Origin of the sequence: Halomonas sp. 7T, assembly GCF_025643255.1 — a bacterium.
Taxonomy (GTDB): Bacteria; Pseudomonadota; Gammaproteobacteria; order Pseudomonadales; family Halomonadaceae; genus Vreelandella.
The window spans coordinates 1,663,568-1,721,238 of the sequence record NZ_CP087112.1; the positions used below are offsets into that span (position 1 = coordinate 1,663,568).

Consider the following 57,671-nt stretch of genomic DNA (forward strand, 5'->3'; position numbering starts at 1 on the left):
CACCCCTTAAACTAGAAGGTTTGCTTGAAGAAGTTGAAGTGAGCACGGCTGTTCGCATTGACGGCGAAGCCTAACGTTGTCGCGGCCTGAACATAAAAAACCCCGCCGAGGCGGGGTTTTTTCACATCTACAGCAACTACTGAGCCAAATAGATGCTCAGTAGCCCAAGCAGAATTACTTCTGCATGGAACGCTGGAACATGCGGTTCATTTCTTCACGGTTCTGCTCAGACATCTGCAGAGCAGCTTGCGCGTCACGCTGAGCTTGGTTAGCAGTGTTCAGCGCTTGTGAAGCCATGCTGCGAGCTTCTGCAGCGTCAGCCTGTGCAGATTCTGCAGTCATGCGAACTTCTTCCAGAGCGCTGGTAGAAGCACAGCCAGCCAGAATTGCCAGAGAAGCGGCAGCGGCAGTCATTTTCAGAGTAGTCTTCAGAGTCATAGTGTTCTCCTTGAGTCTTCCTTGGGTACAACGTTAAGGGTATGACAAAAAATAAGGCTAAAGTACTAGCTTAAATTTGTCTACCTGCGGTGCAGGTTCTTTAAAGCGACCAGTGCAAAGCATAATCTTCTAAGCACACAAGTCAAACGCTGTTTTATAATAGACGACAGCGGTTGTCTATAGCCACTCGCTTAAAACCTCGAACTTCCTTCAACGACATAAGCCTAGCGGATCACCACGCGAGTGCCAACACTTACTAACCCGGCAACTCGCTCGATTTCTTCATTAGTGACTGCCACACACCCTTGTGTCCAGTGATAGCTGCCATGAATATCTGGGTCTCCCCCACCAATGCCATGAATACCTATTGCACCCCCTAAAGCAGTGGTTTGCGGAGGATAGCCATGGCGCCGATAGTAATCGAAGTAGGCTTCATAATCTTCTTGAGAATAAATACCTTTCTCAAGCGCCATCCGAGCATGCGGTGGCGTAGGATAATCGATCCCTATGAAAATATGCCACTGACTTTCATAATTAAATCGATTGACACGAAACTCACCCAGCGGCGTAACGTTATCGCCACGCACGCGCTGGGTCTTTGCACCCGCACGGCCCAATGAAATTGGCGCGATACGCTCAACTAACGCATTTCCACGGAAAACGCTTAACGAGGCCTCTTTATCGTCAATAAGCAGCCAAAGTTCATTGCTATGACGTGGGACGTGGGCCCGTGAAAGCAGCGTTTCGATAAGATCCGTTGGCTGATAATCACTCACGGAACTGATCGTGGTTGCGTTGGCAGCTACCGGCCAGCTCAGTGCTAACGCCAAAAATCGGCGGCGGTTTAAAGGCATCGTTATGGCTCTCACTTTAGGCCAGCATTACAGGCCAAATAAGGCATTTATGAGGGCTTTTATACCTTATAAACGCTGCCACTGTCAGCGATTTCACTGCACAAAAACCATTTTTCCATCATGGCGAGCATCATCAACTCATTTTAAACGCTGGTTAAAGATCTTCAAACTCCTGCATGCTGGTCACTAACTTGCGTGCTTCAGCATTATGCCCTGCTGCTAATGCCTCAAAGAACTCTTCTTCAGGCTCTATTTTAGAGCGTGAAGCGCGATGTTCATAAAGAGCTTGCAAATTACGATGGGACTCGACTGCAGTTACCATTATTTCATCCACCGAACCTGCTATCGAGCGTTCAGCCAGTGCTTCTAATAAAGGAGGTTGGGGAAAGTCGCCGGATTCATCAAACCATAGCTCTAACACTTCACGCTGATCATTACCATCGTGGAAAAGCGCTTCCAACCCGGTCTTCATTTTTAACTCGCTAGAAGCGAGGTAGGATAGCGCCATCGCGAGACGTTGATTCTCCGTCTGTTCAGCAGCCTCTGTGTACTGGCGCGCCATTCGCGCATGGTAGCCTGCCGCCCACTCGATGAGATCCTTGACTTGGTTATAGCGCATCCATATCTCCTCTTTTGTTGTTTAAACAACCTGGGGGCAAATCGGCGCATTTCAACTGCTAGTGAATAGCGCCGATTCAGTCGACCCCATGCCAGCGACGAGCGGATCGCCTACCACTCCTCGCTCGTCTCACGCAGCGAAGCGATCTCTTGTTTGGCGGCTGTTAGGTTCTCCAACAGCTGCTCCGCCAGCGAACGCTGGCTGCCAACGGCAATCATGGCAGGGTTGTGCACGGTACGGCGCGCAGCCCCTTCGTCGCTGTGCAGCCTATCAAGCTGCCCAACCAGCCAATGAAGCCAGTGTTCGGGCTGATGCATGGCGTCACGCAGGCGCTGAAGCTCGGCCACATCGAGGCCATCGCTGGCAAGCAGCGCGCGCCACTCGTGGTTCGTTAGCCGTGCGTGCTCGGTCACCTCTTTGAGCAGTGACCCCAGCGCCAGCTCGAACAGCGCTAGCGCGCTCTCTTCGATGGCCATTTGGCGGGCTGGGCTGTGCTCGTCATCGCCTACTGGCAAGCCCACCAGCAGCTCGGCTTGATACAGCAGTTGATTGGTACGGGAACGGGGGCTCACTTACGCTTATCCTCCACATGCCATTTGCCGGCTTCATAGGTTGCTTTCCAACCGGTCGCCTTACCCTCTTCGTCGGTCATGACAAACTGCTCTTTATTCTTACGCGAGAAACGAATTTGTGCTGGGCGTCCGTCCGGATCTTCACTCGGCGCTTTCAAAATAAAGTGATACTTCTCTGGCAGTTCGTCGGCATGGGCCTTCAGCTCTTTGACCAGAGGGGGCCGCGTCTCGCGGTTTTTTGGGAACTTACTGGCAGCCAAGAACAAGCCGCTAGCACCATCGCGCAGTACGTAATGATCATCCACCTTTTGACACGCCAGTTCCGGCATAGGAATAGGGTCCATCTTAGGCGGCGCCACCTCACCACTTTTCAACAGCTTACGGGTATTTTTACACTCACTATTGGTACAGCCAAAATATTTACCAAAACGACCAGACTTAAGCTGCATTTCAGAGCCGCACTTATCACATTCAATGACGGGCCCATCGTAACCTTTGATTTTGAACTTACCCGCTTCGATGTCATACCCATCACAATCGGGGCTGTTACCACAAATATGCAGCTTACGCGTTTCATCAATCAGGTAGCTGTCCATGGCCGTACCGCACTTCGCGCAGCGATGTTTGGCACGCAAAGCATTCGTTTCTGCTTCCTCACCGGCATCTTCAGCCACGGCTTCTTCACCTGGAATCAGGTCAATCGTCGTTTTACAGCGCTCTTTAGGTGGCAAGTTATAGCCACTGCAACCGAGGAACACGCCTGTTGATGCAGTACGAATCTGCATTTTACGGCCACAGCTCGGGCAGTCGATATCGGTCGGTACCGGCTGGTTGGGACGCATACCGTCTTCACTTTCAGCCTTGCTCAACTCTCCGCGGAACTCTTCATAAAAGGCATCTAGCAGCGCTTGCCAGTTACGCTCCCCTTCAGCCACTTCATCTAGGCTATCTTCCATGCGCGCCGTGAAGGAGTAGTCCATAAGGTCAGGGAAAGACTCTTTTAAGCGCTCGGTCACGATATCGCCCAGCTTTTCAGCATAAAAACGACGGCTTTCCAGCTTTACATAACCACGATCCTGAATCGTCGAAATAATAGACGCATAGGTAGATGGTCGGCCAATCCCCTGTTTCTCCAACTCTTTTACCAAACTTGCTTCCGTATAACGCGGAGCAGGCTTAGTAAAATGCTGCTGGGGATCAAGCGATTCAAGACCCATCGGCGTCCCTTTGGGTAAGTCTGGCAGGCTTTGATCTTCATTTTTACCGCTTGGCCTCATGACCCGGGTATAGCCGTCAAACTTAAGGACTCGCCCTTTGGCGCGCAGGTCGTAACCGTCGACTTCCACACTCAACGTACTGGAAAGGTATTCGGCAGGTGTCATTTGACACGCCACGAATTGCCGCCAAATAAGCTCGTAAAGGCGTTCTGCGTCTCGCTCCATACCGGAGAGATCCGTTGCCTTGCGCTCAACGCTAGAGGGACGGATCGCCTCGTGGGCTTCCTGGGCACTCTCTTTGCTGCTGTAGCGGTTAGGCGCCTCGGGCAAATAACGCGCTCCGTACTCCTCACCAATAAACGAACGCACGCTCTCCACTGCATCTTTCGACAGATTCGTAGAGTCAGTACGCATATAGGTTATGTAGCCTGCCTCATAGAGACGTTGGGCCATGGTCATGGTCTTTTTAACCGAAAACCCTAACCGGCCGCTGGCTGCTTGCTGAAGCGTTGAGGTAATGAACGGTGCCGTGGGCTTCGAGCTGGTCGGCTTATCTTCCCGAGAGGTAATGGACAGCTTGGCTTTGCGCAGCTGGGCAATGCGATCCATTGTCTCTTTTTCGGAGGTGGGCCGGAACGGTTTGCCATCCTGACGAGCCAGCGCAAAACGAACCAACTCACCCTCAGGGGAAACGAGATCCGCGTGGACATCCCAAAACTCTTCGGGAATAAATGCACGAATCTCTCGCTCGCGCTCGACAATGAGACGCACCGCCACCGACTGTACACGACCGGCTGAAAGACCACGGGCAATTTTGGCCCACAGCAGCGGCGAGAGCATAAAACCTACCACACGGTCGAGAAAGCGGCGCGCCTGCTGGGCTTCGACACGTGGAATATTGAGCATCCCAGGCGCCTTAAAGGCATCTTGGATAGCGTTCTTGGTAATTTCGTTAAACACCACGCGCTTGTAGCGGCTGTCATCGCCGCCAATCGTCTCACGAAGGTGCCACGCAATCGCCTCCCCTTCGCGATCCAAATCCGTTGCGAGATACACGGCATCGGCTTTCTCAGCGAGCTTTTTAAGCTCAGCAACTACCTTTTCTTTGCCGGGAAGCACTTCATAGTGAGCCTCCCAACCGTTATCAGGGTCAATGCCCATGCGCCGGATCAACTGGTCGTGGGCCTTGCGCTTCTTATACTCAGCCTTCTCCTCCACGGACATCTTACGTGTTGCCGCGGCCTGGCGAGCGCGCTCCTTCGGGTCGGAGGCTGCCTTACCTGAGCCGCTGGTCGGTAGATCACGTATGTGACCCACGCTCGACTTGACGATGAAATCGTTGCCGAGGTACTTATTTATCGTCTTCGCTTTCGCTGGCGATTCGACGATGACCAGTGACTTGCCCATAGTGCTCCATTTTCCTATTGCTTAGGCTATCCAGCCCATGCTCTGAATACGGCGCCGCATCAATTAACATTAGCGACTGCGTGAAAAATGCGCCTACCCTACCCCAGCACTTCTCTAAGCGCTAGTGGCAACCCAGGCGTAGGACACCACACTGAACGTGACGAGGGCGATGCTGTTGCCCATAAATTTTTTACCACAAAGTAGCTAGACACTAGACTGCCACTACGTAGACGGCAACCCAAATAGATACAAACAAACAAAACGCCCCTGCTTATGAGCAGGGGCGCAAGGCGTGATCAGGCCCTTTTTTTAACGCTTACGGGGTGTTTTACGTCGCGAGACTGAGGCGAGCTTTGGCTTTTCTCCCTCGCTGGTCTTTTCTGGCGGCGTTGCCTCCTGCTTATTGTCAGCTAAAGAAGGCGCATCGTCGGCTGCCGGCGTTACAGTGGCGTGCTCCTCGCTGGTTTTAACAGCGGATTCAGAGACATCTTCATCGCTATTGCTAGCCACTTTCAGCTCTTCTTTTTGAGCAGGCTTCTCAGGCACCTGCGCTGCTGATGCTTTTTTAACAGGCGTTGGAGTAGCCGACTGTTTAGTCGCAGCAGGTTTGGGCTTTGCTGGACGCGCTTTATCAAACAGGGCTTTTACCTGATCGAAGCGCTCAGCGGCATGCTCTGACAATTCGCCACTAGCTGCAAACACGTGCTCTAAGTGCTCAATTTGACTATCGATTTCCTCATTATTCTGACCCTTAAGAAGGTCAGGCAACGTATTAAGCGCCTGCTCCCGATCCATTTTGAGGATAAAGAACTGCTCACGCACCAAGCGTTTGAAATCGCAAAGAGAAGTGGTCGGCTCAAGCTCGGCGCGAGAAGCGCGTAGCCGTTTAAAGTTACGCTCATCCGTGGCTGGCGCGCCGCCTAGCACATAAATAATTGAGCGCATTGAAGCCTCATGGGCACCGCCATGAGAGAACTTTTCACGCAGCTCGTTTTTGCGGTTCTCAAGAAAGCGGCGATGTTCAGGCTCTGCGCCGGGACGACGGCGATGCACATGCGCATCGCCATGCAAGCCAACCGCCGCTTGCAGCAAAGGCTGACCATAAATGTCCATGAATAGGCGTTCAGTCGAGCTGTCACGCAGATCGCGCCAGGCATTGAGCCCCGCTGTAATTTGGTCAGAGGCCATCGTCTCCAGGGCTTTAAAGAGGTTATCCTGACCGATCTCTTGACGATGGCGGCGTACGGTTTCTGCCATAACCGGCAACGGCACGGTTAATGGATTGCGATCAGAAAGCAGTTTGTAACCTAGACGAATCGGATGCATGCGACGAGTCCAGCGCGCCGCTTCCGGTGTCATTACCGCACGTAACCAAGGCTGCACAAAGAGACGGTAAAAACCTAGATTTATCTCGGAAATGCGGGCAACGGTTGCGAAACGCCGATCATCCTCTGGCTTATGCATCACGTCACGATCTAGCTCTTCAAAGTTACGCGAAGTGAACTCTAGTAGATAATCCCGCTCGATCAGCTCAGCGTCATCGCGCTCACTGGCATGAGACACCGTCGTTTCGTAAAGCCCTGGCGGCATTACATCGATGTAATCCATGTTCGCCGTAAACTCTGAGTGCTCCTTACGAGAGACACTGCCAGAAACGAAGATTCCAAGGTGCCCAGTTGTATCATGAAGGCAGTACACAATGGTCTGTTCGTTAGCGATGATATCGTCTTCACCTTCGTATAGATCACGAATCCAGCCAAGCGCTTGAGGAGGCGGCGTAATGTCATCGCCGCGTGAACAAAACACGACGACCGGAGAGCGTACGTTGCGCAAATCAATACGACGCCCATCACGAGTGACGAGTTGCGCTGTGGATAGGCGATTTCCAACGAAGAGGTTATCCACGATGTACTGAATTTCTTCGCCACCCAAAACCACGTGGCCGCCCCACCAGCGTTCAAACTCCAGATACCGCTCTTTTTCGGTATCGATATTGGAATAGAGGTGGAACTGTTTTTTCCAATACGTATTGGCCGGGTTGAGCCGCTCAAAATTTTGCACCAACCAAGCGCCATCAAAGAGGCCGTTACCTAAATCACTGGTTAACGCCGTAATCCAGCTTCCCCCTGTCATGCCGCCGGTATAACGCATAGGCGCCTTACCATGCTCGCCCGCCCAGTACGAAAGCGGCGCGCCGGCTATTAAAATGGGGCCAAAGACGTCGGGCTCTAACGCAGCGGCCATCATAATCTGCCATCCCGCCTGACAATTGCCTACCACCATCGGCTTTTCAACCGTATCAGGGTGCAACGCAATAACGTGACGCAGGAAGGCAACTTCTGCTTCGACCACGTCTTCAACGGTTTGCCCAGGCTCAGGGAAAGGTAAAAACCCAATAAAATAACAGGGATGGCCAGCCTTTAAGGCGACCCCAAGCTCACTATCCGGCTTGAAGCCACCGATGCCAGGGCCATGCCCAGCGCGTGGGTCAACCACAACAAAAGGCCGCTTCTGGGGGTCAATTTGTGTATTGGCAGGGGGAAGAACACGCAAAAGTTCGTAGTTCGTTGGCTGGGGCAGCGTACGCCCATCGAGCAATACCTCGGTATCAAAACCAAGCACATTGGGCTTGGTCTGTTCCATATGTTCCAGGTATTGATTGCCGCGTTCGCGCATCGTATCCCAATAGAGAATGTTGCGCTCAACACTGTCGCGCCAGTACGACATGGCGGCACGCCCAAACCCAAAAGGATCAATGACGCTAGCAAGGGCTTCCCCGCCGGGTAGCGCTGTTAAATCATTCGTTGCTCCTAGCCAAGCGTTACTGAGCTGCTGACCAGGTAATAAAGGATTAGCGAGAAAGTTCATGGATCCTCCCATTGGATTGATGCGGGGCATCAATCCCGAAGCAATGATGCTGCAATGCAATATAGTTTAGGCTACTCTTCGCTTGACGTCGATGCCTCCCTTCATCTATTCACACGACAATCTAGTCACTCAACAAAGCGCTAAAGACGGCTGACTGCTTCAGTGGTAGCATCACCTAATTAGCACAGTGTTTAGAAAGCCCAGTTTCATTAAAAAATGCTTTCATAAGCGCTTTCTACTGCACTCTTTATAGCTGCCACGCATAGCTAAGCACACGGTAGCGACTGCACAATAATAGAGTTACTGAGCAACTTATTGTCACAGCGTCCATGACCGCTGGAGGGTGTTACCGAGAGGTTGTTTTATGTCGTCCCCTACGCTGCTAAACCGCCTGACCTTTCGTCAACTCCAAGTATTTCAGGAAGTGCATCGCCAGCGCTCTTATTCCCGTGCGGCTGAGCAGCTCGGCCTTACCCAACCCGCCGTTAGCGCCCAGATTCGTCAGCTTGAGCAGGCAGTCGGTCAGCCGCTGTTTAAATACGCGGGTAAAACATTACACGTACTGCCCGCAGCAGACACGTTGGCACTTTCCACGCGGGAAATCATTGGTCAGCTGTCACGACTGCAGATGAACCTCTCAGACATCAACGGCAAAATTAGCGGCGAACTTAACATCACGGCGGTTTCGTCAGCCCAATATGTTGTCCCGTTTTTGCTTGCTCGCTTTCGAGCACGCTACCCTGATGTGCGAATCCGGTTGAAGGTATGTAATCGCAGCCAAGCACTTGAGAGGCTTGCGCAGCAGAAAGATGACGTGGTGATTATGGCGATGGTGCCTGATGACGACGATTTAGTAGTTATGCCTCTTTTAGATAATGAACTGATCGCTGTGGTATGGCCCGATCACCCGCTACTTCACTCCTCGGCACCCTCTCTCGCGGACTTTGCCCGCCACTACGTTTTAATGCGCGAGCCGGGATCGGGCGTACGCAATGCATTTGAACAGCTGGCAGCTGATCAAGAAGTAGGGCTACCCCATCGGATAGAGCTAGGAAGCAATGAAGCGATTAAACAAGGCGTCATGGCCCACTTGGGCATTGCCGTACTCCCTCGCTTAGCCGTTCAGCTTGAGCTGGAGCAGGGCTTACTCGCATCGTTGGCACTGCCCAGCTTTCCTATCCGTCGCTCTTGGTGCGCCGTTCACCGCCGCGACCACTTCCCGACGCCCGTTGCCGAGCTCTTTTTACGTTTTACTCGAGAACATCTCGATGAGTATCGGCGCTACTTTCAAACGCCTTCAAGCCCGCTGCCTAGTCACGGTGTTTCATGCTTGCCTATGCTGCCTGTATAGGCAGCGTCTAGCACGTGCCAAGAGTGTCTTGTTCTCTACGAGATATGTTACATTACCCTACTACCTACGTATGATTTAGCGTACCCAGGGCTGGGTTAGTGCTAACGCAAGCGTGATGCTGCCCTGCCGCACAGTAGAGAGGCTCTTTTCTATGAGCAATAACCCCTCACAGCGCGTGCCAAGCGGTGAAAAATTCCGCAATGAGCACGGCATGTCGGTCATCAAGGATGGCATGAAGCAGCGCAAAGCGCAGGTGGATGCCCCGTCTCTTGAGCGTAAGCCTAAGTGGTTACGCGCTCAGATCCCTGGTGGCGAGCGTTTTGAAGCCGTTAAGAAAAATGTTGCTACGCATCGTCTCAGCACCGTATGTGCCGAATCCCATTGCCCCAATATGGGTGAGTGCTGGAGCAACGGCACCGCTACCATTATGTTGATGGGTTCAGTATGTACCCGCGCGTGCCGCTTTTGTGCGGTTGACACGGGCAACCCGAAAGGCTGGCTGGACACAGAAGAACCGGAAAATACCGCTAAGTCCGTTGAGTTGATGGGGCTTCGCTATATCGTCCTCACTTCCGTCGATCGCGATGATTTAGACGACGGTGGCGCGACGCATTATGCCAACTGCATTCGGGCTATTAAGGCACGCACGCCCGAGGTAGTAGTAGAAGCACTAACGCCCGACTTTGATGGGCAAAAAGATGCCATTGAACGGGTAGTCGATTCTGGACTTGAGGTATTTGCGCAGAATGTTGAAACGGTTGAGCGCCTAACCCAAAAAGTACGTGACCCTCGCGCGGGCTATCGCAAAACGTTGGATGTTCTGGCTCATGCCAAGCAGCATCGTCCCGATATCATTACCAAAACCAGCTTGATGCTTGGCTTAGGCGAGACTGACGAAGAGATATTACAAACCTTCGATGACTTGCGTGAGATTGGCGTCGATATCGTAACACTCGGCCAATATTTGCGCCCTACCAAAAACCACTTGGCCGTAGAGCGCTGGGTAACCCCAGAAGAGTTTGATCGCTACCGTGAACTTGGCCTAGAAAAGGGCTTCATGGAAGTTCCTTCTGGGCCTTTGGTGCGTTCTAGCTATCGCGCTGACCGCGTATTTGAGAAAAACAACCTTGGCCTAGCCTCACCTGCCGCTGTGCCAGGCCAAGAAACTAACACCAGTCGCATCCCCGCATTAAACGTAGGCTAATCAAGCCAATGCCGCTGTAGAAAAGAGGTTATATCCTCTATTTACAGCGGCACCCCCTCTGCTGAAATCGGCATGTAACGGGGCTACCATCATTCGATATTAACAAGATCACGCTTTAGCTCTGCCGCCAACGCAAACGCTAACTGCTCCCCCACCTTTTGATTGTCAGGCTTGATAGCAACCAGATCTGCTAGGCGGGTTACCGGCATGCCGGCATAGCCGCAGGGGTTGATACGTGCAAAAGGAGATAAATCTGCGTCTACGTTAAGCGCGACGCCGTGGTAACTCGCCCCGCGCCTAATGCGCAATCCTAGCGACGCGATCTTTGCCTCCCCTGCCGCAGTCTCTACATACACACCGGGAGCATCTGGCCGGGCACGCGCACTCACCCCATACTCGCTCAGTACGGCAATCACTGCGCTTTCAAGAGCGGTAACCAAATCACGGACACCAATCTTGTCCCGTCGAATATCTAACAGTGGATAGAGCACTACCTGACCAGGGCCGTGGTAAGTCACTTGGCCACCTCGGTCCGTCTGCACCACCGGTATGTCGCCCGTCATTAACAAGTGCTCAGGCTTCCCTGCCTGGCCCTGGGTAAAAACGGAGTCGTGTTCAACAAGCCAAAACTGATCGGCCGTTGCTTCGCTGCGCGTGTCGGTGAGCGCACGCATCGATTCCCATACGGGCAAGTAAGCACTGCGGCCAAGGCGGTGCAGCTGGATGGGCGCTTTCATTGCTATACCACCATATGCACACGGCCAGTGGCTTTTAAATCATCAAATAACTGGCTAAGCTGCTGTTCGCCAGTTGCTTCGATCACTATGCGCACCGACTGAAAACGCCCGTTGCGGCTATCTACTACCTGGATGATACTTTCATCAAAACCGGGGGCATGCCTATGTACGACTTGGCAGACACATGCGGCAAAGTCTTCAGCAGCATCGCCGACCACTTTTAACGAGTAATCACAAGGAAAGGTAATTTTCGGGGGCGAGCTAGCGGCTGGCTGCCGCAAATCACGAAGCCCTTTTTTCGCGTCCTGTTTCATAATTTACCTTCAATTACCAAATAACAGAGCGGGCACCTACACGGAGTTCATCACACCCGCTCTCCAGCTCTCTAACGTTTGTGCCGTTTACCAGTTGAAATCAAACAGTATTAGCTGGTGAAATTACTAACCAACCCACTGAAAAAGCGTCTAACTTGATCAAACAACCGCTTAAACAGCCCACCCTCTTCAACATTTTCCAGGGCAATTAGTTGACGCTCACCCACCACTTCTTCGCCAAGATACACTTCTAAGGTACCTACCTCATCGCCCACGGAAACAGGCGCTTGAAGATCCTGCTTAAGGTTAAGGCGCGCACGCAGCTCTTCATTGCGGTTACGCGGCAGTGTCATGAAAACTTCTTCATTAACCCCTACGCGTAGTTCGTTGACGTCGCCTCCCCATACCCGCGGCGTTGCAAGAACAGCGCCACGCTCATAAAGCTTCATGGTTTCATAAAAGCGAAAGCCGTAGCTGAGCAGTTTCTGCGTCTCTTGGGCACGCGCCTCTTCTGAATTAGTGCCCATCACAACGGATACCAGACGCATGTCATCACGCTTGGCTGAGGCTACCAAGCCGTAACCAGCCTCTGTTGTCCAACCGGTTTTCAAGCCATCCACTGTCGGATCGCGCCATAGCAATCGGTTACGGTTTGGCTGGTCGATGCCACTAAAGGAGAATGTCCGCTGGGAATAGATCTCATAGTGCTCGGGATAATCGTTAATAATATATTGTGAAAGCAGTGCCATATCGCGTGCACTTGAGTAGTGATTATCACCCGGCAGCCCAGTGGCATTTTGAAAGTTCGTATTATGCATGCCTAACCGCGTGGCATGCTGGTTCATCAAATCTGCAAAGGGCGCCTCGCCACCGGCCAAGTGTTCGGCCATAGCCACACTGGCATCGTTACCAGAGACAATAATGATGCCATGCAGTAGATCATCGACTGATACGCGATCACCTACCTCAATAAACATTTTAGAGCCACCGGTGCGCCATGCCCTCTCGCTAATATTCACCATGTCGGTCAGGCTAATAGTGCCTCGATCCAGTTCACGCTCGACCAGGTAAGCCGTCATTAGTTTAGTAAGACTCGCCGGCGGCAACCGTTCGTCTGCATTATGCTCGGCAAGCACCCGGCCGCTGTGGGCATCCATCAATATCCAGGAACTCGCCGCTAGCTGGGGCGCAGCAGGAATAATCGTCTGCGGCTGAGGAACCGGTTGGGCCAAAGCAGGTAGCGCTACTACCGTCATTGCCGCAAATAAGCAGAGCTGCGCTGAACGACGAAACGACATTACTATATTCATGACTAACTTCTCACTACATAGAAAGTAACGCGACTGAGCACGTTATTTAGGTTCAATAAAAAGGCGACTTATTTAACAACAAACACTTGCGGAAACCCCGCATGGCGTAATGCTTCACGCGCTTGCGCCTCTTGGGCAGGGATCACCGGCCCTACTTGCACGCGATGAACATCCGCATCACTCATTACGCGTACCGAGTGCGAAAGCTCCCCCTGCAATCGACGCTGTAGCTGCTCGGCTCCCTCAGCACTTCCTAGCGCAGCAATCTGAAGATAGACCGCATTGCCCGGCACAGATTCTCCAGATGCTTGGGGCTGAGCAGAAGAGAGCCGCTGGGAGTCATCTGATGTAGCTGCGACTGTGGCTGCTTGCACCGTTGCCGAGCTGGCTGCGGGCGCGCCACTTCCTCGCTCTGCAAGCCACTGGGCAGGGTCAATGGCTTCGACGCGAACCGGACCTGTGCCATCATCCAGGAACCCTAAACGTGCCGCCGCGGCATAGGAAAGGTCGATTTCACGATCGCTATGGAATGGCCCGCGATCATTAACCCGGACAATCACCGACTCACCATTATTCAAACTGGTGACTCGGGCAAAGGTTGGCAAAGGCAAGGAACGGTGAGCCGCCGACATTTTATACATGTCATAAATCTCGCCGTTGGACGTTGCATAACCATGGAATTTCTCGCCATACCAAGAAGCGGTTCCCTGCCGAGTGTAGCCTTTTGAATCAGGCAACACACTGTAGGTTTCCCCCCACACTTCATAGGTTGGCCGATTACCTGCCCGCGACAAAGGCTCAATACGCGGTTGCGCATCCGGCACTTTACTGACATCCGGTGGCTCAAGAGGGTAAGCATCGCCGGTCATTGCGTAACGCCCACCACTGCTGCCCGCATTACTTGAACTACTCGCACTGCCCGACGCTGACGCATTTGCGCTAAGAGGGGTATCGACACTGGCACGTTGGGCTTCTTGGCTAGCACAGCCACTTATTAGGGCTACAATAGCGACAGCACCAGCCACGCCTCGGGCATCTGCCAACACTTTATTCATCCTTGATCCTCAACCTGCTGCTCGATAGCGTCGGATAACTCTGCCACGGCCATCGCGTAGAGATGGCTATGATTGTATCGAGTAATAACGTAGAAATTATACTCCCCCAACCGGTAGAGGTTGCTGCCGTCGGCAAGTTCTAACACCAACGGAACGACCGGAAGCGTTGGTTCAAGATCGACCCCAGGCTCAATACCCGCGCTTGTTACCTCTGCCACGGTTACTGTCGGTGAACGTGTTTGATTAAATGTCAGCCCCTCTGGTGGTGCCGTTGGCCCGCTCGCAGGGTGATAAATAGCACTATCACGTTGCCAACCATGCTCAGCAAAATAATTGGCCACGCTGCCTATCGCATCGACAGGGTTTTCCCATAAATCGCGAATACCGTCACCGTCAAAATCAACGGCATAAGCTTGATAACTGGTAGGAATAAATTGCGGATAGCCCATCGCCCCGGCATAGGAGCCGTAAAGCGATGTCGGTTCAACACGCTGCTCGTGAGCAATCTGTAAAAAGGCAGCCAGCTCACCGCGGAAGAAATCGCCACGCACCGGATGATGAAATGCCAGTGTAGCCAGCGAATCGAGCACCCGATGGCGGCCTTTATGGCGTCCATAATAGGTTTCCACACCAATAATGGCAGCAATGACCTCTCGAGGGACGCCATAAACCTCTTCAGCACGGGCGAGCGTATCCGCATGCTCTTGTACAAAAGCTGCGCCCTCTTCAATGCGCTGCTCGGTCATGAATATGGCGCGGTACTCATGCCAACTTAAGCGACGCTCAGCTGCCCCCTCCATAGCATCTAGCACGCCCTGGCTATAATGCGCCTGATTGAAGGTATCGGTTAGCCAGGCCTCTGGTAACCCTTCAGCCATCAATTCATCAACCAATTGCTGAGTACGCTCATGATTTTGCGGGTTAAAATGCGCCTGCTCCTCAGCCCATACGGCAGGGATCGAGCATGCCATTACGACAGCCATCAAGTAACTACCTGCGTTGTTTCGGGCCCTGTTCATTAACTCACCACTCCTGTGAAAACCATCATGCTGCAACCCTCAGCGCGGCAATAAGCGACGATGCGCATGAATCGACATGAGAATACCGAACCCAGCCAATAAGGTCACGCTTGAGGTGCCGCCGAAACTCACTAAGGGGAGCGGCACACCAACCACTGGCAGAATCCCGCTGACCATACCGACATTAACGAAAACATAAATGAAAAACGTCAGGATAATGCTGCCCGCCACCAGCCGACCAAAGGTATCCTGAGAAGCAGTGGCTAGCCACAAACCTCGCCCCACTATCATGACATAGAGCGCTAACAGCAATAACATCCCCACAAGACCAAACTCTTCGCCCAACACCGCAATAATAAAGTCCGTATGCCGCTCAGGTAGAAACTCTAGCTGAGACTGAGTGCCATCCAGCCAGCCTTTCCCCCATAGTCCACCGCTGCCAATCGCCGTGGTGGACTGAATAATATTCCAGCCTGAACCTAACGGATCACTTTCTGGGTCGAGAAACGTCAGCACCCGTTGGCGCTGATAGTTATGCATATTCATCCATAACAGCGGCAGCCCAGCCGCCATAAGCGCCCCAATAACGCCAATCAACCGCCAAGAAAGACCTGCCAACAGCACTACAATAATCGCCGCACTGGCGACGAGTAACGAGGTGCCCAAATCAGGCTGAATAGCCGTTAGCACGACAGGCACCCCAATAATGATAGCGCACACCGCAATATCACGTAGGCGGGGCGGTAGCTGGCAGCGATTCAGGTACGCGGCCACCATCAACGGCACAGCGAGCTTCATCATTTCGGACGGTTGAAAGCGGATAACCCCAGGAATGACCAACCACCGCTTAGCCCCCATCCCCACATCGCCAACCACCTCCACTGCGACCAGCATGATTAGCCCCACCCCGTAAACAAACGGCGCCCAGCGTAAAAACGTTGAGGGTGAGAACTGCGCAATAATCACCATACCGGCCAGAGCAATGCCGAATCGGACCGCTTGAGCGATGACAGCTTCAATACGCTGACCCGACGCACTGTAGAGAACAAACAACCCCGCCACCATGAGCACCAGCAGCATACCTATCAACCAAGGGTCGAGATGAATGCGCTCCCAGATACTTTTGCGTCGCGCAATTCCGCTACTAGGAGGCCGAACAGGATAGCGGCGAAAAGAACGAGAGAGCATTTCCCAGACTGCCATTAGTTGCCCTCCACCCTGGCCGTATCCTCTTCTAGTACTTCACGCACTTCATCCACTTCCGGAGCGCTCTCTTGTAGTAGCCAGGCATCGGTCATTGCGCGTGCTAGGTGGGCCGCGTGGGTACTGCCCCCGCCAGCATTTTCTACAATCACTGATACCGCAATTTGTGGGTCTTCAAGCGGCGCAAAGGCCATAAAAAGCGCGTGGTCACGTAGACGCTCTTCCAGCTCCTCTGCGTTGTAACGCTGATCTTGGCCCAGCGAAAACACCTGCGCAGTTCCCGACTTACCTCCCATCCGGTAATCAAGACCCACCCCAGTGCGCCGAGCAGTGCCTTCACTACCGGTCAGCACTTTTTCCATACCGCTAAAGACTCGGTTCCACCAGGTGTCGTTATCAAGTTCAATATTTGGCAGCGCATCCGGAAGGTCACGAGGTAACGGCTGCTCCCCCACTTCCAGAGCTAGGCGGGGCTTTACCCACTGCCCCCGATTCGCCAAGACAGCCGTTGCGCTAGCTAATTGCAGGGGGGTCACCTGCCAGTATCCCTGACCAATACCCACCGACAGTGTTTCCCCCGGATACCAAGGCTGGTTAAAACGGGCACGTTTCCAGTCGCGCGACGGCATCAACCCCGTGCTTTCGCCTTGCACGTCATGGGCAACCCGCTGCCCAAAGCCGAAGTTGCTCATCTGCTCATGTAGCTTGTCGATACCCAAGTCATGTGCCAGCGAGTAGTAATACGTGTTGTTGGAAACAGCGATCGAGCGTTCCATATCAACCCGCCCATGCCCCCAGCGCAGCCAGTTGCGGTAGCGCCGAGTATCATTGGGTAATTGATAAAATCCCGGATCACTGATCGTGCTGTCAGGAGTAATCGCTCCCTCCACTAAGCCCGCGAGAGCAAGGAATGGCTTGATGGTGGAGCCAGGCGGATAGTGCCCGCGAATAGCGCGATTAAATAATGGCAAATCAAGATCTTCTTGCAGCGCCCGATACGAGGGAACATCAATACCGGTCACGAACTGATTACTATCAAAACCAGGCGTTGATACCATCGCCAGAATTTCCCCGGTATCCGGCACCACCGCCACAATCGAGCCACGTCGCCCATCCATTAGTTCGTAGGCCAACATCTGCAGCGACTTGTCCAATGTGAGAGTCAGGTTTTCACCGGGAACAGGATCGGTGCGCCCAAGCTCCCTTAACACTCGACCGCGGGCATTGGTTTCTACTTTGCGTAACCCCGCCTGGCCGTGGAGCTGATCTTCATAGAACCGCTCTACACCGGTTTTACCAATAAAGTGTGTACCGGCATACCGACCGGTATCCAAGGACTGCATTTCATCAGCGTTAATGCGCCCCACATACCCTAACGCATGCGCCATCACCTCTGCATCGGGGTAGTAACGCAGTAGCTGAGCTTCTACTTCAACACCGGGTAACCGGTGACGGTTTACCGCTAAGCGAGCAATTTGCTGCTCACTTAAATCACTCATTAAGAGCGCTGGCTGGAACGGTCGCTGGCGCTGGCGCGAGCGAACATTAAACGCGTCGATTTCCTCTTCGGGTAACTCTAGAAGTTCCACTAGCAGCGCTAGCGTGTCGTCTAAATCGTCGACACGCTCACGCACAAGTGTCAGGTTGTAGGTGGGGCGATTTTCAGCAAGTAGGGTTCCGTTACGGTCATAGATAAGCCCTCGGGTGGGCGGCAACGGCTCAACACGCACGCGGTTTTTTTCTGAGCGAGTGCTATAAAGGTCATGCTGAGTAATCTGCAAATAGGCAAGGCGCCCCGTAAGCAGACTGGTCAACACAATGACAACCAGTACGGCAAGCAGCGCCCTCACACGGAAAATACGCAGCTCTTGCTCGGAGTTTTTTAGCGTATCAAGGCGCTGTGGCATGGCAACAGATGACTCTCAAATCTAACAAACGACGCAACGGCAGCCATAGTAGTGGCCCGGTTTTCGCACGCCTAGCGATGATAGGGATGACCAATTAATAGTGTCCACGCACGGTACAACTGCTCGGCGAGCATGATACGTACCAGCGGATGCGGTAGCGTAAGCGCAGAAAGCGACCAAGACTTATCCGCCAACGCAGAAAGCGAAGGCTCTAAACCATCAGGCCCCCCCACAAGAAGTACAACATCGCGCCCCGTCATGCGCCAGGCATCGGCCTCTTGGGCCAGCTGCTCGGTACTCCACGTTTTGCCTTTAACCTCTAACGCCACGACATACTCATCACCACGTAGCTTTTCACGGATACGCTGAGCTTCTTGGGCACGCGCTTTGGCGATATCGGCATTTTTGCCCCGTTGCCCCAGGGGGATCTCTTCAATTTCTAAACTGAAGTCACGAGGCAACCGTTTGCGGTAGGTTTCAACGCCTTCTTCTACCCATCCAGGCATTTTCGTTCCCACCGCTAACAGCCGTATTCTCATGGCATAGTGACCCGCTCTTCTAAGCGTTTGAGTGACTCGCCAATCGCACCAGTGTCGTTCGGCAAGTCTGCCCACAGGCGCTCAAGGTCATACAGTGCGCGCGCTTCGGGCAGCATGATATGAACCACGATGTCGCCCAAATCAACCAGCACCCAATCCGAGTTATCGCCACCTTCTACACCGCGGGGCTTAAGGCCGGACGCTTTGGCTTTTTCAACAACATTTTGGGCAAGCGCGGAGACGTGACGTGTTGAGGTTCCGCTGGCAATCACCATCAGATCGGTGACTTCGGTCAGCTTAGAAACATCCAGCTGGGTAATATCGCGTGCTTTTAGCTCTTCTAGCGCGTCAATCGCTAGGGTTTTCAGTGTATCGATGTGCATGGCTCCTGAAGGCAACCCCTTGTGAGAATAAGGTTAAGTAGTAAGGTTAGAAATAAAAACGGCTGTAAGCTGTGCTTTAAAGCCAGTATCACTCTGCCGCCGTTAAGCGGGCCATTGTAACGGCTTCTTTGATGACTGCCAGCGCTATTCGTGCGTTTGATAAAACCCCTGTTGCAAAATACTCTGCTCTACTGCTTCCGGAAGCAGATAACGCACGCTTTCCCCTGCTCTTAGGCGCTCTCTTATATATGTCGCAGAAATTGCCATCATCGAGGGAAGCGACAAAGATAACAAAGCGCCGCAAGGGCGTTGCATAAGCGTTGACACCTTATCGACTACACGATTACCCACCAGTTCCTTTAGCGCTGAAGGCCAAGGGGCTTGATAGCCTGGACGGGCGATCACCACAAGGTGCGCTAAGGAGAATATATCGTCTACCCTGCGCCATTGTGTCAGCCTTAAAAATGCATCAAAGCCGATAATCATGACTAGCGGCACTGCTTCGCCATACTCCGTGCGCAACTCAGCGAGTGTATCAACGCTGTAGGAAGGCCCCTCCCGACGCAGCTCGCGGCCATCAGCAATAATGCCTGGCGTATCGGCTATACCTTTCTTAAGTAACGCTAAGCGCTGTTCGGGCGACACCTGCGGCGTATCCCGCAGAGGAGGCTGTGGCGCGGGGATCATATGCAGCCAATCCAGCCCCAACGCCTCACGAACCTCGACCGCACTGCGTAAATGCCCCAGATGGACGGGGTCAAAGGTTCCACCCAGCATCCCGACCTTCAACGATGCGCGACTCATTGCCGAACCTGACCATCCCCGAACACGATGTACTTTTGCGTCGTCAGCCCTTGCAGCCCGACGGGCCCTCTCGCGTGTAGCTTGTCGGTGGATATGCCAATTTCTGCTCCTAACCCGTACTCAAAGCCGTCTGCAAAACGCGTAGAGGCATTAACAATCACCGAGCTGGAGTCCACTTCTGCCATAAAACGGCGAGCAAGGGAGTAATCCTGGGTAACAATGGCATCGGTATGGTGAGACCCGTACTTTTCAATATGCCTAATCGCCTCATCCATACCCTCCACCACCTTGATGGCTAGCACTGGCGCTAAGTACTCTGCATACCAGTCCTCCTCTGTCGCCTCAAGCGCTTGCGGAAGCAGCGACCGAGTGCGCTCACAGCCCCGAAGCTCTACCTCATACTGAGCGTAGGCGCGCGCTAGCTCTGGCAACACGATATCGGCAATCGGTGCATCCACCAACAAGGTTTCCATGGTGTTGCACGTTCCATAGCGATGGGTCTTGGCGTTAACGGCAATAGCCAATGCTTTGGCTGGGTCAGCCGTTGTGTCGATATATACATGACAAACACCGTCTAGGTGTTTGATAACAGGCACCTTCGCCTCGCGGGAAATACGCTCAATCAACGACTTACCACCGCGAGGAATAATCACATCGACATATTCAGGCATACTGATCATCGCGCCTACCGCAGCGCGGTCGGTGGTCGCCACCACCTGAACAGCCCCCGCAGACAGACCCACATCCGCTAAGCCTTGCTGAATACAGTGGCTAATAGCAGCGTTGGAGGCACTGGCTTCTGAACCACCACGGAGTAAGCAGGCATTGCCGGATTTTAAGCAAAGGCTCGCCGCTTCAAGGGTGACGTTAGGACGCGATTCATAAATGATACCCACTACACCAAGCGGCACGCGCATCTTGCCTACTTGAATGCCACTGGGACGATAATTCATCTCGTCGATTTCACCTACAGGATCAGGTAGCCCGGCCACCTGGCGCAGCCCTTCAATCATTGCCTCTATTCGGCTATCGGTGAGCGCTAGGCGATCCAGCAGTGCAAGGTCTAAACCATTCTGCTGACCACGCTGCATATCGAGCGCATTAGCTTCTAAGAGCACTGCTCTAGAGGCTGCTAGGCGTGTTGCCATTGCCTCAAGAGCGCGGTTTTTCAAGCCAGTGTCCGCGCGGCGCAGTTCGACCGCAGCTGCCCGAGCACCCTGCCCAAGCGCCTGCATATAAGCGGGCACATCCCCAGCAGCCAAGTGGCGTTGGGCTTGATCCTGGAACGTGGTAGAACCGCTCATATTGTCTCCCTGAGTAGTGACATAACAAGTAGGATGGTTGTCAGCAAATACTATGTGTCATGGTTGTATAAAAGCTATGGTGCCCGTGGCACTAAATGCTTAACGGTATCTTACGCCATTTGGACGTTATACTGGGGTATGAGATCTTAATTTTGACACGGCAGCGTTATCAAACAGCACTTCAACACTGTGAATAAGCCTCCGTTATTAAGGGTGAATAGTAAGCCACCATGCAAAGCAAGTACAAAATACGCCTACTGAGAGCTAACTTATTCGCTGCCGCTGTGGTGCTGGCACTCTGGACACCTGCTGCTCCACCGCTTGCCGCGCTGGTACTTTGGCTCTCGGTCGGATGGCTTTTCATTACCGCACTGCTGCTGGATTTTAGCCACCGACGAGCCAGGGGGTTGCCCTGGCAAATGCTGGCTGGCGGCTTGCTACTTTGCTTAGTTGCCGCTGCGCCTGAACGCCACAGTATGTTGATATGGGTTTTTGCAGCGGTTTGCATGCTTCCACAGAAGCCTATAGCTATTGCGTTCAATGCCAGCGCTGCCCTGTTCAGCTGGATCATGATCGCTCCCTTTCTCAGCAGGCCAGAATGGTTATTGCTTCTATCGTCACTCACGATTTTGGGGCTATTAGCCGTCTCGCGAACACGCCAACTGATTGATATAAACGGTGCAATTCAGCAACGCTTGCGACTCATACCGGGGCTTAACTTGTGGGCGGGCGAGCAACTACTGCGCGACCTCGCCCGAGAGCAAATACGCTCTGAACGTGAGGCAATTTACGCTGAAATAATCGTTATACACGTTAAGCGTCACCAGCTCTGGGCCTCAGCACAAAAACTCTGCGAACTCACTTATGACTTTGAAAACGTATATCGGCTAAATGGCACGACATTAGTTTTATTACTGCTGTCTCGCTCGCCAAAGGAGGGAGCGCAACGTCGAGAGCTGATTTGCAGCGCTTTACCTGAGAAGCTGCTCTACCATCACTCACCGCTGATGGATGTGGAGCTTTCAACGCTGACCCTAGAAACGCTGCATACGTTGCCTGCACAGACGCTTGGGAGCACGCCATGACAGAGCAGCAGTTATCAGGGCGGTTAATGACACTGGCCTATAGTGGTAGCGTTTGCATGATGGCGGCTTATACCTTGTGGCTATATGCCATGGGCGACTATCGTGACCTGTTAATTCCCATGTTTGTTACCCTGCTGCTTCTCACCGCACTGCTGATGCATTACAGCCAGGATCTAGCCCCCGTCATACCGCGCATCATTTTACTCGCGAGCACTTACGTTGTGGTTTTAGCCGCCATGTACTATCAACCCAGCACACCGCTTATTTGGCTGGGCTTGCCGATTGCCGCCTCTTTTTTACTGTTGCCACTATGGGGCGCACTTTTTTTAAACGTGGTTTGTTCGCCGATTTGGTGGCTTCTACCAAGCGCAAATGACATCACCCCCTCCGTTGTGCTGGGCTATTCCGCTCTTATCTTACTCTCAGCACTCCCCCCTTGGGAGCATGCCCGCAGGCGGGCACTGCTCAGAGCAACAGATCCTAACGACAGCGACTGCAACGCTTACCATATCGACACCCTAAAAGAGCGCCTACACAACGAATATCAGCGCGCAGCGATGCTTAACAAACGTCTGGCCGTCCTGGTACTCCATTTACCACAGCTGGATATGGCAGAAGAGCAATTCGGGCAGCGCGCCCAGCTGGCACTCCTAGGCACGCTCTGCAGCGAGGTGAATAGCCGCTGTCGCGACCATGATTTGCTAGGGCGAGCAGGCAACGCTACCTTTTGGCTGGTGCTTCCAGACACGAGCGAAAGCGGTGCCTTATTAGTCCGTGAGCGGCTTCAGCGAGCATTATCACGCTGCGTGCTTGTGGAAACAGGACATTTAGATACGCGTATTAGCGCGTGTTTACCGTGCCAGGGCGAGAGCTTTGAACGTTATATACAGCGCTTGGAAGTGCGAGCACAGGCATTAGTTGACGCCTAACCTTTTATGTATGGAGCTCTCTGTGTCTCTGGCTGATTCACTCTTTGCGATTTCAATGTCGCCCACCATGTTGCTGGCACTGGTCTTTCTCATCGCACTGGTCGAATCTTTGGCGCTGGTAGGTTTGTTGGTACCTGGGGTGGTATTGATCACTGCTGCCGCTTCGGTCGCCGGGCACCAGTCCATTGGCTTGCCCTGGCTTGTCGGCGCTGCGTTCATTGGTGCCGTACTAGGCGATGGTATTAGCTATAAGCTGGGCTACCATCACCGTGAGCAGGTGACTCAGCGCTGGCCGCTGGTACATCATCCTGAATGGTTAGGTCGTGGTGCACGCTTCTTTGAACGCTACGGGATCTACTCGGTATTTATTGGCCGCTTTGTAGGGCCGGTTCGTCCTATCATTCCGTTAATTGCAGGTATGATGCGCATGCCTGCTCGCACGTTTTTGTGGGCCAATATTGCATCCGCAACGCTATGGGCGCCAGCTTATGTGTTGCCGGGCTATTTATTAGGCCGTACCTGGCAGCAGCGGCTTGACTTACCGCCTAATGTGGAAGCTGCCGCAATAATGATGGCCGCCAGCGTGGTGGTACTGGCAGTCATATTTTCATGGGGAAGAGCACAGGTGGGCCGCCACGGCTGGGCGTACTTGGCCATTGCAAAAATTATTCGCCGCATTCCTTTCATGCGCAGGCCATGGCTTTCGATGAGCCGATCCGGTGAGGTACCCCTCGCATCGCTCCTGCTGCTTGTAGTGGCGCTAGCCAGCGTTTCAGCCTGGACCTTACTGGTTATGCAGCATGACGGCCCCTTGCTCATGGACCTCCAGGCCCAGCGGCTTTTTAACTGGCTTAGTAATGATTTTTTGGTTACCTCAAGTAGCGTGCTAGCGGACATTGGCGATACGCTCGGCATTGCCGCCATCCTTACGCCCTGGGGGCTATGGCTTTTAGTGCACAAGCGCTGGGATGCCTTTTATCACTGGGGCGCCGCCGTCAGTGGCATTGCCCTGCTCAACACCCTAGGTAAGGCTATTTTTGGACGTGAACGGCCCTTTACCCCTGATCACCTTACCGGCTCTTTCGCATACCCCAGCGCTCATACTTCTACATCGGTAGTGGTAATCGGCCTTGCTGCCGCTTTCTTAGTGGCGGGATTACCACGTAGACAGCACGTTTGGGTGTATTGGTTAGCCATTATTCTGGCAACCGCGATGGCACTATCTCGCTTAATAATAGACGTACACTGGTTAAGTGATTTGATTGGGGGCGCGCTGCTTGGCCTAGTCGTATGCGCTCTGGTTCGGCTGAGCTGGCAGCGGCGTTACCGAGCGCCCTTGCCGCCCTGTCCATGGTTATTGCTCGGCAGCGCATCGCTCATGTTAGTCACTTTGCGCATCATCTACTTGCCAGCTTATTAACCCAGTGCTAACCAAGCGCCTACCCCCAACATCAGCGTCCCCGCAATGCGGTTAAGTAACCGCACATTGCCGCTTTTACCCAACACTTTTCGCAGCGTTTTCCCGCCTGTTGCGTAAACCAGCATGCTGGCAAACTCAATACTAAGAATCACTGCGATTAGCACACTCAACTGGGGCGCTAGGGGGCGGCTGCTATCTAAAAACGGTGGCAGCAACACCATAAAAAACGCCCAACCTTTAGGGTTTGCAACCGCGGTGACAAGCCCTTGCATGGCCAGCTGCCAGCGCCCTGCAGCGGGGCCCGCATCCAGTTCACTAGGAATCGCCATGCGCCCCCGAGAGCGCCACATCATAATCCCCAAATAGGCAAGATAGGCACCGCCCGCCCATTTAAAGGCAGTAAACAGCTCGGGCTGGCGAAGCATCAACGCTGCCACACCAGCCCCAGCAGCGGCTGCCACAAAGCCAACGCCGATTAACTCCCCCACCATCATCCAAAGCGTACGCTTAACGCCCTGGGTCATGCCCAGCACCATGGCAAGGGTCATACACATGCCTGGCGTAAGCGAAACAAATAAAAAGGTTGGCACAAACACAGACAACATGGCCCAGGACATCACCGTTACAAATCCTTATGTTGTGTATCGCTGGATGTCTGGTGCGCTTCTCCCCATCGCGGCATCAGACGGTGAGTAATACCCAGCTGGTTAAGTATTCGGGCAACAATAAAGTCGATAAGATCTTCAATGGTGTTTGGTTGATGATAAAAGCCAGGCGCGGCAGGCAGGATCACCACTCCCAGGCGGCTAAGCGCCAGCATATGCTCTAAGTGGATCGGAGAAAAAGGGCTTTCGCGTGGCACCATCACTAAGGTTCGGCGCTCTTTAATAGCGACATCGGCCGCACGCTCAATTAAGTTATTACTTGCACCGGTGGCCACAGCAGAGAGCGTCCCCGTAGAACAAGGGCACACCACCATTGCTGAAGGCGCTCCTGAACCTGATGCCACAGGCGCCATCCAGTCTTCACGACCGAAACAGCGGATTTGGCCGGGCTCGGCACCGCTGCGCTGGCTTAGCGCCTCAACTAAACGCGCCGGTTGCGCAGGTAACGAAATCTCTGTTTCCGTGGCGATCACCATGTGCGCCGCTTTAGAGATCATTACCCAGACTTCGTGACCCGCCTCTACCAGCACATCGATTAACCGTAAGCCATATTGTGCGCCGGAAGCACCGGTTAAAGCCACGGTCACCGGTGGCTTAAACGTAGAACTTGGAATATTGGAACTAATAGTTGCCACGCAACTTACTCCTTAGCGGCCAATGCAGTTAATAGACGTTCGTGGATACCCTCAAAGCCACCGTTCGACATGACCACAATACGGTCTTGCGGTGACGCTTGGGTGACAACGGCCTCGACCAGCGCCTTGATATCGCTAAACAGATGAGCGCGCTCCCCCTGATCCGCTACCAACGCATCCATAGACCAATCCAGGCCCTCAGGTTGAAACCAGAACACGGCATCCGCATCGGCAACGCTCTCCTTTAAACGCTCACGCAGGGCGCCTAAGCGCATCGTGTTGGAGCGAGGCTCAATGACGGCAAGCAAGCGGCCCCTGGTGGTGGCCGCACGTAGGCCTTGTAACGTGGCGGCGATAGCGGTTGGGTGATGGGCGAAATCATCGATAACCTGCACCCCGCCTACCTCACCGCGCACCTCTTGGCGGCGTCGTGGCGTCTGAAAACGTGATAGCGCCGCACAGGCTCGGGGTAAATCAACCCCGCAACGATGCGCCGCCGCTAGCGCTGCTAGCGCATTACGGGCGTTGTGCTCACCGGTTAACGACCACTCGACAACACCGTCCTCTTCTCCGTTAGCGCCACGGTAAAGCACCTGAAAGCGACTACCATCCGGCCGTTCCAAGCTTAGCTGCCACTCGCTGGTGGCTAAACAGCCAAAGCGCTCTACGGGTGACCAAGCCCCCATCGCTAGCACACGCTCTAACGCCGGTTGCTGGTCGGCCACAAGCAGTTGGCCTTTACCGGGTACCGTGCGCACCAGGTGGTGAAACTGGCGTTCAATAGCCGCTAGATCAGGAAAAATATCCGCATGATCAAATTCAAGGTTATTCAGCACCGCAATGGTGGGGCGGTAATGCACAAATTTTGAGCGCTTATCAAAAAAAGCCGTGTCGTACTCATCCGCCTCAACCACAAATGGCGCTTCGGGGCTGCCTAGCCGAGCGGACACACCAAAATTACGCGGCACACCGCCAATTAAAAACCCCGGGGTTTGGCCTGCACTCTCTAAAAGCCATGCCAATAGGCTTGCCGTGGTTGTTTTACCGTGGGTACCGGCCACCGCAATCACTTGCCGATTTGGCAGCACATAGTCGGCTAGCCATTGCGCCCCGGATGTGTAGCGCAGCTGACTATCCAGCAGCGCCTCTACCTCAGGATTCCCCCGGGAGAGGGCATTACCCACCACTACCATATCCATGGTCGCTGATAAATTTTCAGCCCGGTACCCTTCCATTAGCGTAATCCCTGCTTGTTCAAGCTGGGTGCTCATGGGCGGGTAAACATTGGCATCAGAACCGCTGACCTGGTGCCCCAGCTCTCGCGCGAGCAGCGCCAAGCTACCCATAAAGGTGCCACAAATACCGATAATATGGAGATGCATGGGGTAGTTCCTTATCTTTGCCGTATAAAGCCGATACAACATGTAGAAAATAGCTGCTGAGATTAGCACGCTAAGCCAAGCTGCTCATCCCATCATCATTGCGGCTTCACGTCACGGGGCTAGAAAGTGACAAATTCGGCGTATTGTTGCAGGATGCGCCCATCCATTTAATAAACCACTTAACCACATCGCCTAGCCACGGTGTTGGTCAGAGGAACTATCCATGCGCATTTTGATTCGTTACTTTTTTCGCGGCGTACGTCTTTTACTCGCACCGGTCATGCTGATCTCAGAAAAGCTGTCTACGCCAAAGTCGGTAGAACGCTCCCCAGAAGAGCAGGAGAAGGTGGATCAAGCATGCAAAAGCTTAGCGCTGTATCAATTTCGCACCTGCCCGTTTTGTATCAAAGTGCGTAAAGAAATTGCTCGACTGGGGCTAAATATTGAGACAAGAGATGCACAGTTAGATCCTGAGCATAAAAAAGACCTGCAAGAAGGCGGCGGCAAAGTGAAGGTTCCCTGCCTGAAAATCACCCATGAAGACGGTCGGCATGAATGGCTTTACGAGTCAGATGCTATTAATCGCTTATTACATCAGCGTTTTGGTTAAGAGCCACTTTAAGCAGGCCAGCCGGCCTGCTTACGCACCGCCCGCAACACCAACTTTCGTCTAATCACCCTGCGCCGCCCTGCCGCGTTTAGCCATCTCATGCGGCATATGAATGATACGTCTCATTATTTCGATTGTATGACGCAACGGGCACTCTCTATGTTAACTAAAGAGCTTACGAGCTGACCGTGTCTGTTTTACTGGTCACCTATGAATAATAACGTCGTGACCAATGCGTAAAACGAACAATAAACAATCATTCATAGGAACAATTATGACGTTCAAAAAAACGCTACTCGCTTCCGTTATTGGCGCCGCGGTTGCAGGCACTGCAATGTTACCCATGGCAGCCAGTGCTGAAACACTGCGTATTGGCTACTCCGCTGACCCGGAAACACTCGATTTACATGAGCAGCTTTCTGGCGGCGTACTGCGCTTCTCTCATCTGGCATTTGATCCACTGGTTCGCTGGACCAAGGATTTTGAGTTTGAGCCACGCTTAGCCACCGCGTGGGAGCAAGTGGACGAAACCACCATGCGCATGACGCTGCGTGAAGGCGTTACCTTCCACTCAGGTAATGAATTTACTGCCAAAGACGTGGTATGGACCATTGAGCGACTGAAAGAGAGCCCTGACTATCGCGCTATTTTTGAGCCGGTAGCCAGCGTTGAAGCGGTTGATGACTTCACCGTAGAAATCACCACCACTGCGCCCTACCCGCTGCTACTCAACTTGGCTACCTATATCTTCCCAAAAGATAGCGAGTTCTATACCGGCCAAACCGACGACGGAAACGACAAGTCAGAAATCGTCAAAGCGGGCAACTCCTTTGCCTCGCGCAATGTTTCCGGCACCGGCCCATTCATCGTCACCGACCGCCGCCAGGGCGTACGCGTAGACTTTGAGCGTTTCGAAGATTACTGGGATACCGAAACCGAAGGCAATGTTTCACGCATCACGCTAACGCCTATCGCTGAAAATGCCTCCCGCGTTGCGGCGCTTCTCTCTGGCGGCGTTGATTTTATTGATGCCGTACCGCCTAACGATTTAGACCGAGTTCGCGACGCCCAAGGTGCAAACCTTTATGAAATTCCCGGTACGCGCATCATCGGCTTCCAGCTCAATGAAGAGCGAGTTGAAGCCTTCCAAGACGCCCGCGTGCGCCAAGCGGTTGATTTAGCGATCAATCAAGAAGGTATTGCCGACCGCTTAATGCGCGGTTTCGCAACGCCTGCAGGCCAGTTCTCTCCTGAAGGCTACTCGGGCCACAATCCTGACCTGGTTCCGCGTTACGATCTGGAGCGTGCCCAGGAGCTTATGGCGGAAGCAGGCTACGAAGACGGCTTCAGCATTGAGATGATCGCGCCTAATAACCGCTACGTTAATGACGCGCAAATCGCCCAGGCCGTGGCTAACATGTTAGCGCGTATCAATATTGATGTTGACCTACGCACCATGCCATTAGCCCAATATTGGCCGGAATACGACACTCGTCAATCAGACATGGCAATGATTGGCTGGCACGCGGATACCGAAGATACCGCCAACTTCTTCCAATACCTCTCTTTCTGTTTCGATGAGGAAACCGGGGCTGGCCAGTACAACTACGGTGGCTACTGCAACGAAGAGATCGATGCGCTCGTCACTGAAGCCGATAGCGAAACCGATCTCGAAAAACGCAACGAAATGCTGCGTGAAGCGGAAGCCATGCTGTATGAAGATGTTGGCTACATCATGCTGCATTGGCAAAACCTAGCCTATGCCGCAGCAGACGGTGTCGACATTGAGCCGGTCGTTAACGCAACCGACTTCCCTTATCTGGGTGACTTGGTCATTAATCGCAGCGACGATTAAGCGCGACGCTTCTCTTAAGCGTTAACAGCTAATACATAAACCGCAAGGATGCTTCGCTCCCTAAACACGTTGGGGGCGAAGCCTTTTAGTTCGCGGTTTAAGGCTGAGAGAACGCTGCTTAACATGCCCCTACTCCCTTTGATGAACCCTTCACATAGGTGGCGTACGCCATGATTGCCTTTTTAATCAAGCGGCTGATGCACGCGATTTTGGTGATGTTTGTCATCAGCGTATTGGCCTTCGCCATCCAGGATAACCTGGGTGATCCCGTACAACAGATGGTTGGCCAGTCAGTGCCCGAAAGCGAGCGTGCAGAAATCCGCGAGCGCTTAGGTCTCAATGACCCCTTTCTGGTGCAGTACGCTCGTTTCGCTAAAAACGCCGTGCAAGGTGATTTTGGCTACTCGTACTTCTACCGCGAACCGGCGTTAGAAGTGATCGCCCGTCACTTACCAGCCACCTTAGAGCTGGTATTTGCCGCCACGCTGATTATTGTATTGTTTTCAGTCCCCATTGGGGTGTATAGCGCTATCAAGCCGCGCTCACCGATATCACGTCTATTTATGGGCATATCGATTATCGGTATTTCGATTCCGGTGTTCTTAACCGCGATCGTACTCATTCAAATTTTCGCCATCGGCGTCACCGTTACGCTGTTCCCCGAAAGTACCGGCTGGGGCGCATGGCTAAACGCCTTTTTCTCCACCGAAGGCAACATGCCGTCCTTCGGCCGTGGTTATGACCTCGTTAACGTCGTGGGCCACTGGGATACCAATTTAGCCACCTGGAACGGGTTACAGCACTTAGTATTACCGGCAGTCTCACTGGCCTCTATTATGCTACCGCTGTTTATCCGCTTGATCCGCGCCGAGATGATGGAAGTCCTTCAGTCGGAGTACGTTAAGTACGCCCGCGCTAAAGGGGTTTCAATGCGCCGCGTCTATTTTGTCCACGCCCTTAAAAACACCATGCTGCCAGTCATTACCGTCGGTGGCGTGCAGATAGGCACCATGGTGGCGTACACCATTTTGACCGAAACCGTTTTCCAATGGCCGGGTATGGGGTTGATGTTTTTGGATGCAATCAACCGCGCTGACATACCGCTGATTGTGACGTACCTGATGATCGTCGGCGTGATTTTTGTCGTCACCAACACCATCGTGGACCTCATCTACGGCATGGTAAACCCCACCGTTAAACTGACTGGGAAGCCCGCATGAGCACAACAACTAACGCCTCCCCCGCGAGCGCTCCTCCTAGCCGCTGGAAGCGCGCGCGCGACTCTTATATGTGGTATAGCTTCAAGCGCGACTACACCGCTCAGCTGTGTTTGGCCGTGTTTGTTTGTATGGTCATCGCCGCGTTTGCCTCACCACTACTAGCACCGACCGACCCTTACGATCTCGCGCAAATCGATATCATGTCATCGGAGCTGCCGCCTTTTTGGGTTGACGGCGCCGATGAGCGTTACGCGTTAGGTACTGATGCCCAAGGCCGTGATTTGTGGTCGATTGTGCTGTATGGCACCCGCGTTTCACTGCTGATTGGTTTCGGGGCCGTTATTCTGCAAGCCCTATTAGGCGTCACGTTTGGCCTGATGGCGGGCTATCTGGGCGGTCGCGTCGATACGATTTTGATGCGCCTGGCAGACATTCAGCTCTCTTTTTCGACGCTGATGGTCGCTATCGTGGTGGGCGCGTTGGTCAAAGCGACCATGGGCAGTGCCTTTTATAGTCAGTACGCGGTAATGATGCTGATCCTGATTATTGGCTTGGCCGAATGGCCCCAATATGCACGCACCGTGCGCGCCTCGGTGCTGGCAGAAAAGAACAAAGAGTACGTTGATGCCGCCCGCGTCATGGGGCTGCGTAGTAAACGGATCATGTTCCGCCACGTGCTGCCCAATACGATGTCACCGATATTCGTTATCTCTACGGTACAGATCGCCAACGCGATTATCTCTGAAGCGGCGCTATCGTTTCTCGGGCTGGGAATGCCAGAAACTCACCCCTCGCTTGGCTCTCTGATTAAGTCAGGCTTTGACTACATTCAGTCAGGCTCTTGGTGGATCACTCTGATCCCGGGTGCCGTTCTCGTGGTGCTGGTGCTGTCAATCAATCTGCTCGGCGATTGGCTGCGTGATGTCATGAACCCACGACTCTACAAAGGCTGAGGACACCATGGCACTACTTGAAGTCAACAATCTCGATGTACGCTTTGCACTACGTCAGGGTGACGTACACGCCCTACGCGATATCTGTTTCAGCCTTGAGCGCGGTGAGCGCCTGGGTATTGTCGGCGAGTCCGGCGCGGGCAAGTCGGTTGCCGCGTTTTCGCTGCTCAACTTAATTGCCAAGCCGGGCTTTATCGCTGGTGGCACGGTGACGTTTGACGGTCAGGTGCTTAACCACATGTCCGAACGCGGTCTGCGTAAAGTACGCGGCAATCGCATTTCGATGATTTTCCAAGACCCAATGATGACCCTGAACCCGGTGCTCTCCATTGGTGAACAAATGGTTGAGTGCTTAAAGGCACACCGGCGCATTTCTTCCAAAGAGGCTCGCGCCATCGCCTTGGACAAACTGCGTCAGGTGCAAATCCCCTCCCCCGATACGCGTCTGGATCAGTACCCTCATGAGCTTTCCGGCGGGATGCGCCAGCGCATTATTATCGCCATCGCGCTGTTGCTCGACCCAGACATTATCATTGCCGACGAGCCCACTACGGCGCTCGATGTGACTATTCAAGCGGAAATCATGGCGCTGCTGCTGGAACTCTGCGAGCAGCACAATGTAGGGCTTATTTTGATCACCCACGATCTGGGCGTCGTTAGCCAAGTAACGCAACGCATGCTGGTGATGTATGCGGGCCGGGTGATTGAACAAGGGCCCACCCGAGAGATTATTAATGACCCCCAGCACCCTTATACCCAGGGCTTAATCAACGCCCTGCCGCAAATGGCGACCCCGGGTGAAAAGCTCAATCAAATTCGTGGCAGCATGCCGTCACTCTCTAACCTGCCCAGCGGCTGCGCATTTCATCCGCGCTGCGATTTCATCAATCGCGCCGATGGGCAGCCTCGCCCCGCCTGCACTCAGCAAGTGCCTGAATTTGTCGAATCTGGCAATTGTCGCGTGGCCTGCCACATGGTGGCTGAAATGCTCGAAGATCGCCGCTTAAAGGAGGACAGCCAATGAGTGCGCAGGTAGAAACCCTTGGCGCAACGCCCACGCAAAACGAAGAAAGCAGCGAGTCATTGCTGCAAATTCGAGGGCTAAAGAAGCGCTTTTCGCTATCGGGCGATTTTTTAGACCAGCTGCGTTTTAAAGGCGGCAAACTGGTTCGCCACCAAGAATACGTGCATGCCATTAACGGCGTTAATTTAGACATCAAACGCGGTGAAGCACTTTGCGTAGTGGGTGAGTCCGGCTGTGGTAAATCAACGGTCGCGCGCACGGTGATGGGGCTGATTACACCTTCAGAAGGCGAGATACGCTACGATGGCCAGCGTATCGATAACCTGGGCTCGCGCCAGCTATTGCCCTATCGCAAACGCATGCAAATGATTTTCCAAAATCCTTATGCATCGCTGAACCCCCGCATGACGATACAGCAAACCCTGGAAGAACCTCTACGCCTTCACCACCCAGACTGGAGCCGTGAAAAAATCCTCAGTAAGGTTCAAGACGTTATGAGCTCAGTCGGCATTGATCCTGACTGGGGCAAGCGTTTTGGACACGAGTTTTCAGGTGGTCAGCGCCAGCGTATTGCCATCGCGCGGGCCTTGGCCGTTGACCCTGAATTTATCGTCGCGGATGAGCCTATATCCGCATTAGATGTCTCCATTCAGGCTCAGGTGCTCAACCTGTTAATGGATGCCCAGCGCGACCGCAATCTAACCTACCTATTCATTACCCATGATTTAGCCGTGGTGGAACATTTTGGCACCCGGGTAGCGGTAATGTACCTAGGAACGGTGTGCGAAGTAGCGACAACGGCGACGCTTTTTGCCAAACCTCGCCACCCCTATACCCAGGCACTGCTTTCCGCCATTCCGCGCTTGGAAGATGACCGGCCGCAGCACATCCGCTTAACCGGCGAGGTGCCTACCCCTGTCAACTTACCCAGTGGCTGCGTGTTCCATGGCCGCTGCCCCTACGCTAACGCCCGCTGCAAGCAGGAGATTCCCATGTTGCAGACGCAGGATGACGGCACTCGCGTCGCGTGCCACGCTGTGGAGGAAGGCCGCCTATGAAGGTGGCCTCCAATAACGCAACTCGCCTGAAAGCACTACGAGGTAAGGCATGGAACTTCGCTGGCTAGAAGACTTTATTGCCCTGGCCAGAACGCGACACTTCTCCCGCGCCGCCGACGAGCAACACGTGACACAGCCCACGTTCTCTCGGCGCATTAAGCTGCTGGAAGAGGAGATGGGCGTCACGCTGATTAATCGGCAAACGCTGCCGCTGTCACTCACCCCTGCGGGAGAAGAGTTTCTAACGCTATGCGAACAGGTGACTGACCGTGTTCGCCTAACACGCGACCGTGTGCGAGAGATCAGCGCGGGGCAGCAGCGGCGAATTATGGTGGCCGCGCCTCAAAGCCTACTGTCACACTTCTTACCTGAATGGTTAGCCAAAACAGGCTGGCAAGAGCGGATACAACCCTATCTACGTGCCACCGGATGGGTCGCTAGTGACTACTTTCAAGCACTTGCTAGAGCAGAGTGCGACTTGGCCATGTGTTACTGGCCTGTAGAGCGCTGCGATTTAGACCTGGACACCAGCGCATGTACCTATCAGGTCATAGGTCACGAGCGTTTGATTCCCGTTACTGGGTTAACTGGCCAAGGGGAGCCCTGCGCCCTTCTACCCGGCACGCGACAACAGCCAACGCCGTGGCTTGCCTACCCAAAACGCGGCCTGCTGGGCTCCGCTGTGAAAGCCCATCTTGCCCGCATGCCGCAAAGCACCTATTTAACGGCACAGAGTGAAAACCTCTATGCCGCAGGCATTAAAGAGCTCGTCCTGCTTGGATACGGCATGAGCTGGCTACCAGAACGTAATATTGCCGCCGAGCTAGCACAAGGCACCTTGGTAAGAGCTGGGGATAGCCGCTGGGATGTGCCCATGGAGCTGCGTTTATATCGCTACCAAGGCCAGCATCATGCCGAACTGGACAGGCTATGGAGTGAACTCACTTCACCACGACATTGAAAGGACACCATGTAATGTCAACCACTCTTTTTAAGTTACAGCAAGACCACTTAGCACATTTGCAGCGCGCCTATAGCGATATTTTGATAGCACAAGGGATCGACAGTCTGGCTATTTACAGCGGCCATGCCAACGCCCATTTCGCCGATGACCAAACGCCCACCTTTCAAGCCTATGGCCACTTTCTGCACTGGGTAGGGCTTGCCAATGTGCAGCATAGCTGGCTGGTCATACAACCCGGACAGCGTCCGCAGCTTTATCTATATTCCCCGGCTGACTTTTGGCATTTACCCACCAGCCTCCCTGAAGAGCCCTGGGTAGCCGAGCTTGATATCCATCTATGCAACGACAAAATCACGCCGCCACTCATCGGCCGTGCTGCGGTGATCGGCGATGTCAAACACCTAGAAACCAACACACAACAAAGCATCCATGCAGAGTATCAGCCCAGCGAACTCATTCACGCGCTGGACGAGCTACGGCTGTTCAAAACGCCCTATGAGGTTGCTTGCCTGCGTGAGGCAAACCGTTTAACGATCGCCGGACACCAAGCCGCTCAAGCGGCGTTTGTCGGCGCTTCTGGGGAGCTGGATATTCAGCTGGCTTATCTCGGCGCCAGTCGTCAACGTGAATCCGACGTGCCGTATCAAAATATTATTGGCCTCAATAGCCACGCGGGTGTGCTGCACTACCAGCACTATGACCTGCATACCCCCAAGCAGCGTCATAGCCTGTTGGTAGACGCAGGTCGCCGCTTTCGTGGCTACTGTGCAGATATCACCAGAACCCACGCCGGCCCTGATGCACCCAGCATTTTTGGCGAGTTAATTACCGCCATGCACGGCCTTAAAGATGTGCTTATTGAGCATATTGCACCTGGCGTTGAGTTTGTGGCTCTACATGAGCAAATGCACCAGCGTCTAGGCGAGATATTAATCGCCCACGACCTCTTCAAAGGCAGCGTAGAAGAAGCGGTGAATGAAGGGGTCACGCGTGCTTTTTGCCCCCACGGGCTGGGGCACTCGTTAGGGCTTCAAGTACACGATGTAGCAGGTCTGCGCCACTCCGACGGAACACCCGCTCCCGCCCCTGAGCTTCATCCGGCACTTCGGCTCACCCGAACGCTGCGCACAGGAATGGTAGTGACCATTGAACCCGGGCTCTACTTTATCCCGATGCTGCTAGCACCGCTGCGTAACACATCACTACCGGTTAATTGGGAACTGGTGGATGCCTTAACGCCTTGCGGCGGTATTCGCATTGAAGACAACGTGCTGGTGACCGAAAGCGGCTACGATAACCTGACGCCAGCGCAGTAATTTTCCAAAAAAAGCGCCCGGCTGGTACCGGGCGCTTTTAGCAAGTTGCTGTCACCATAGGTGCCTAAACAGCTTTTGGTTATTGGCTGTATAAACACTAGATGTATAAACACTTGGCCTACTGATTAGAAACGATAAGTCACGCCGCCACCCACGGTGACCGGATCAATCTTTGCTTTACCAATGGTATCGCCATTGGCATCAATATCCGCACTCACGTCTGCATAGTTGATAAAGCCATTGAGCATCATGTTGCGTGTGACAGCCAGGTCAATGCCTGCCTGTCCTACCAGTCCGTAGCTTTCATCAATGCTCAGGCCAGCGGGCTCCCCCGAGAAGCGAGTGTAATTTACACCGGCCCCCACGTAGGGCTGAACGTTAGCGTTCAGGCCACCCATCGGGTAGTAGTTAATGAGCAAGTTAACAGGCAAACGGTCGACGCTGCCAACATCGCCCCCAGGTGTAACGTTTAAATCATGCTCGAATTTTTCTGAGCTGTTTAGCTCCATTCCCACCTTGTCAGAAAATAGATAGCCAGCACCAAAGGTTAAGCCACGAGCGCTTTGCACATTCAGTGATGCATCACCTACGTTACCGTTACCCGAGCCGGTATCCGTTTGGGCCACACCAATGCGAGCGAAAGCATGGCCAGCTTCATAGGCAAACGCTGTTTGTCCCGCCATTAAGGCACCCGCTGAAATAACGGCAGCAGAAATGAGTGTCATGTTGCGCATTAGGTCAATCCTCTTGCATTCAACTCAGGGGGATGCCGGGAGGCCGGCTTCTGCTTATCTATTACTGATACTAGCTAGTTATACAATATATACTAGATTTCAGCGCTTAAAAATCCTTGTGCAACTTTAATATAAGTTTTTTTTTTCGCAACACTGCGCTCTAAGCGGTAACTCAGAGATAACAGGCAAAAAAAAAGTCCCCCGAAGGGGACTAGGTGGAGCACGCCAGCTCACTCGATGTATCGCAAAACGGACAATTGCCGTAGCGACTTGGCAAAGAAGGGAGAGGGTTGTCTCAAGTACTTTTAACGATCCCTCTATTCATTTGCCTCTCACCTAACATATTGCGAGCTGCGTGCCATTTTTTTAATAAACATTAATAAACAATAACTTAAAAAAACACCATTCGTGTTTCAATGATTTTTAACGCACTGCAACAAAAAAAATGCACCAGCACGACACATTTTGAGGTGCCTCTGCCTCACAATGCGTCAAGTGGCGTGATTAATGTGAGCAGCAACGACCGCTTTTCAAACCAATCACCCAGTTTGTCTTTAGACACCATCGGCAATAGTACCCGCGAGCTAGGTGTTTCGCGCCCCACGGTATATCGGCAAATGCAGCGCCAGAGGATTGTGCCCCCCAACTGGCAGGGCTAGTTTCTGTGCCTTTAAGAGGCAGTGGCCCTATCCACTCGTTGGCCTTGAGGTTTACCCTCACGTACACTTGTTTGAATCTATTTTTAAACAACGCGTTTCGACAAGCCGAGGCACTTCCCCATGGCGTTTGATTCAACCTCTTCTTACATCGCAACGGATGCACTCAAACAGGCGGTCAATGCCGCCGTTGTGCTGCAGCGTCCACTACTTATCAAGGGTGAGCCCGGTACCGGTAAAACCCTGCTGGCTGAGGAGCTTGCGGAGTCGTTAGGCACTCAGCTGATTACCTGGCACATCAAGTCCAGCACCAAAGCCGCCCAGGGGCTGTATGAGTACGATGCGGTGAGCCGCCTGCGCGACTCTCAGCTGGGCGTTGAAGGGGTGGAAAATGTCGGTAACTACATCAAGCCCGGCAAGCTGTGGGAAGCGTTTACCGCAGGCGAGCGTGTCGTACTGCTGATCGATGAGATCGACAAAGCCGATATCGAATTCCCTAACGACCTGCTCCAAGAGCTGGACCGTATGGAGTTCCACGTTTACGAAACCGGCGAAACCATTCGTGCGGAACAGCGCCCGATTATCGTGATCACCTCCAATAACGAAAAAGAGCTGCCGGATGCCTTCCTACGCCGCTGCTTTTTCCACTACATCGAATTTCCCGACCGCGACACCATGCAGGCCATTGTGGATGTCCACTTCCCCGATATAGCACCACGAATGGTCAGCGAAGCGTTAAACGTATTTTTCGATCTGCGTAATGTTCCAGGGCTCAAGAAAAAACCCTCTACCTCAGAGCTGGTGGATTGGCTCAAGCTGTTAATGGCCGACGAGCTAGCCCAGGAAGAGCTGTATAACCGCGACCCGTCAAAAGCCCTACCTCCCATGGCGGGCGCGCTGGTTAAAAACGAGCAGGACACCCACCTGCTAGAGCGCCTGGCGTTTATGATGCGCCGCCAGAAAAACAGCGGGCGCTAAGCCATGTTTATTGGTCTGTTTGATGCCCTCAAACGCGCGGGTGTGCCCGTCTCACTGCGCGAGCTATTGGATCTTCACGCCGTGGTCGAGCGCGGCGTGGTGTTTGCCGATATGGAGGCGTTTTATCAGGTGGCTCGCACGGTCATGGTCAAAGATGAACGCTACTTTGACCGCTTTGACCGTGCCTTTGCCGCCTGGTTTAAAGGCCTGGAAGACATGAATTCAGCCATTGAAGCGTTGATACCTGATGAGTGGCTGCGCCGGGAGTTTGAAAAACAGCTGACCGACGAAGAGAAAGCCAAGATCGAGTCCCTGGGTGGCTTAGAAGAACTCATCGAGACGTTTAAAAAACGCCTGGAAGAGCAAAAAGAGCGCCACGCGGGCGGCAACAAATGGATTGGCACCGGCGGCACCAGCCCCTTTGGGGCGTATGGCTACAACCCTGAGGGCATTCGCATTGGTCAGGATGGCTCGCGCCACCGCCGTGCCACCAAGGTGTGGGACGAACGGCGCTTTCGGGATTACGACGACTCGCTGGAACTCGGCACCCGCAATATCAAAATGGCCCTGCGGCGGCTGCGCAAATTCGCTCGCCAAGGGGCGTTAGAAGAGTTTGACGTGGACAGCACCATCCGCGAAACCGCCAAAGATGGTGGGCTACTCAACGTGCAGATGCGCCCGGAGCGCCATAACGCCGTTAAAGTGCTGCTGTTTTTAGATGTGGGCGGCTCCATGGATGACCATATTCGCGTGTGTGAAGAGCTTTTCTCGGCGGCCCGCTCAGAGTTCAAACACCTGGAGCACTACTACTTTCATAACTGCTTATACGAAGGCGTTTGGCGCAATAACCAGCGCCGGGGCAACGAGCGTATTCCCACTATGGATGTGCTGCACACCTACGGCGCGGATTACCAAGTCGTGATTGTGGGCGATGCCGCCATGTCACCCTACGAAATAACGCACCGTGGCGGTAGTGTGGAGCACTTTAACGACGAAGCGGGTGGCGTATGGCTTAAGCGCCTGACCGATACGTTTCCGCGACTAGCGTGGCTTAACCCTATGCCACCGCGCGCCTGGGAGTATACGTACTCTACCCAGCTGATCCGCGAAATCATCGAAGACCGCATGTACCCAATGACGATGGAAGGCCTAGAAACCGCCATGCGCCAGTTGGCCAAGTAGATAGAGAAGGCAAAAAAAATGCGCCCCGCTTCATAGCGGGGCGCGCTTTACATACGCTGAATGGCCACGCTAGCCAGTTACACCATTCGCTTTAGCACATCGTGATTGGTTAGTCTGCGGTGCAACACTGCTATCACGATATGGCCGACGATCAGCGCCAACATCGCCCAGCCTAGCTCGCCGTGTAGCAAGCTGCCAAGGTCTGTCATCCAGGCAATTTTTTCACCCTCAAAGCCCGGCATTAGGTTAACCCCCAACACATCCAGCGAACGGCCTGAACCGTATTGGCGGATGAGTGCAATGGTGGGTACCGCTATCATCAAACTATACAGTGCCAAATGACCCAGTTTAGCCATCACGCTCACCGACGGCGGACGCCGCGATACGTTTGCCAGCGCCCAAACAGCTCGAAGAACAACCAGCACCAGGAGCACAACGCCCAGTTGGCTGTGAGTACCCCATAAAAAAGACTCAAGCGCGGTGTCTTCAAAGAAAACGCGCGCCGCTGCACTGCTAAATTGCCATACAAACAGCAGCGCCATCGCCCAGTGTAACGCCCTGCTCACCACACCATAGCGGGAGTCGGTATCCCTAATCGCTAGCGCCATGCGCTTCATCCTCTTCAGCAACCGTTAATACGCATGCATTTTACCGGGCTAAACAAACAACATCGTGACAACAATGCGCATTTTTGTTGCTTAAAATGGAACACCTCGTTGCAGCGAAAAGTTGCAAAGAAAACCGGCTAGTTTTGCAACCAGCCGGCGTTGAAACAGCATCTTTTAGACCGGTTTCTTCTAAACCAGTGTTTTGCTTCACTAGCTCACCGGCTTTTCCTCTGCTTCTACGGGCATATCCTCTTCTACGTGGATAGGCTCATCGGCTTCATCTTCCGCATGGCTGCGCGAACGATGCTCAATCATAAAATAAAGAATGACCCCAATACCTAAGCCCCATGCAGCGCCGTGCGTGGCCAACACCACCCCCATAATGCCAGCGACCCCCATGGCCGTTGCGTTTTTGATCTGCTCTACCGCCACCGCGATACACAGGTAGCCGGTAATCAGTAGGGTAATCGACAGCGCAATAGGCAATACCGGACGAAATAGCGTTACCAGCGGCAGTAAGAACAGCGCCAAAAAGCCGACTATCCAGAACACCGATGCGCCGGAGTAAATAGTATCCATAGCACCGCGACCATACCGGTAGCGTTCAGCAATGGTGGCCATCGCACCGGTAAAAAGCGGCCCTGCTAAGCCCGGGTAAGGCGCAAATAGAGAGTGCATTAGGTTGCGCAAGCCGGTAATCAGGTGAACACGATCAACGTTGACCTCGATTTTTTCATCGGGGCGCAAATGATCCACACGCTTAATCAGACTCTGCCCGACAATGATGTCACCAAAGGCAATAATGTAAGCGATAATCGCGGTGGGAATGGCCGCAACTAACAGGTCAATACCCGGCGCACCAATGGTAAACGGCAAGTAGGCCCAAATACCGCCAAAGTCAGGAATGGCAATGCCCCACTCCACCTTAGGCATGGGGTACTCCGCTACCCCCCAGCCAATGGCCATGGTGATTAACATACCCGGCACCATGCCATAGGCAGCGATATTACGCGCCCAGCGGAATTTTTCCGTCAGGTCACGAAACGAGAGCGAAAAGAGGACATAGAGCGTTAACAAGCCGCCAATGCCTAGCGAGATGGGCGTTTCATATAGCCGGCCGCCCACGCTGATTTCGCCACTAATTGCCGCGATACCTGCGCCGAGCAAAATGCCCGCTTTAATGGAGTCCGGCACGCTGTTAACCAGTTTCGTACCTAAGCGCGTCACGGCCATGAACAAGAAAATCGCCGTGACCATCAGCTGCAGCGCCACCATCGCACGGATGGCGTCTGGCCCCGGCTCAAACTGGCCTATAAAAAGTAGCACCACGGGAATAGCCGGGGTAATCCACCCGGCGACAAAAGGCACCCCAAGCAAGGGAGGCAGAATAAAACCGATACCACACACCACGACATACGCGAGCGCTACTTCATAGGGAAGCCCTAAGTACTGCTCTAACAGCGGAATCATCCCCAGCCCGATAACAAACATGACCAGCGCTTGAATGGTCTCGGGTATTTCCCAACGGAAATGGATAAAAGGCAAGCGAACTTTGAAGGGGCCTACGGGCCAGTAGGGATGTTCTTCCCCATATTTACGTTTGAGCAGCACAGCGTTTCCTCACGGTGTCTGGTTATTCATTATTAATATCCTTGAGTATTGTTGTTGTTAGTGAAGTGCTTTTTACTCAGCTATTAATCAAGATAACATTCGACCTTTCGTGCATGGCTTTGCCAAACAACGTCTAACCGTGAAGCAATCACAAAAGCATAACCGCTTAATAAGCAGCAAATACCCCTAAAATCGGCTAAAACTTGTTAAGATAACGCTTATTGGCAAACAACAGCTCACAGCAAAACGACGTTAACGTAAACGTTATCTTTTAGTCTTATAGAGAAAAAGCCGCCTGGCTTATCGCGGCGGCCTTAGGCTCAAAGCGTACTAGGGACGTTATTCAAACCCAGCAAAAATGCTTCCTTAGCCTCAGAAAACGCGCTGGGATCATGCTTAAATCGGCGCAAAATGAGCGTCTCGTCCAACACCAACGTGGGCGCTAACTCATCGATGCGTTTAGCAGGGTGGCGTGCGCCTAAACCGATCCGTTTACCTTCTCCATCAAACCAGCGCTTAATACCGCACTGCTGGTAAAACGCTTCCTCTTGAGCATTATCCACCTCGACACGCAGCGGCGCTTTTAAGCTAAGCTCACTGATTAAGCGCGCTTTAGCGCCCTGTTTAAATTCACATGCGTGGGTAACGGTCATACCCTGGCCTGTCTCGTCCAGCACCAGCAGCGCCAACGCCAGGGGCTTGCCCGAACCGTCCACCCCCGCCAAAAGGCGTGCGCCTTCTTGGGCAAACAGTACGTTTTTAGTACCGGTAAAGACCACTAGCGGTGTTAGGCCTGCCTGTTGGCCATACACTTCTGCACACAACTTAGCCAAACACGCATCGCGCGGCTTACTCTGACTTACATGGACTACCTTCATTACGCTCTCTCTTTGCGCTTGAACGTGACGCCAAAACGACTCTGGCGCGTTTTAAAAGCTCGCCAGCCTAGAGCAAAGCCATCGCAATCACCACCCTATTAATAAAAGGGAACCACATTCAACAACCATAGTCGCATGGGAGGCGAAACGGCTATTTTGTCGTTAAGGAGAACGAATGCCACAGTTTAATAACGATCCCACGCTTCCCAAGCCCAGCTTTCCGGGCAGCCATATGGTCATTGATGACCACTATGTGTTTATTTCAGGCCTTACCGTTGCCGACATTTCTAATGGTCAAGCGACACTTGGCAACGTTAAAGAGGAAACACAGCTAGTAATGCACAAGCTTGAGCGCATGCTAGAGCAAGAGGGTGGCAGCTTAGCGGATGTGGTGAGAGTCGATATACATTTAGCAGATTTAAAACAGATCAGCGCGCTGGACAGTGTCTATGCGGAGTTTTTCGAACCAGGCCGTTATCCGGCCCGCACCTGCACGGAATCACCCCACCTTTGCGGCGGTAGCTCGGTGGAAATCACGCTGATGGCGCAGCGCCCTAAGAAAGACACCGCAGCGGAATAATCCTTGTTATCACTTTAATAACCCCAACACCGCGTCAATATCCAGATGCTCTTCTAGCGTATCGGCCAAGCGCTCCAGGGCCTGTTCGCGGTGAGTGTTGTAATCGACGCGCCCTGCTTCGGCTAACCCAAGCTTGGTAAGCAGCGCTTGGCAGACTTCTGGGTGGTCAAACAGGCCGTGCAGGTAAGTGCCGATTACTTGGCCATCCTCACTGACGGCACCATCTAGATGGGTGCCTAAATCAAATAGCGGCCTGCTCAGTGCCGGGCCTTCACTAACGCCGTTGTGAATCTCGTACCCTTCCACCTTTGCTGTTCCCCCCACCAGCACGCCGCCCACGTTGCGAAGCTGCTTGCCGGGCACCATACGCGTGGTCAGCGGTAAAAGCCCCAACCCGGTGACTCTTCCAGGCTTGCCTTCCAGCCCATCGGGGTCATCCACCCACTCTCCTAGCATTTGAAAGCCGCCGCAAATGCCCAGCACTTTGCCGCCGTAGCGCAGGTGGCGCGTCATTGCCGCGTCCCAGCCTTGGCGCTTTAGCCAGGCTAAATCGCTGGCGGTGCTTTTACTGCCGGGAAGCACGATCACATCGGCGGGGGGAATGGGTTGGTCCGGCCCGATAAAGCTGAGCGATACCTGTGGATGCAGACGCAGCGGATCGAAATCCGTGTGGTTGCTGATGCGCGGCAGCGCAGGCACGATGACGTTGAGCGTTTGGCGCTCTTTTTCAGCCTGGACGGTGCCGATGCTGTCTTCGGCATCTAGCAGCAAGCCTTGAAGATACGGCAGCGTACCCAGCACGGGCTTTTGGGTACGCGCTTCTAACCACTCAAGCCCTGGCTCCAGCAGCGCAATATCGCCCCGAAAACGGTTGATAATAAAGCCTTTGGTACGTGCCTGTTCACTGTCACTCAAGAGCGCCAGCGTGCCGACCAGCTGGGCAAACACGCCGCCACGGTCAATATCGCCCACCAGCAGTACCGGGCAGTCGGCGGCCTCCGCAAAGCCCATATTGGCAATATCGCCTTTGCGCAGATTAATTTCCGCTGGGCTACCTGCACCTTCGGCAATGATCACATCGAAGCGGCTTTCCAGCGCTTGCCACGCCGCCATCACGCTCTCTTGGGCAGTGCGTTTGAAGGCGTGATAGTCCAACGCGTCCATATGCCCATACACCTTGCCGCGCAGAATCACCTGAGCGCCCCGGTCAGTTTCCGGTTTTAGCAGTACCGGGTTCATATCACTGTGAGGAGCGACACCCGCTGCCTGGGCCTGTAGCGCGGTGGAACGACCAATTTCACCGTCATCGCTGGTCACCGCACTGTTCAGCGCCATATTTTGCGGCTTAAACGGGGTTACAGAGATGCCACGGCGTTTGAGCACACGGCAAAGCCCCGCTACCACGGTGCTTTTTCCTGCATCTGAGGTGGTGCCTTGAATCATCAGTGTGGTCATAGCGCGCCTATTACCAAGCGTAGGTGTAGTTCACCATGGCCGCTGAATCACTCGAAGCGTCAGCATCGTGGCCCGGCTCTCGGGTATGCAGCAGGTTGAACTGCCACTGGCTGCGCGCACTGGCCGCAAACCCATAGCCCAGCTCGATGTCGAGCTGGCGACCAGACGGCTCAAGTGAGGCGCTTCGCGTCTCACGCACTACGCTGCCATCCAAGCGGCGCCCTACGGGCACATCGAAGTTCGCCGTGGCGCTGTCAATGCGCAGCGGCTGGCGCAAGGTGAGTGCCCAGCGATCGGCGCGCTCACTCTCACCTTGCCACTGTAGACCTAACGCCATTTGCTGCGCGCGCATGCTGTCCACACGGGTCAGAAGGCCGCTGCCAGTCGCGCTGCCCTGCCCCTGTTCGAATTCCGCAAAACCACGGAAGCCATCCACCTGGGCCTGCAAGCTAATGCCCACAAAGCGCATCTGATTATCGTCACCCAAGCCCAGTGCGCCGCTGCCGTTAGCGCCCAATAAGCCCTGCTGCTCGGTCAGCTGGCCGACATAGCTGTCGATACTCAGCCCTGGAGCGATTTGCCATGCAAGTCCTACGTCGGAGCGCTGTGCCTGGTAGTCACTGGCCACATCGTCTGCAACATTCCCCGCCCAATGGGAGGCCGTCATACTGAGCCGTTCGCCGACCGCATAGCGGGTTTCGATGCCATCAACCTGCTCAAAAGCCTGGGTGAGCGCCGAGCCCGCCTGAAACGAGATCATGGGCATCATGCCTAGCTCTGCGTAGTTGCCCATGGGGCTGGACTGATCGCCTGAAAAACGAAAGGCACTGAGCTGTGCGTTGCCGAAGGTGCCGTCAAAACGGCTGGACAGTAGCTCACCGTAGGCGGTGCTGCTGGTGGTAAAGCGATAATTGCCCTCAATAGCCGTCTGGGTGGTCGCTTGCGATGAGGAGGCGCTAGCCATCTGCTGCATCTGATCGCGAAGCTGGACGGCCCGTGCGGTGCGGGGCTGCGTATTGTGCCCTAAATCAATGGCATAATCTCGCCCCAGTGCGTCAAATGCCACCACATTCTCTAGTACGCGCGAAGTGGAAATCGCATCGCCATAGGCATCGGAAAGCTGCAGATAAGAGGCACCGGCCAGCGCTCCGCCCTCTGCCACACGCTGACTTTGGCTGACGAGCAGATCGCCTTCAGGCGCAAGGGCAGCGTCAATATCAGCAATGCCTTGGCCTAAATAGAAGGCACCGCAGTTAAGCGTGCCGCTAGCGCCGCAGTTATTCTGCTGAAAAAGGGCGCTCTCCTGGCTTGCCGTATCCAACAGGCGCTGGCTAGCCTGCTGAGCCGTTAAATGTGGCCATTGCCCCGCAATCCCCGCGGCATACTCAGAAATTTGTGCCGCTGAAATCGACGTGCCCTGAGCGCCCACCCTTCGGTTGACGAAATCCGTTCCAATAGAGCGCGCCTGCAACTGAGCATCGTCCCCTGGGTAACTACTCGCCGGATGAATATTGCCATTCGCCGTGGTACCCACAGCGATTAGCATCATCTCGTAAAGCCCAGGCTGGCTTGTGTAAATAGGGTTACCCTGGGTGTCGATAGCGCGACCGGTATTACCGGCGCTCACCACGTAAATCGCGCCTTTACCGCCGTTAGCATCAACAACACGCTGGTAAGAGGTAGCCGAAGTCACCCCATTAAAAGAAAGCCTGGGGTCACTGGCCTCTAAGCGGCGGGAAAAGCTCGCGTTAATTACCCTGGCACCGCGACTGGCCGCTTCACCAATAGCGTAATCGAGTGCGTTACTGTAGGTATTACCTAGGCTATCTTCTACTTTCAGCAGGTCTAAGCGGGCATTACCCAAATTGCCGCTAGTAATCGCGGAGGAAACGGCATTGCCGTGCCACTCATCAAAACCACTAACATCTGATGTTCCGCTATAAACATCTAAACTGTCGATCACTCGCTCGCTGTTAATGATGGAGGCGACATCGAACGCACTATCAGCCACCGCCACTCTTACCAAACCAGGCTCAAGCGTTGCCGGAGCTTGGCTGACACTCAAACTAGGCGTATGTGTGCCTTGGCTGCTGTCGCCACCGCCACCGCCACCGCCACCGCCACCGCCACCGCCACTTGAACCACATCCTGATAATGACAGCGTGCCGAACGCGACCCCTACCGCTAGGAAGAGAGGGCGGCGCTCAAACATGAGGGCCACCTAGGTATTTAATTAAAGTAAACATGGGATTCGTTACTCGTTTCAATGCAGGGGATGAGACGCCGGAGCATTAAATACTGATAAAAATAACGAATCAAGTTAATAAAAGCATGAAAAAAATCATCAAATAGAACGCTTAATAGAATTAAATAAAGCTGATTGATATTATATTTATAGATAAAACACCTAATTAAGCTACCGGTTATTTTAAAGATTACGCGTCTTAAAGTGACGTGCCACTTCTTAAATCAATAAGAAAGCCACCAGAAACACCGCTTATCGCTCAATTAAATTAGGCGCCATGCATGAGGAGGCCCTTTGGCGCTTTTTAACATCAATGTCACTCTAAACGGGCGTAATGTCGTGCTGAAGGGGCATACATCAGCAGACAGCCTCAGCATTTTCCGCTAGGGTAGCGGCCCCCCCCCCCACGCTGCCATACGACGATGGATTTCATGCAAGAGTTGCTTAACGACATTGCCACCCAACTTGCCCTGGAAACTGAGCGGGGCAAAGTAGCGGACTACATCCCACAATTAGCCCATGTCGATCCAAACCAGTTTGCGATTAGCTTGGCCACCATAGATGGCCAGCGCTTCTCTGCGGGCTGCGCCACCACGCCGTTCTCAATCCAGAGTATTTCCAAAGTATTCACACTGACCATCGCACTGGGCAAATGGGGCGACGGGCTGTGGTCTAAGGTCGGCCGCGAGCCTTCCGGCGACCCGTTTAACTCAATTGTTCAGTTAGAGCATGAGGGAGGTAAACCGCGTAACCCATTTATCAACGCCGGGGCCATTGCGGTAGTGGATGCCATTATGATGGGCCACGAACCCAAAGAGACCCTGGCGGAAATATTGAGCTTTGTGCGTTACATTGCTGACGACAGCAGTATCTGCTTTGACCATCAAGTCGCCGCCTCAGAAATGCAGCACAAAGACCGCAATGCATCGCTTGCCCATTTTATGAAAGCCTTTGGCCATCTGCGCCACGATGTCGACAAAGTGCTGGGCACCTACTTCCACCAGTGCGCCATCGCCATGAGCTGCGAGCAGCTTGCCCATGCGGGTCTGTTCCTAGCCTCAGACGGCGTTAACCGCCCTAGCAACCTGCGCGTGGTATCACCCCAGCGGGCGCGACGGATTAACTCGCTGATGATGATGTGCGGCCACTACGATGCGTCGGGAGAGTTCGCTTTCCGTGTCGGCCTGCCGGGCAAAAGTGGTGTAGGTGGCGGCATTTTAGCAGTTGCACCTGGACGTGGTGCGTTGGCCGTGTGGTCACCCGGTTTGGATAAATACGGCAACAGCCTGTTGGGTACACGTGCACTGGAAATGTTTGTGCAAGATACCGGCTGGTCGGTGTTTGGGCACTAGTTCACTGCTCACTTTCAAGCAAGGGAGAATGTTGGGCGGCTTCCCATGCTTGCACCTGCTGCTTGGTTTCAATGCCCCAGCGGTAGCCGCCCAGCGCGCCGCTTTGTTGAATCACCCGGTGGCAGGGAATCCATAGGGCTATCGGGTTAGCACCGACGGCATTACCCACTGCACGAGACGATTTTGGCGACCCCAGCGCCTGCGCAATATGGGAGTAGCTGGCAAGCTGCCCATCAGGAATCATCAGCAGCGCTCGCCAAACGTTAATCTGGAAGTTGGTACCGCTAACGTGCAGCGACAGCGCCCCCGTCGCGGCGTCGTGTTGTGGCTCAAACAGCGCCTCGACCGCATAACGGGTGGCGTCTGGCTGGTGGCGCAACGTGCAGCGCGGCCAATCAGCGGCCAGCTGAGTAAGAATATCCGCCTCTGGTGTGGCGGCAATAAAACCCATGCGGCAAATTCCCCTGGGGGTAGCCGCCACCAACACCTCGCCAAACGGCGTGGGATGCACGCCATAGGCAATCTCCACGCCCTCCCCTTGGCGCTTGAATTCCCCCGGCGTCACCGCTTCCAGCGTCACAAAATGATCGTAAAGCCGCGAACCACCGCTTAGCCCCAGCGCCTGGGCGGTATCGGTTAGACTCTGGGCAGAAGCAATCAGCTGCTTACCCCGCGCCAGCGTCAGCGCCTGTAGAAAGCGCTTCGGGCTGATGCCTGCGTAGCGGCAAAACAGCCGTTGGAAATGGAACGCGCTCAAATGCACCGTTGCCGCCACCGTTTCCAAACTGGGCTGCTGGGCGGCATTCGCCACCATAAAGGCCATGGCTTTTTCAATCCGGGCGTAGTCGTTCATCGCTTCATTCTCACGGGCCACATTGCGGAGTAGAGCTTATGTACGCTCCAGCTTACCCAGCAAAGGCGCCAAACCCCACCCGAATCTTGCGCAAGTCATGCATCAATTTTGTGCAATACGCCGACAGCGCTCTCTCGCAAACTGCCACCTCCCTTCAGGAGGAACATTATGAACACATCGCTACTGTTACCCATGTCGGCGTTTGCTCTGGCGGCGTCTATTTCACCAGGGCCAGTTAATATCGTTTGTTTAAGCAGCGGCACCCACTACCCCATTCATAAAGGTTTCATCTTCGTGACGGGGGCGACGCTGGGCTTTCTCGTGCTGTTTCTTGGTATTGGCGCAGGCCTCTACTCGCTGCTGAATGTGATGCCCTGGCTGGAGGAGGCGCTAAAATGGGCAGGTATCGTGTTCTTACTCTATCTAAGCGTTCGTTTGCTCCAGCACAATGGCCATGTAGGGGAACACACCCCACATAAAGCTCCTGGCTTTTTCACTGGGGCTGCCATGCAGTGGCTAAACCCCAAAGCGTGGCTGGCCTCGGCAGCGGGCATTGGCGCGTACACCAATGGTAACGACCCTTATCTGATTGGCCTGTTTGCCCTTCTATATCTACCAATCTGTTGGCTTTCCCTGGCAAGCTGGGTTTACGCGGGGGTATTTCTAAAACGCTATATGCACCGCTCCGTGGTGCTACTAACGATCAATCGCTGCCTGGCAGCAGGCTTGGCAGGCAGCGCGTTATTTCTACTTTTTGAATAAGGGTGCGCGGTATTGATTTGGCGTAGCAGCTACCAGCCGCTTGAACGTACGTTGAAAATGGGGCTGATCGTTAAACCCCGCCGTTAGTGCCGCCTCAACAATCGGTTGGCCTTGCCTTAACGCCGCTTGTCCTAGCTGAATGCGTTGGTTGATCAGATAGGCATGAGGCGTTAAGCCATAGTGCTGCTTGAACGAACGAATCAGATGCCCCGCGCTGTATCCCGTTTGTTGGGATAAATCATCCAGCGAAATATCGCGTGCGCAGTGTTCGCGCAGATAATGCGCCACCTGCGCCAGCAGTTTTGGCGTTGGCGGTTGCGCCAGCGGCGGCTCTTCTGCCAGTTCAATCATCAGTGTCGTTAGATAAGTTGTTAATGTCTGCTGTTTGAGGTCAATCGTGCCTTGCTCATCCAATAAGCAATCGGCCATTTCGCAAAACTGGGTATAGAGAATAGGCTGGCGGATGACCGCCGTGGCGATGTCTTGCCACTCTAAGGAGGGCAGCAGACCAAGTTGATAACGTAGTTCACTCAACCAACAGCTGTCGACATAGAGCATTAAATACGCCCAAGGTTGATCAGCGACTGGGTTGCAGGCATGTACCCAGTGTGGGTTCATCATGACCAAGTCACCGGCGCTAATCTGATGCGATGCATCCCGATATAGAAAGGTGCTGACACCGGCGGTCACCGCCCCCAGCGACCAGTGCGCATGACTATGTGGTGCATAACACACCTGCCGCGCATCCATTATCTTGCGCAGCTCGACATGTGGCATATGCTCATCACGCCAGAAAATAGGCAATACATGATTCATCCGCTTATCGGACTCCCTAATATACTGAAGGCGAATGTCATCGCATTTGGCCCTACACCGGGTGAACATACCCTTCAAATTGCAGCATAGTCTAAGCTGGACAATAGCACAGCGCGCGCACAGTATGGGCCGCCAGACAGGCTCTAGATAAGCCAGATTGCATAGGAATTCGCAATGCCATTAACGTCAGGAGGACACTTTGGCCAATCGTATGAATAACCCAGACCATCGTGATGCGATTACCCTGTTTGCTCGCATGGGCTACGCGTCACGCGGCATCGTTTATGTATTAGTGGGTGGCCTCGCCGCCCTGGCAGCCTTTGGGCAAGGCGGCCAAACCGAGGGCAGCCGGGGCGCTTTAGAACGGGTGCTCACCGCCCCGTTTGGAAAAATCATGCTAGGTCTCATTGCTGTGGGTTTGGTCGGCTACGCTATGTGGCGGACGATCCAAGCCGTCAAAGACGCCGACCATCACGGCAACGGTGCCAAAGGCTTAGCCATTCGTTCGGGCTTGTTAGCCAGCGCCGTCACCCATACGCTGCTAGCTTTTTTTGCCGCCACGCTCATCTTTCAGTTTGCGGGTTCTTCGGGTGGTTCCGGCAGCGGCTCCCAAGGGGCAGCGGATTGGCTCATGCAACAGCCCTTTGGCCGCTGGTTGGTAGGCGGGACCGGGTTAATTGTGATTGGCGTTGGCGTGGCTCACGCTGTTAAAGGCTATAAGGCCAAATTCGACAAACATTTTGCGATGCCACCACAAACTCAACAATGGGCTTACCCCATCTGCCGATTCGGCTTAGTGGTTCGCGGTCTGGTCTTTTTAATAGTAGGGAGCTTTTTTATCATCGCGGCCTACCAAATTAATCCCGATCAAGCAGGTGGTATGGGCGAAGTCTTCAGCACATTGCGCAGCCAACCCTTCGGCCAATGGTTGCTTGCCTTTGTCGCCCTGGGGCTCTTTGCGTTTGGTCTCTACAGCCTTTTAGCAGCTGTCTATCGCCGCATTAATACTGAAATGTAGAGAACCATCTGATGCTTTCAACAACCCACACGAAACAGTGGTTCGAGCGTATTAATGGCTCGAAAAACATGCTGTGGTTACTCGGCACGCTCTCTTTTTTAGAAACCATTATTTTGCCAATTCCCATTGAACTGGTGTTAATCCCGCTCATGGCGATGAACAAGCAGCGCATTTGGGCAATAGCCACCGCGACGACCCTCGGCTGCCTGATAGCGTCCATTGTGGGCTATGCCGTTGGCATGGTGCTGTATCAATCCATAGGGACATGGTTTATCGAATTTATGGGAATGGAGCAGAGCTATCAGGCGTTTCAGGACGTCTTTAACCAGTACGGCTTTGCCGCCATTTTGGCGATTGGTATTTTGCCCATTCCGTTTCAGGTTGCGATGATTACCGCGGGCCTTTCTGGCTATCCCATTGTGCTTTTCGCCCTAGCGGCGTTCATCGCACGCGGGTTGCGCTATTACGGCATTGCCTGGCTAGTACACCGCTTTGGCCACCGAGTAGAAACGATGTGGAAGCGCCATGCGCTTAAAACCAGCCTGGCGCTGGGCATAGTGGTACTGGTAGCGGCCGTCGGTTTTCAGACGCTAGCGGGGGTGATGATGTCGCATTGATCGCCAAACCGAAAATCGACCCACCTTCTGGCTACCCACCTATCGACTGAGGAGCTAGGCCTTATTGCTATTATCCAGCGGTAAGGTTCCGTACTCTTTCACCGGTTGAATCGCAAAGTTGCTGCGAATATCGCTCACGCCTGGTAAGCGCAGCAACGTCCCCGTTAAAAACGCCTCGTATGCTGCCAAGCTGGGCACGACCACCTGTAGCAGAAAATCAGACTCACCAGATACCAAGTGCGCAGTCACTACTTCCGGCAGTTTAACCACAGCCTCTCGAAAGGCATTGGCTTGCTCTTCATGGTGGCGCTCCACTTTTATGCCCACAAACACCGTTAACTCCAGCCCAACGCTTCGGCGATCAAGCTCTGCATGGTAACCACGGATAATGCCGCTAGCTTCCAAGCGCCGCACTCGGCGTAAACAGGGAGACGGCGACAAATTCACTTTCTCCGCAAGCTCCACATTGGTTAAGCGAGCATCCCCCTGTAGTAACGCAAGAATGAGGCGGTCGGTCGCATCTAACTGATCACTTGGCATAAGCAAGTATTTTCCTACTACTGATTAGCATAAAACACCAATAACAACTGATTTATGGGCGCAAATGGCAAGAAATCACTCATGAACTTAACGGTATCATGCCTTTTATGAAGCCACCACGTGCATGTTGAGGAAGCGGCCATGGAAATCGGTCTTTTTATTAGCGCTTTAGCCATTGTTTACCTGATTCCAGGGCCGGATATGCTGTTAGTGCTGCATACCAGTAGCACGCTGAGCCGCAAGCATGGATTCGCGACAGCGTTAGGGCTAGCCATCGCCCGAGGGCTGCATGTGGCGTTAGCAGGCCTAGGCTTAGCGGCCCTATTTGTCGCTGCCCCATGGCTGTTTGATACCGTTCGTTACCTTGGTGCTGCCTACTTGGTTTGGGTGGGCGTACAGTTAATTCGTACCCATCAAGGCGCAGATACTCACCACCCGCACGCATCGCTCACCGGAAGCTATTACCTGGCTTGGAGACGAGGCTTTTTAACGAATCTGCTGAACCCAAAATCGCTGCTTTTTTGTTCGGTGTTATTACCCCAGTTTGTTCACACACAACAGGGGGGCGTTGCGCTTCAATTTACTTTATTGGGGATTGTTCTGGTGGGCGTGGGGCTTTTGTATGACTCGCTATATGCCTGTTTAGGCGCACAAATGCAGCGCTGGTTTGCCAACCATCAAAAAAGACAAACCTTACAACGCTGGGTCTTTGGAACACTCATTATCGGCTTTGCCGTGCGGTTAGCATCTTAACGGGCGCTGTTGAAAGTCAGCCTTGAGAGAATAACCGCTGCCAGCGGGCCTGATTAGCCAACGCGCTATATGTGCACATACTAAGCATTCACGTACTAAGCATGCACATACTAAGCAGCCAGCTGGCAGCAAACGTTATGCACCGTCTTGCTGATTATCCGGCGCAGACGCCTGATGCTTCGCTTTCATATCTTTAAACGCTTCCATAATGTCCATAGGTAGCGGGAACACAATGGTTGAAGCATTTTTATTGCTCATATCACTCATGGTTTGCAGATAACGCAGCTGGAGTGCGGCGGAGTTTTCTTGCATGACATTAGCGGCTTCCACAAGCTTTTTCGATGCCTGTAGTTCACCCTCTGCGTGAATGACCTTGGCGCGACGTTCACGTTCTGCCTCTGCTTGGCGAGCAATGGCGCGAATCATGCTCTCATCCAGATCGACATGTTTGATCTCAACGTTCGCAACTTTTATGCCCCATGCTTCCGTCTGGGTATCGATGATCTCTTGAATATCATCGTTCAGCTTATCTCGTTCAGAGAGCATCTCATCAAGGTCATGCTTACCTAGTACAGAGCGAAGGGTTGTTTGCGCCAATTGGCTAGTGGCCTGGGTAAAGTTCTCCACCTGAATAATCGCCCTCTCAGGGTCAACCACGCGAAAGTACAGCACGGCATTCACTTTTACCGTCACGTTATCTTGGGAAATCACGTCTTGCTCGGGCACATCCATCGTGATGACGCGCAAATCCACGACTTCCATCTTTTGAACGCCAGGAATCACAATCACCAGCCCTGGCCCTTTCACCTTTTGGTAGCGCCCAAGAAAGAACACTACCCCTCGCTTATACTCGGGCAAGATACGCAGAGAGGCAGCAAATAGCATTACTACCAACACAACGGGAACAAAATAAGAAAGGATCATTGCACACCTCGTCTAGCCGTTGGTTTTGATTAATAAGGCTCCACATGGACAGTGAGACCATTAAGCCTCACGACCTTTAAGGTATCGCCTTGCTTAACGGGCACCTCACACGCTGCGTTCCACCGTTCACCATGAAGTCGCACATGGCCTTGCTCTTGAAAGTCCTCTAATGCAATAGCTTCAGCACCAATAAGCTGTTCTACCCCCGTGTGTGCGGGGCGTCTACGTAGCGTGGCAAATCGAGTGAGTGTCCATAACATCAAACTGGCTGAAATGAGCGCTACCCCACCAATCAGAGGTAACGAAATAGCCAGGTATTCCGCGTCCATCAGCATTACCGAGCCAAGCACAAAGGCCACAATGCCCCCCACGCCTAGTACACCAAAACTGGGGAGTAGCGTTTCCCCCACCATGAGCGCTAGCCCCACCACCACCAACGCTAGTCCCGCGTAGTTGATGGGCAGTACCTGAAAGGCAAAAAGTGCTAATAAAAGCGAAATAACACCGATGGTGCCTGGGAATAGGCTACCAGGGCTTGATAGCTCAAAAATGAGTCCGTAAAAGCCAATAATCATCAGAAAGTAGGCAATATTGGGGTTCGTGATCAGCGACAACAGCTGGGTACGCCAATCTGGATCAAAACGCTCGACGATCATATTCTCTGTCGCTAACGTGATCTCTCCTTGCTCCATCACCACCGTCATGCCGTCCAGCTGCGCTAAGAGGTCATCGATGTCTCGTGCGACGACATCAATGACATTCTGCTCCAGTGCTTGGTTAGCCGTGAGATTGACTGCATCACGCACCGCCTCCTCTGCCCACTCAGCATTGCGCCCATGGCGCTCTGCCAAGCCACGAATAAAGCTAACAGCGTCCTCCAGTACCTTTCGCTCCATCGCAGTGCCTTCACGCTCTGCATTAGTTGAAGCGTCGTCGTTTTCTTCCGCATCATCCTCGCTGCCCGGCAAGCCCGAGCCACCCATCTGTACCGGCGTGGCGGAGCCTAAATGGGTCGAAGGCGCCATAGCCGCCACGTGGCTACCATACAGTAGATAAGTGCCAGCGCTTGCCGCACGTGCGCCGCTGGGGGAAACATACATAGCCACGGGGATCTCGGAATTAAGCATGGTTTGAATCATGTCGCGGGTCGTTTCAACCAGCCCGCCGGGCGTATTAAGCTCAACAATCACCAGCTGACTATCGTGCTCTTTAGCGCGACGAAGGCCCCGCTCAAAATAGTCTTTTGTGGCTGGGCCAATGGCGCCCTCAACATTAAGCACTAGCGCGCTGGCACCGCTGCTTTGCGCCACTGCCTGCCAAGTGAATGACAATGCCGCCATCATTACGCCCACCAGCAGTACCCACAGCCAATGCGATTTGAGAGGAAAAGCGTGCATATTCACTCCCGCGCTTTGCGCCATTATCAAAGTCCTACAGCAGTGACCGCTACAACACCACTTGGTTTCACAAAACCTATACAGCCCATGACGACCAGAAAAGAGCCGTAAATATCAAAACCCCTCTTTAACGTAGCAACCCCTGGTTGGGCTCGCCATAAATTAAGTAAAAGTAAGCACTAATGCTTACATTCTTTACATTTCTTGCGTGAACCAGACTCTTATACAGAAGTCGTACCACTAGGACATTTAAGATAAGGAAGATAATGATGCGCACCACCAACGACCGTACAGCCGAAAGCGACACAAAGCAGACCCACTATCAACCACGCGGACTTTCTGATCGCATTGCTTATCGGTTAGTACGTTTCATGCGCTTTTTTGCAGATGCTTTTTTTGCAGGCCGCTATGGCCATCGGGCGGTCATTTTAGAAACGGTGGCCGCGGTGCCCGGCATGGTCGGAGGCGCCATTCAGCATTTACATGCCTTGCGGCGAATTAAAGATGACGACGGCTGGATTCGTACGCTGCTGGACGAAGCTGAAAATGAGCGCATGCACTTAATGACGTTTATCGAAGTGGCCAAACCTAACCGCTTTGAGCGTTTCATTATTATGTTGGCGCAAGGTATTTTCTTTAACCTGTTTTTCTTGCTTTACCTCTGCTCCAGCAAAACCGCCCACCGGGTAGTGGGTTACTTAGAAGAGGAAGCCGTTTATAGCTACACCGAGTACCTAGAGGGAATTGATCGCGGCGAATACGAAAACATCCCCGCTCCGCAAATCGCTATCGACTACTGGAACTTGCCGCAGGATGCTCGGCTGCGTGAGGTGGTGGTTGCGGTAAGGGCTGATGAAGCAGGCCATCGTGACACCAACCATGATTTTGCTGATCAGCTCTCTCAATAACTTTCTCAATAACTTTCTCAATAACTTTCTCAATAACTTTCTCAACAACTTCTCAATAACCCTCTCAGTAACTCTATCAATAGCGCTGTCTAGGCAGTTCTATTTCAATCATGATACTCAGTCGTTTCCACTACTCGTTAAGTTGGCGCCGCTGGTTCAGCGGCGCTGCTGTAACTTCCGCCACGTCTGACCTGTCCTTATTGAATATAATAGCCGCTCACGCGCCACGTGCCGTTTTCAAGATGGGGCGTTACCACCTCCATCACCCTGGGGTTATTTTCAAAACGCGTTTGGAACGTAAACTCCTTGTAGTCCCCTCGCGGTGCGCCGGGCATCGATGTGTACTGCGACACACGCACGCGACGTCGCGCTTGCGCTGCGCCAAGATCCCGCCGCGACAGCGAAATAGTGCGCTGAAGCATGGCCGATGAAAGCGGTGCTTGTAACAGCGGCGAAGCGTTCTCCCACGCCTGCTGATACTCCGCGTTATCAATCATGGCCAACCAGGCTAACGCAGCTTGTTCTGCGGCTTGAACTGACGCCTTGGCGAGGGTCGGAAGAGTAAGCAAAACAACGGTAAAAC

55 protein-coding genes (2 of these 55 running past the window's edge) are annotated in these 57,671 nt (G+C 53.5%); 23 read left to right on the forward strand and 32 right to left on the reverse strand.

Features of this window, described 5'->3' with window-relative positions; genetic code table 11:
* Positions 1-74: the 3' end of a L,D-transpeptidase family protein gene (locus LOS15_RS07725; RefSeq protein WP_263069341.1), read on the forward strand. 1,057 nt of this gene lie to the left of the window's left edge; 74 of the gene's 1,131 nt are visible here — the last part of the coding sequence; its start codon lies off the left edge, out of view; the stop codon is at positions 72-74.
* A 100-nt stretch (positions 75-174) separates the two neighbouring features.
* Here the strand turns inward: LOS15_RS07725 and LOS15_RS07730 are convergent, their stop codons facing one another.
* From LOS15_RS07730 to LOS15_RS07755, 6 genes are all read right to left on the reverse strand, one after another.
* Positions 175-438 (reverse strand): Lpp/OprI family alanine-zipper lipoprotein, encoded by a 264-nt coding sequence (locus tag LOS15_RS07730; RefSeq protein ID WP_018917296.1) that lies wholly within the window; start codon positions 436-438, stop codon positions 175-177.
* Positions 439-662: 224 nt separating this feature from the next.
* On the reverse strand, positions 663-1,292 hold the full coding sequence (locus tag LOS15_RS07735) for a murein L,D-transpeptidase family protein (protein ID WP_263069344.1): 630 nt from the start codon (positions 1,290-1,292) through the stop codon (positions 663-665).
* Positions 1,293-1,446: 154 nt separating this feature from the next.
* Positions 1,447-1,911 (reverse strand): 2-hydroxyacyl-CoA dehydratase, encoded by a 465-nt coding sequence (locus LOS15_RS07740; RefSeq protein ID WP_263069345.1) that lies wholly within the window; start codon positions 1,909-1,911, stop codon positions 1,447-1,449.
* 110 nt (positions 1,912-2,021) lie between these two features.
* The gene (locus LOS15_RS07745) at positions 2,022-2,483 is read right to left on the reverse strand and encodes a DUF6586 family protein (protein ID WP_263069346.1); all 462 of its coding nucleotides are present in this window, start codon (positions 2,481-2,483) and stop codon (positions 2,022-2,024) included.
* Complete coding sequence (gene topA / locus LOS15_RS07750) at positions 2,480-5,107, reverse strand: type I DNA topoisomerase (protein ID WP_263069348.1); 2,628 nt, start codon at positions 5,105-5,107, stop codon at positions 2,480-2,482. The genes LOS15_RS07745 and topA overlap by 4 nt, the downstream gene beginning before the upstream one ends.
* A gap of 309 nt (positions 5,108-5,416) precedes the next feature.
* Positions 5,417-7,975, reverse strand: a complete 2,559-nt coding sequence (locus LOS15_RS07755; RefSeq protein ID WP_263069350.1) for a DUF3141 domain-containing protein — start codon at positions 7,973-7,975, stop codon at positions 5,417-5,419.
* Positions 7,976-8,339: 364 nt separating this feature from the next.
* Here LOS15_RS07755 and LOS15_RS07760 point away from each other — a divergent pair, with 364 nt between their 5' ends.
* Complete coding sequence (locus tag LOS15_RS07760) at positions 8,340-9,326, forward strand: LysR family transcriptional regulator (protein WP_263069351.1); 987 nt, start codon at positions 8,340-8,342, stop codon at positions 9,324-9,326.
* A 151-nt stretch (positions 9,327-9,477) separates the two neighbouring features.
* A complete protein-coding gene (lipA, locus tag LOS15_RS07765) occupies positions 9,478-10,530 on the forward strand; it encodes a lipoyl synthase (protein ID WP_263069353.1) in 1,053 nt (350 codons plus the stop codon).
* Positions 10,531-10,619: 89 nt separating this feature from the next.
* Here lipA and lipB read toward each other — a convergent pair whose 3' ends face one another.
* The 11 genes from lipB to LOS15_RS07820 all read right to left on the reverse strand — a co-directional run bounded on the left by lipB (position 10,620) and on the right by LOS15_RS07820 (position 21,105).
* The gene (gene lipB / locus LOS15_RS07770) at positions 10,620-11,267 is read right to left on the reverse strand and encodes a lipoyl(octanoyl) transferase LipB (RefSeq protein WP_263069355.1); all 648 of its coding nucleotides are present in this window, start codon (positions 11,265-11,267) and stop codon (positions 10,620-10,622) included.
* Between the two features lie 2 nt (positions 11,268-11,269).
* Entirely contained in the window at positions 11,270-11,581 is a 312-nt protein-coding gene (locus LOS15_RS07775; RefSeq protein WP_263069356.1) for a YbeD family protein, read from the reverse strand.
* A 110-nt stretch (positions 11,582-11,691) separates the two neighbouring features.
* Positions 11,692-12,891, reverse strand: a complete 1,200-nt coding sequence (locus tag LOS15_RS07780) for a D-alanyl-D-alanine carboxypeptidase family protein (RefSeq protein ID WP_263069357.1) — start codon at positions 12,889-12,891, stop codon at positions 11,692-11,694.
* A gap of 68 nt (positions 12,892-12,959) precedes the next feature.
* On the reverse strand, positions 12,960-13,946 hold the full coding sequence (locus LOS15_RS07785; RefSeq protein ID WP_263069358.1) for a septal ring lytic transglycosylase RlpA family protein: 987 nt from the start codon (positions 13,944-13,946) through the stop codon (positions 12,960-12,962).
* Positions 13,943-14,965, reverse strand: coding sequence for a lytic murein transglycosylase B (gene mltB / locus LOS15_RS07790; RefSeq protein WP_263069360.1), 1,023 nt, complete (start codon positions 14,963-14,965; stop codon positions 13,943-13,945). The genes LOS15_RS07785 and mltB overlap by 4 nt, the downstream gene beginning before the upstream one ends.
* A gap of 39 nt (positions 14,966-15,004) precedes the next feature.
* On the reverse strand, positions 15,005-16,168 hold the full coding sequence (rodA, locus tag LOS15_RS07795; RefSeq protein ID WP_263069361.1) for a rod shape-determining protein RodA: 1,164 nt from the start codon (positions 16,166-16,168) through the stop codon (positions 15,005-15,007).
* Entirely contained in the window at positions 16,168-18,075 is a 1,908-nt protein-coding gene (mrdA, locus tag LOS15_RS07800; protein ID WP_263069363.1) for a penicillin-binding protein 2, read from the reverse strand. Before mrdA ends, rodA begins: the two co-directional genes overlap by 1 nt.
* A 71-nt stretch (positions 18,076-18,146) precedes the next feature.
* On the reverse strand, positions 18,147-18,614 hold the full coding sequence (gene rlmH / locus LOS15_RS07805; RefSeq protein ID WP_263069365.1) for a 23S rRNA (pseudouridine(1915)-N(3))-methyltransferase RlmH: 468 nt from the start codon (positions 18,612-18,614) through the stop codon (positions 18,147-18,149).
* Positions 18,611-18,997 (reverse strand): ribosome silencing factor, encoded by a 387-nt coding sequence (rsfS, locus tag LOS15_RS07810; RefSeq protein ID WP_263069367.1) that lies wholly within the window; start codon positions 18,995-18,997, stop codon positions 18,611-18,613. Before rsfS ends, rlmH begins: the two co-directional genes overlap by 4 nt.
* A 144-nt stretch (positions 18,998-19,141) precedes the next feature.
* Positions 19,142-19,801: a nicotinate-nucleotide adenylyltransferase gene (gene nadD, locus LOS15_RS07815; protein ID WP_263069369.1), complete on the reverse strand. Its 660-nt coding sequence runs from the start codon at positions 19,799-19,801 to the stop codon at positions 19,142-19,144.
* Positions 19,798-21,105 carry a glutamate-5-semialdehyde dehydrogenase gene (locus LOS15_RS07820; protein ID WP_263069370.1) on the reverse strand — a complete coding sequence of 436 codons (1,308 nt, stop codon included), beginning with the start codon at positions 21,103-21,105 and terminating at the stop codon, positions 19,798-19,800. Before LOS15_RS07820 ends, nadD begins: the two co-directional genes overlap by 4 nt.
* Before the next feature lie 230 nt (positions 21,106-21,335).
* Here LOS15_RS07820 and LOS15_RS07825 point away from each other — a divergent pair, with 230 nt between their 5' ends.
* From LOS15_RS07825 to LOS15_RS07835, 3 genes are read left to right on the forward strand one after another with little or no spacing between them, the layout of a single operon-like run.
* The gene (locus tag LOS15_RS07825; protein ID WP_263069372.1) at positions 21,336-22,190 is read left to right on the forward strand and encodes a hypothetical protein; all 855 of its coding nucleotides are present in this window, start codon (positions 21,336-21,338) and stop codon (positions 22,188-22,190) included.
* Entirely contained in the window at positions 22,187-23,119 is a 933-nt protein-coding gene (locus LOS15_RS07830; protein ID WP_263069374.1) for a diguanylate cyclase domain-containing protein, read from the forward strand. The genes LOS15_RS07825 and LOS15_RS07830 overlap by 4 nt, the downstream gene beginning before the upstream one ends.
* Positions 23,120-23,141: 22 nt before the next feature.
* Positions 23,142-24,539: a bifunctional DedA family/phosphatase PAP2 family protein gene (locus LOS15_RS07835; RefSeq protein ID WP_263069376.1), complete on the forward strand. Its 1,398-nt coding sequence runs from the start codon at positions 23,142-23,144 to the stop codon at positions 24,537-24,539.
* On the opposite strand, the gene LOS15_RS07840 is transcribed toward LOS15_RS07835, so the two are convergent.
* From LOS15_RS07840 to mpl, 3 genes are read right to left on the reverse strand one after another with little or no spacing between them, the layout of a single operon-like run.
* Positions 24,536-25,156 (reverse strand): LysE family translocator, encoded by a 621-nt coding sequence (locus LOS15_RS07840; RefSeq protein WP_263069379.1) that lies wholly within the window; start codon positions 25,154-25,156, stop codon positions 24,536-24,538. The genes LOS15_RS07835 and LOS15_RS07840 overlap by 4 nt on opposite strands.
* A 5-nt stretch (positions 25,157-25,161) precedes the next feature.
* Entirely contained in the window at positions 25,162-25,839 is a 678-nt protein-coding gene (locus tag LOS15_RS07845; protein ID WP_263069380.1) for a flavin prenyltransferase UbiX, read from the reverse strand.
* 5 nt (positions 25,840-25,844) lie between these two features.
* Entirely contained in the window at positions 25,845-27,221 is a 1,377-nt protein-coding gene (gene mpl, locus LOS15_RS07850) for a UDP-N-acetylmuramate:L-alanyl-gamma-D-glutamyl-meso-diaminopimelate ligase (protein WP_263069381.1), read from the reverse strand.
* Positions 27,222-27,444: 223 nt separating this feature from the next.
* On the opposite strand from mpl, the gene LOS15_RS07855 reads away from it, so the two are divergent.
* The 8 genes from LOS15_RS07855 to pepQ all read left to right on the forward strand — a co-directional run bounded on the left by LOS15_RS07855 (position 27,445) and on the right by pepQ (position 36,221).
* A complete protein-coding gene (locus LOS15_RS07855) occupies positions 27,445-27,831 on the forward strand; it encodes a glutaredoxin family protein (RefSeq protein WP_263069382.1) in 387 nt (128 codons plus the stop codon).
* 274 nt (positions 27,832-28,105) lie between these two features.
* On the forward strand, positions 28,106-29,686 hold the full coding sequence (locus LOS15_RS07860) for an ABC transporter substrate-binding protein (RefSeq protein WP_263069383.1): 1,581 nt from the start codon (positions 28,106-28,108) through the stop codon (positions 29,684-29,686).
* Between the two features lie 170 nt (positions 29,687-29,856).
* Positions 29,857-30,906, forward strand: a complete 1,050-nt coding sequence (locus LOS15_RS07865; protein WP_263069385.1) for an ABC transporter permease — start codon at positions 29,857-29,859, stop codon at positions 30,904-30,906.
* Positions 30,903-31,859: an ABC transporter permease gene (locus LOS15_RS07870; protein WP_263069387.1), complete on the forward strand. Its 957-nt coding sequence runs from the start codon at positions 30,903-30,905 to the stop codon at positions 31,857-31,859. Before LOS15_RS07865 ends, LOS15_RS07870 begins: the two co-directional genes overlap by 4 nt.
* A 7-nt stretch (positions 31,860-31,866) precedes the next feature.
* On the forward strand, positions 31,867-32,883 hold the full coding sequence (locus LOS15_RS07875; protein WP_263069389.1) for an ABC transporter ATP-binding protein: 1,017 nt from the start codon (positions 31,867-31,869) through the stop codon (positions 32,881-32,883).
* Complete coding sequence (locus LOS15_RS07880) at positions 32,880-33,941, forward strand: ABC transporter ATP-binding protein (RefSeq protein ID WP_263069390.1); 1,062 nt, start codon at positions 32,880-32,882, stop codon at positions 33,939-33,941. The genes LOS15_RS07875 and LOS15_RS07880 overlap by 4 nt, the downstream gene beginning before the upstream one ends.
* 49 nt (positions 33,942-33,990) lie before the next feature.
* Complete coding sequence (locus tag LOS15_RS07885; protein WP_263069392.1) at positions 33,991-34,902, forward strand: LysR family transcriptional regulator; 912 nt, start codon at positions 33,991-33,993, stop codon at positions 34,900-34,902.
* A 14-nt stretch (positions 34,903-34,916) separates the two neighbouring features.
* Complete coding sequence (gene pepQ, locus LOS15_RS07890; protein ID WP_263069393.1) at positions 34,917-36,221, forward strand: Xaa-Pro dipeptidase; 1,305 nt, start codon at positions 34,917-34,919, stop codon at positions 36,219-36,221.
* 125 nt (positions 36,222-36,346) lie between these two features.
* Here pepQ and LOS15_RS07895 read toward each other — a convergent pair whose 3' ends face one another.
* Positions 36,347-36,955 (reverse strand): OmpW/AlkL family protein, encoded by a 609-nt coding sequence (locus LOS15_RS07895; protein WP_263069395.1) that lies wholly within the window; start codon positions 36,953-36,955, stop codon positions 36,347-36,349.
* Between the two features lie 779 nt (positions 36,956-37,734).
* Between LOS15_RS07895 and LOS15_RS07900 the strand changes: the two genes are divergently transcribed.
* Positions 37,735-38,589 (forward strand): AAA family ATPase, encoded by an 855-nt coding sequence (locus tag LOS15_RS07900; protein ID WP_263069397.1) that lies wholly within the window; start codon positions 37,735-37,737, stop codon positions 38,587-38,589.
* Between the two features lie 3 nt (positions 38,590-38,592).
* Positions 38,593-39,771, forward strand: a complete 1,179-nt coding sequence (locus LOS15_RS07905; protein WP_263069398.1) for a vWA domain-containing protein — start codon at positions 38,593-38,595, stop codon at positions 39,769-39,771.
* A 77-nt stretch (positions 39,772-39,848) separates the two neighbouring features.
* Here the strand turns inward: LOS15_RS07905 and LOS15_RS07910 are convergent, their stop codons facing one another.
* The 3 genes from LOS15_RS07910 to LOS15_RS07920 form a co-directional block, all read right to left on the reverse strand.
* Entirely contained in the window at positions 39,849-40,379 is a 531-nt protein-coding gene (locus tag LOS15_RS07910) for a cytochrome b (RefSeq protein ID WP_263069400.1), read from the reverse strand.
* 210 nt (positions 40,380-40,589) lie between these two features.
* Positions 40,590-41,990, reverse strand: coding sequence for a xanthine/uracil/vitamin C permease (locus LOS15_RS07915; RefSeq protein ID WP_263069402.1), 1,401 nt, complete (start codon positions 41,988-41,990; stop codon positions 40,590-40,592).
* Between the two features lie 320 nt (positions 41,991-42,310).
* On the reverse strand, positions 42,311-42,868 hold the full coding sequence (locus tag LOS15_RS07920; protein WP_263069404.1) for a hypothetical protein: 558 nt from the start codon (positions 42,866-42,868) through the stop codon (positions 42,311-42,313).
* A gap of 175 nt (positions 42,869-43,043) precedes the next feature.
* Here LOS15_RS07920 and LOS15_RS07925 point away from each other — a divergent pair, with 175 nt between their 5' ends.
* Entirely contained in the window at positions 43,044-43,448 is a 405-nt protein-coding gene (locus LOS15_RS07925; RefSeq protein WP_263069406.1) for a RidA family protein, read from the forward strand.
* 9 nt (positions 43,449-43,457) lie between these two features.
* Here the strand turns inward: LOS15_RS07925 and LOS15_RS07930 are convergent, their stop codons facing one another.
* Positions 43,458-44,903: a cobyric acid synthase gene (locus LOS15_RS07930; protein WP_263069408.1), complete on the reverse strand. Its 1,446-nt coding sequence runs from the start codon at positions 44,901-44,903 to the stop codon at positions 43,458-43,460.
* 10 nt (positions 44,904-44,913) lie between these two features.
* The gene (locus LOS15_RS07935) at positions 44,914-47,115 is read right to left on the reverse strand and encodes a S8 family serine peptidase (RefSeq protein ID WP_263069411.1); all 2,202 of its coding nucleotides are present in this window, start codon (positions 47,113-47,115) and stop codon (positions 44,914-44,916) included.
* A 464-nt stretch (positions 47,116-47,579) separates the two neighbouring features.
* On the opposite strand from LOS15_RS07935, the gene LOS15_RS07940 reads away from it, so the two are divergent.
* Complete coding sequence (locus LOS15_RS07940; protein ID WP_263069412.1) at positions 47,580-48,500, forward strand: glutaminase; 921 nt, start codon at positions 47,580-47,582, stop codon at positions 48,498-48,500.
* A gap of 1 nt (position 48,501) precedes the next feature.
* On the opposite strand, the gene LOS15_RS07945 is transcribed toward LOS15_RS07940, so the two are convergent.
* Positions 48,502-49,353, reverse strand: a complete 852-nt coding sequence (locus tag LOS15_RS07945) for a methylated-DNA--[protein]-cysteine S-methyltransferase (RefSeq protein ID WP_263069414.1) — start codon at positions 49,351-49,353, stop codon at positions 48,502-48,504.
* Between the two features lie 168 nt (positions 49,354-49,521).
* Here LOS15_RS07945 and LOS15_RS07950 point away from each other — a divergent pair, with 168 nt between their 5' ends.
* Entirely contained in the window at positions 49,522-50,115 is a 594-nt protein-coding gene (locus LOS15_RS07950) for a LysE family translocator (RefSeq protein WP_263069416.1), read from the forward strand.
* On the opposite strand, the gene LOS15_RS07955 is transcribed toward LOS15_RS07950, so the two are convergent.
* Positions 50,101-50,931, reverse strand: coding sequence for an AraC family transcriptional regulator (locus tag LOS15_RS07955; protein ID WP_263069418.1), 831 nt, complete (start codon positions 50,929-50,931; stop codon positions 50,101-50,103). The genes LOS15_RS07950 and LOS15_RS07955 overlap by 15 nt on opposite strands.
* A gap of 199 nt (positions 50,932-51,130) precedes the next feature.
* Between LOS15_RS07955 and LOS15_RS07960 the strand changes: the two genes are divergently transcribed.
* Together LOS15_RS07960 and LOS15_RS07965 are read left to right on the forward strand one after the other, a co-directional pair.
* Positions 51,131-51,949, forward strand: coding sequence for a DUF1206 domain-containing protein (locus LOS15_RS07960; RefSeq protein WP_263069421.1), 819 nt, complete (start codon positions 51,131-51,133; stop codon positions 51,947-51,949).
* Positions 51,950-51,960: 11 nt separating this feature from the next.
* Entirely contained in the window at positions 51,961-52,566 is a 606-nt protein-coding gene (locus LOS15_RS07965; protein WP_263069422.1) for a YqaA family protein, read from the forward strand.
* A 54-nt stretch (positions 52,567-52,620) separates the two neighbouring features.
* Here the strand turns inward: LOS15_RS07965 and LOS15_RS07970 are convergent, their stop codons facing one another.
* The gene (locus LOS15_RS07970; RefSeq protein ID WP_263069423.1) at positions 52,621-53,106 is read right to left on the reverse strand and encodes an Lrp/AsnC family transcriptional regulator; all 486 of its coding nucleotides are present in this window, start codon (positions 53,104-53,106) and stop codon (positions 52,621-52,623) included.
* Positions 53,107-53,247: 141 nt separating this feature from the next.
* Here LOS15_RS07970 and LOS15_RS07975 point away from each other — a divergent pair, with 141 nt between their 5' ends.
* Positions 53,248-53,859 carry a LysE family translocator gene (locus LOS15_RS07975; RefSeq protein ID WP_263069424.1) on the forward strand — a complete coding sequence of 204 codons (612 nt, stop codon included), beginning with the start codon at positions 53,248-53,250 and terminating at the stop codon, positions 53,857-53,859.
* Between the two features lie 135 nt (positions 53,860-53,994).
* Here LOS15_RS07975 and LOS15_RS07980 read toward each other — a convergent pair whose 3' ends face one another.
* Complete coding sequence (locus LOS15_RS07980) at positions 53,995-54,783, reverse strand: slipin family protein (protein WP_263069426.1); 789 nt, start codon at positions 54,781-54,783, stop codon at positions 53,995-53,997.
* 29 nt (positions 54,784-54,812) lie between these two features.
* Complete coding sequence (locus tag LOS15_RS07985; protein WP_263069428.1) at positions 54,813-56,180, reverse strand: NfeD family protein; 1,368 nt, start codon at positions 56,178-56,180, stop codon at positions 54,813-54,815.
* A gap of 266 nt (positions 56,181-56,446) precedes the next feature.
* Between LOS15_RS07985 and LOS15_RS07990 the strand changes: the two genes are divergently transcribed.
* A complete protein-coding gene (locus LOS15_RS07990; protein ID WP_263069430.1) occupies positions 56,447-57,088 on the forward strand; it encodes an alternative oxidase in 642 nt (213 codons plus the stop codon).
* Positions 57,089-57,285: 197 nt separating this feature from the next.
* Here the strand turns inward: LOS15_RS07990 and LOS15_RS07995 are convergent, their stop codons facing one another.
* Positions 57,286-57,671, reverse strand: partial view of a DUF4019 domain-containing protein gene (locus LOS15_RS07995; RefSeq protein WP_263069431.1) — the 3' portion only. 22 nt of this gene lie beyond the right edge of the window; the window shows 386 of its 408 coding nt (coding positions 23-408); the start codon falls outside the window, past its right edge — the gene reads right to left on this strand; it ends in the stop codon at positions 57,286-57,288.

Excerpts from the sequence above, each read along its gene's own strand:
- LOS15_RS07730 (WP_018917296.1), bottom strand. The coding sequence starts at position 438 with ATGACTCTGAAGACTACTCTGAAAATGACTGCCGCTGCCGCTTCTCTG.
- LOS15_RS07735 (WP_263069344.1), bottom strand. The coding sequence starts at position 1,292 with ATGCCTTTAAACCGCCGCCGATTTTTGGCGTTAGCACTGAGCTGGCCG.
- LOS15_RS07740 (WP_263069345.1), bottom strand. The coding sequence starts at position 1,911 with ATGCGCTATAACCAAGTCAAGGATCTCATCGAGTGGGCGGCAGGCTAC.
- topA (WP_263069348.1), bottom strand. The coding sequence starts at position 5,107 with ATGGGCAAGTCACTGGTCATCGTCGAATCGCCAGCGAAAGCGAAGACG.
- LOS15_RS07755 (WP_263069350.1), bottom strand. The coding sequence starts at position 7,975 with ATGAACTTTCTCGCTAATCCTTTATTACCTGGTCAGCAGCTCAGTAAC.
- LOS15_RS07760 (WP_263069351.1), top strand. The coding sequence starts at position 8,340 with ATGTCGTCCCCTACGCTGCTAAACCGCCTGACCTTTCGTCAACTCCAA.
- lipA (WP_263069353.1), top strand. The coding sequence starts at position 9,478 with ATGAGCAATAACCCCTCACAGCGCGTGCCAAGCGGTGAAAAATTCCGC.
- lipB (WP_263069355.1), bottom strand. The coding sequence starts at position 11,267 with ATGAAAGCGCCCATCCAGCTGCACCGCCTTGGCCGCAGTGCTTACTTG.
- LOS15_RS07775 (WP_263069356.1), bottom strand. The coding sequence starts at position 11,581 with ATGAAACAGGACGCGAAAAAAGGGCTTCGTGATTTGCGGCAGCCAGCC.
- LOS15_RS07780 (WP_263069357.1), bottom strand. The coding sequence starts at position 12,891 with ATGAATATAGTAATGTCGTTTCGTCGTTCAGCGCAGCTCTGCTTATTT.
- LOS15_RS07785 (WP_263069358.1), bottom strand. The coding sequence starts at position 13,946 with ATGAATAAAGTGTTGGCAGATGCCCGAGGCGTGGCTGGTGCTGTCGCT.
- mltB (WP_263069360.1), bottom strand. The coding sequence starts at position 14,965 with ATGAACAGGGCCCGAAACAACGCAGGTAGTTACTTGATGGCTGTCGTA.
- rodA (WP_263069361.1), bottom strand. The coding sequence starts at position 16,168 with ATGGCAGTCTGGGAAATGCTCTCTCGTTCTTTTCGCCGCTATCCTGTT.
- mrdA (WP_263069363.1), bottom strand. The coding sequence starts at position 18,075 with ATGCCACAGCGCCTTGATACGCTAAAAAACTCCGAGCAAGAGCTGCGT.
- rlmH (WP_263069365.1), bottom strand. The coding sequence starts at position 18,614 with ATGAGAATACGGCTGTTAGCGGTGGGAACGAAAATGCCTGGATGGGTA.
- rsfS (WP_263069367.1), bottom strand. The coding sequence starts at position 18,997 with ATGCACATCGATACACTGAAAACCCTAGCGATTGACGCGCTAGAAGAG.
- nadD (WP_263069369.1), bottom strand. The coding sequence starts at position 19,801 with ATGAGTCGCGCATCGTTGAAGGTCGGGATGCTGGGTGGAACCTTTGAC.
- LOS15_RS07820 (WP_263069370.1), bottom strand. The coding sequence starts at position 21,105 with ATGAGCGGTTCTACCACGTTCCAGGATCAAGCCCAACGCCACTTGGCT.
- LOS15_RS07825 (WP_263069372.1), top strand. The coding sequence starts at position 21,336 with ATGCAAAGCAAGTACAAAATACGCCTACTGAGAGCTAACTTATTCGCT.
- LOS15_RS07830 (WP_263069374.1), top strand. The coding sequence starts at position 22,187 with ATGACAGAGCAGCAGTTATCAGGGCGGTTAATGACACTGGCCTATAGT.
- LOS15_RS07840 (WP_263069379.1), bottom strand. The coding sequence starts at position 25,156 with ATGTCCTGGGCCATGTTGTCTGTGTTTGTGCCAACCTTTTTATTTGTT.
- mpl (WP_263069381.1), bottom strand. The coding sequence starts at position 27,221 with ATGCATCTCCATATTATCGGTATTTGTGGCACCTTTATGGGTAGCTTG.
- LOS15_RS07855 (WP_263069382.1), top strand. The coding sequence starts at position 27,445 with ATGCGCATTTTGATTCGTTACTTTTTTCGCGGCGTACGTCTTTTACTC.
- LOS15_RS07860 (WP_263069383.1), top strand. The coding sequence starts at position 28,106 with ATGACGTTCAAAAAAACGCTACTCGCTTCCGTTATTGGCGCCGCGGTT.
- LOS15_RS07865 (WP_263069385.1), top strand. The coding sequence starts at position 29,857 with ATGATTGCCTTTTTAATCAAGCGGCTGATGCACGCGATTTTGGTGATG.
- LOS15_RS07870 (WP_263069387.1), top strand. The coding sequence starts at position 30,903 with ATGAGCACAACAACTAACGCCTCCCCCGCGAGCGCTCCTCCTAGCCGC.
- LOS15_RS07875 (WP_263069389.1), top strand. The coding sequence starts at position 31,867 with ATGGCACTACTTGAAGTCAACAATCTCGATGTACGCTTTGCACTACGT.
- LOS15_RS07880 (WP_263069390.1), top strand. The coding sequence starts at position 32,880 with ATGAGTGCGCAGGTAGAAACCCTTGGCGCAACGCCCACGCAAAACGAA.
- LOS15_RS07885 (WP_263069392.1), top strand. The coding sequence starts at position 33,991 with ATGGAACTTCGCTGGCTAGAAGACTTTATTGCCCTGGCCAGAACGCGA.
- pepQ (WP_263069393.1), top strand. The coding sequence starts at position 34,917 with ATGTCAACCACTCTTTTTAAGTTACAGCAAGACCACTTAGCACATTTG.
- LOS15_RS07895 (WP_263069395.1), bottom strand. The coding sequence starts at position 36,955 with ATGCGCAACATGACACTCATTTCTGCTGCCGTTATTTCAGCGGGTGCC.
- LOS15_RS07900 (WP_263069397.1), top strand. The coding sequence starts at position 37,735 with ATGGCGTTTGATTCAACCTCTTCTTACATCGCAACGGATGCACTCAAA.
- LOS15_RS07905 (WP_263069398.1), top strand. The coding sequence starts at position 38,593 with ATGTTTATTGGTCTGTTTGATGCCCTCAAACGCGCGGGTGTGCCCGTC.
- LOS15_RS07910 (WP_263069400.1), bottom strand. The coding sequence starts at position 40,379 with ATGGCGCTAGCGATTAGGGATACCGACTCCCGCTATGGTGTGGTGAGC.
- LOS15_RS07920 (WP_263069404.1), bottom strand. The coding sequence starts at position 42,868 with ATGAAGGTAGTCCATGTAAGTCAGAGTAAGCCGCGCGATGCGTGTTTG.
- LOS15_RS07925 (WP_263069406.1), top strand. The coding sequence starts at position 43,044 with ATGCCACAGTTTAATAACGATCCCACGCTTCCCAAGCCCAGCTTTCCG.
- LOS15_RS07930 (WP_263069408.1), bottom strand. The coding sequence starts at position 44,903 with ATGACCACACTGATGATTCAAGGCACCACCTCAGATGCAGGAAAAAGC.
- LOS15_RS07935 (WP_263069411.1), bottom strand. The coding sequence starts at position 47,115 with ATGTTTGAGCGCCGCCCTCTCTTCCTAGCGGTAGGGGTCGCGTTCGGC.
- LOS15_RS07940 (WP_263069412.1), top strand. The coding sequence starts at position 47,580 with ATGCAAGAGTTGCTTAACGACATTGCCACCCAACTTGCCCTGGAAACT.
- LOS15_RS07945 (WP_263069414.1), bottom strand. The coding sequence starts at position 49,353 with ATGAACGACTACGCCCGGATTGAAAAAGCCATGGCCTTTATGGTGGCG.
- LOS15_RS07950 (WP_263069416.1), top strand. The coding sequence starts at position 49,522 with ATGAACACATCGCTACTGTTACCCATGTCGGCGTTTGCTCTGGCGGCG.
- LOS15_RS07955 (WP_263069418.1), bottom strand. The coding sequence starts at position 50,931 with ATGAATCATGTATTGCCTATTTTCTGGCGTGATGAGCATATGCCACAT.
- LOS15_RS07965 (WP_263069422.1), top strand. The coding sequence starts at position 51,961 with ATGCTTTCAACAACCCACACGAAACAGTGGTTCGAGCGTATTAATGGC.
- LOS15_RS07970 (WP_263069423.1), bottom strand. The coding sequence starts at position 53,106 with ATGCCAAGTGATCAGTTAGATGCGACCGACCGCCTCATTCTTGCGTTA.
- LOS15_RS07975 (WP_263069424.1), top strand. The coding sequence starts at position 53,248 with ATGGAAATCGGTCTTTTTATTAGCGCTTTAGCCATTGTTTACCTGATT.
- LOS15_RS07980 (WP_263069426.1), bottom strand. The coding sequence starts at position 54,783 with ATGATCCTTTCTTATTTTGTTCCCGTTGTGTTGGTAGTAATGCTATTT.
- LOS15_RS07985 (WP_263069428.1), bottom strand. The coding sequence starts at position 56,180 with ATGCACGCTTTTCCTCTCAAATCGCATTGGCTGTGGGTACTGCTGGTG.
- LOS15_RS07990 (WP_263069430.1), top strand. The coding sequence starts at position 56,447 with ATGATGCGCACCACCAACGACCGTACAGCCGAAAGCGACACAAAGCAG.